Raw genomic sequence first — 57,671 nt, 5'->3', positions numbered from 1 at the left:
TTTTTCTGCGCCTAAATGAATAGGGCTTGAGAGCGGTGCTAGCTGATGGACTGAACCATCGCCATAATAGGCTTGGTTGAGTTTAATGGATGGAAATACCATAGGGATTGCCGAACTGGCGAGTAGGTGCTCGGTATTGAGCATGATACGTTCGCCACTGCGACGGGCACGGGTCCAGTTTTCGATTTCTTTCGCGGCTTGGAAAAAGGTCACTGAGCGAGAGTTATTATAACAAGAGGCATCCACACTCAGCGCTGTCAGTGAGCCATTACGGATATTACGGTCTATACGTTTAAAGTCGATGAGCTCATTGAGTAAGCCTCTTAGCGGATCATTATCGAGCAGACTGCCTGCATCGGTATTGACCTTATCATCTTGCATGCCTTTGAGGGCCATTTTCGTTAGATGGCTGAGAACACCTGTGATCGAAGCTCGGTAGACTTTTCGAGTTTCAAAGTGACGCCAAACCCATTCGAGTTTTCTGACGCCAAGGTGAAAGCAAGAGGCATGGGTCGCGATAGCGGTGCCATTGATGGCACCCGCAGAGGTTCCGCAAATAATTTTAAAGGGAATACCATGATTGCGTGGATAAAGCTGGACCAGTGCTTTTAACACGCCGACTTGGTAGGCCGCCCTAGCGCCGCCACCGCCTAAGACTAATGCAGTTGATGTAGGCAATCTTCAGGCTCAATTTATTGTTTTAATAGTTTTATTAAAGCAACGCCCCCCTATAAAAAGCAAGTCGGTAGACTCAATTAGTTGTAAATTTCGATTTATCGTTTATTCGATTGCTGGAACATTTCGCTTTAGACAATTAATCCGCAGTAACCTTGGTCGTTTTACTGAGGCCAAAGCAATGCTCCGATGTTGGAAATTCACCCGTTCTCACTTCTTGGGCATATTGGGCGCAGGCCTTAGTGATCAATGGTCCTAAGTCGATATAGCGTTTAGCAAATTTAGGCGTGTAGTCAGAAAATAAGCCTAAGATATCCTCAGTCACGAGCACTTGACCATCGCAGGCGGGTGAGGCACCAATGCCTATAACTGGGATTGAGACTCCTGCCGTCACTGTGCGCGCCGCGAGCTCGGATGTGCCTTCAATCAGTATGCTAAAAGCGCCTGCTTGCTCAAAGTCTTTCGCTAAACTAACGAGGGCTTCGATGGCGGCAGCATCCCTTGCTTGGGTTTTAAATCCACCCAATTGATTCACGTGTTGCGGCATTAATCCTATGTGTGGCATTACAGGGATCCCTCGCTGGGTTAAAAAACGAGTGGTGTCGAGCATCTCTGCGCCACCCTCGAGTTTTACCGCCTGCGCGCCTGTGCGTATTAATACTTGGCTGGCATGTCTGAAGGCTTGCTGAGGCGATTCTTGATAACTCCCAAAGGGCATATCGATAATAACGCAGGCATGTGCTGCGCCGCGACTGACAGCAAGACCATGATTAATCATCATTTCTAAGGTAACCCCGAGTGTAGAGTCTTGCCCATAAACCACCATGCCGACGGAGTCGCCGACGATAATCATATCTACATGGGGATCGATAATTTCTGCCATCGGTTTTTCATAGGCGGTGAGAGCAACTATGGGGGTTTTACCTTTCATTTTTTGTAATGTAACGGGCGTTACGCGGTTTTTATCCATGTGGATACTCATGTCATCTCCAATTAATTCAGCCTGATATGACATGTTAGCGTTTGCTGCTTTGGCTTGGGCTCGATAGATTGACTTAATATCTAGATATAAAGACACTTCTACAAATATAAAGTACTTTTATATGAAGAGGCGCTTCTATTCGGAAGAGGCTCGATAATATGAAAAGAAGCTTCGATATAAAAATCACTTTGGGCGATAACACCTTGAATCAAGTCACTGACACGCATTTATCCCAGCAGCATATTACTCAGCACACGCAGGTCGCACCTTCACGTTTAGCCGCCGCAGGGCTAAGTGCCTCCATCATGTTGCTTAAGCGAACACTCAAGCCGTTTGAACATGTGCAGCGCCATCGTCATTCTTGGGGACAGGTCATTTATGCCAATCAAGGTGTGCTGAGTGTGATCACGCCTGCTGGGCGTTACATTGTGCCGCCTGAGCAAGCGGTGTGGGTGCCTCCCTTTGTCGATCATGAGGTTATCGCGCTAGGTCAGGTGCAATTGAGTAGTCTGTATTTGGATGAAACCCGGATAGGCGGGTTTCCACCCGACTGTACTTGTTTGAGTGTGAAGCCTGTTTTGCAGTTATTACTGCAAGAGGCTAATGCCTTAGTGAAGAGTGAGGCTGGGCTGATTGATCCCGATTTTAAGGATAGCGTCATGCGGCTCTTGATGGTGATCCGTGACTTTATGGTGCTCGCCCCTAAGGTCGCCTTGGATTTACCTTATCCTAAGGATAAAAAATTACTGCGCATTACCGAGGCTTTGCTTGCCGATCCAAGCGAACAGCGCACTTTGGTTGATTGGCAGCGGGAGGTCGGTGCCTCGGCCCGCACGTTAGCGAGATTATTTAAACAGCAAACAGGGCTGAGTTATAGCCAATGGTTGCAAAGGCTTAGATTGCAGGTGGCGATTCAAATGCTCAGCCGAGGTGAATCTGTACTCACTACTGCGTTATCCTTAGGTTATGCCTCGGGTTCAGCCTTTGGTTATATGTTTAGGCAGTTGATGGGCGTCGCTCCGAGTCAGTACCAGTTAGCGCAAAATACCTTGCCAAAAATACAGTGCCCAAAATACAGCAGTAAACAGCCGCATATAAAAGTCATGTCACGAGTGAGCGACGACAGTCAATAAAAGTCCAATAAAAAACGCACTTAAGCTGGGCTCAAGTGCGTTTCGTTTTTGATCTTCAGCTTGTCTACATTTCGCGTTGAGGTTTAGCCTTTAACTGCGTTTTTCAGGAAGTCGAGCAGTTGATCGAATGGAATATCTTGTTTTTCACCGGTGCGGCGGTTTTTGTATTCAAATACGCCGGCATCGATATTGCGATCGCCGATCACCACTGTATGTGGGATACCAATCAGTTCCATATCGGCGAACATCACGCCTGGACGCTCTTTACGATCATCCAATAACACTTCGATACCCGCTTCGTTTAAGTCTTTGTATAACTGCTCGGCGATATCGGTGACGCGGTGCGACTTGTGCATGTTCATTGGCAGAATGCCCACGCTAAATGGTGCAATTGCTTCTGGCCAAATGATGCCACGGTCATCGAAGTTTTGTTCGATGGCTGCTGCCACGATACGGCTCACGCCGACACCGTAACAACCCATTAGTAGCACCTGTGACTTGCCATTTTCGTCAAGTACAGTCGCGTTCATCGATTTAGAATAGTTAGTGCCCAGTTGGAAAATATGGCCCACTTCGATACCGCGTGCCATAGCATAAGTGCCTGAACCATCAGGTGTTGGCTCGCCTTCGACTACGTTACGGATGTCGGCAACTTGCGCTGTCGGCAGATCGCGTTCCCAGTTGATACCAAAATAATGTTTATCATCAACGTTAGCACCGGCGGCAAAATCGCTCATTACGCTAACGCTGTGATCGATAACGATAGGGATTTTAAGACCGATAGGGCCAAGTGAACCTGGACCTGCGCCAATGGCGTCACGGATCAGCGCTTCTGGCGCCATTTCCAATGGTGATGCGACTAAGTCTAACTTGTCAGCCTTGACTTCGTTGAGTTCATGGTCGCCACGAACAATCAGCGCCACTAAAGGCGTCGCTTCTGTCGCACCCATTACGATTAAGGTTTTGACCGTTTTAGTGATATCCAAACCAAACTGCTCAACTAATTCCGCAATGGTCTTTGCATTTGGGGTATCGACTAAACGCAATGCTTCAGTGGCTGCGCCGCGTGGTTCAGTTGGCATAGGTGATTCGGCTTTCTCAATGTTAGCGGCATAATCGCTGCCCGTTGAGTAAGCAATTAAATCTTCACCGCTTTGTGCTAGAACATGGAACTCGTGTGACATGCTGCCACCGATTGAACCCGTATCAGCTAAAACTGGGCGGAAAGCTAAACCCATGCGCGATAGAATGTTGCTATAGGCTGTGTACATAGCCTCATAGGTTTCATTCATGGTATCGACGTCAAGGTGGAAAGAGTAGGCGTCTTTCATCAAGAATTCACGTGAGCGCATCATGCCAAAACGTGGGCGAACTTCGTCACGGAATTTGGTTTGAATTTGGTAAAGATTCAGCGGTAATTGCTTATATGAGCTGACTTCTTTACGAATGAGATCTGTGATCACTTCTTCGTGGGTTGGCCCCAGTACGAAGTCGCGATTGTGACGATCTTTAAAGCGTAACAGCTCGGGACCAAACTTTTCCCAACGACCCGTTTCTACCCACAAGTCTGCCGGTTGCACCATAGGCATTAGAATTTCAATTGCACCGGCTTTGTTCATTTCTTCACGAACAATGGCTTCGACTTTACGCAATACGCGTAAGCCCGTGGGGAGGTAGCTGTAAAGGCCCGACGCATTACGACGGATCATGCCCGCACGTAACATTAATTGATGACTAATGACTTCTGCGTTGGCAGGAGTTTCTTTCTGTGTTGATAGCAGGTACTTGCTGACGCGCATTACCGATGTCCAAATTTGAGTTGAATGGTCGCCATTTTATCACCTGCTTTGGTGATGTCACCTAGGGATTTAGGTTAAATTCAACTAGCTGGGAGATAAATAGCATTTTTTGATGCTGGATAACGGATAACGGATAACGGATAACGGATAACGGATAACGGATAACGAAAGGAAGAGCGCTGTGCTGTTAGAGCGTGACTTCGTCACTGCTAGTATCAAGATTATCCTTACTGCTTACTTATCCCGTCTATCACCAATCACTTTGGCGGGGTTGCCAGCCACTATCGCCCAGTCGGGTACATCTTTCGTCACTATGCTGCCCATACCCACCACAGCGTGATCGCCAATGGTCACACCATCGACTATGCCTGCCTGAGCGCCAATCCACACATCTTGGCCAATAACAATGCCTTTGGAGTTGGCAGCTTGTTGATATATGGGGGTATCTGGCGCCATGCCATGGTTGAAGGCGTAAATAGTGACATTATTGGCGATGCGGGTTTGATTGCCTATCTGAATCCCGACCCTGCCGCCATCGAAGGAGCAGCCATGATTAATCGCCACTTCGTCCCCTAGCGTGATAGGCCCATGCAAAAAACACTCGGCGGCGATCATGCAGCGATTACCCATGCGGATATCACGATTGGGTTCGGCAAATAACTGCGCCTCGGGGGCGATAAAGCATTGCTCGCCGATGTTGATGGTTTCGAGGGCACAAAGTTTTGCTTGAATATCGTCTTGCCAAGGTTTAGCCCAGATTAAATGTTTCTCTTTTAAAGAAAAATACAGCCACGGCATCCAAGAGAGCCGCTTTTTATGCTGGCTTTGATAATCAGGTTTTGATGCAGGCGTTGGCGCAGACATTTAGCCACATTTCCCCGGTTTGAGTTCCAGTACCAAGATGTATTCTTGGTCATTATCATCGACTGCCATTTGCCAAAACACATCTAAATCATAGAGGGCGACTTGGTATAACTTAGGATCGTCCTTGGCTTTTTTGTAGGCGGGGCGCGGATCTTGGCCCAGCACACCGCGGATAAGCAGAGCTAAATCTGTGTAGGTTTCCTGCAGGGTGTAACGCTCAATCTGCGTCTTGGCATGGTCAGAATACACCACTGAAATCAGTTTAGGCGCGTCTTGGGCAATGCCGCCTACAGCATCGGTAATCGAATCTGAGAAAGGAATGTATGGCTTAATATCAATTATCGGTGTGCCATCGAGCAGATCCATACCGGAAATTTCGAGGCACACTTTGCCCTTGCGCTGCACTACGCCGTGCAATTTCACTACAGACTGACCTATACCATTGGGGCGAAAAGTGGAGCGAGTGGCGAACACGCCGAGTTTTTCATTGCCGCCTAAACGCGGCGGGCGCACTGTGGTTTTCCAACCTTGGGCAAGATTCTCATGGAAGCAAAACAGTAACCAGAGATGTGAATATTGCTCTATGCCACGTACCGCATCGATATGATTCACATGGGGCTCGAGCTCGACATAACCACGCGCTTCAACAAGTCCGGGTTGTCTTGGAATGCCAAATTTTTGTTTATAGGGTGTGCGGCATGTTGCCACTGCGATAATTTGGTTGGTAAATGTCATGCAAAAAATTACCTAAAAAGATAAATATAACAACCGCCTAAGCTCATCATTCTAAGCTAATCATTAAGGCCCATCTTTGTGTGCTAATAATGCAGCGTTGGTCATGAAGCGTTAGCCATTAAGCGGTTGATAGGGGCAATCTTAGAACACTATAGGATCACGCCGCGAGCAGTATGCTTAATATGCGTGAGGCTTACTCTGTTGTAGCCGTTTTTACTGCTTGACCAACGCATAATGCGCGGCTGATACAACCTTGGGCAGCTTCTTCAAATATGACACATTGCTTGATGATAATGCCGTTAGCCCCTTTATCTGCCGCATTGCGACGGGCTTCGGTTCTGGCATCGGCAAGCGACGCGGGCGCACCGTTGGTATCGGCCTGACAGGACTCACCTTCGACCAATCCTTTTAATTCATAATGACCTTTCGGCAAGGTATCACCTTCATAAAGGATGACATCGGATGCCTTGAAATAGTCATTAATCGCCTCACTGTCCAAATTACTGTTAAAACTGTAGTCGCTTGCACAGGCACTGAGCAGGAGCACTAATGCACTTGAGAGGATAATTTTCATGGTTTGACCTGAGGTTGAGGAGAAAACTGCGCAGCCTTGGTAGGCTGCGCCGATGCGATATTATTATCTGAGCAAATTCTACCGCTTAAGGTACTTTTGATAAAGCTGCTGATGGCGATTATTCAGATCTATCTGCCGTCCTTCAATCCAGATTGCCTCAATTTTATTGGTCATAGGGTCGAGAATGTCCCCTTCGGACAGCACGACACTGCCTTGGTATCCCACCGCTATCGCACCTAAATCCTCCACACCTAACAGTTTTGCGGCATCTAAGGTGATGGACTTAAGTGCTTGTTCAGGCGTTAAACCATAGGCGGCGCTGTAGCCTGCGGCGTAGGGGAGGTTACGGCTATTCCAGTCCGATGAGAACCCAAGGGCGAAGGGAATACCTGCATTAGCGAGTAAAGATGGGATCTTAAAGGGTAAATCGACTGGCTCATCTTTACGTTTAGGGAGACTCAAGGTATGAGGGTAAATGACCCCAGCTTTAACTTCCCTTAGGCTTGAGTCCAAACGCCATGCATCGTATCCGCCGACAATCACCAGTTTGAATTGGTATTTTTTCGTCAAGGCGATCACTTGCTCAATTTGGCCAACACTGTCGGCATGGGCAAACAGTGTCGCTTTGCCTTGGTATAGCGGTAACATGGCCTGCCAGCGTAGGTTGTTGGTCGCGGACTGTGGATCTTCATCCTGGTTTTTGTCTTTGCCGTTGGCCTTATCACTTAAGAAATAGCGATAGCCATCTTCAAAGGCGATATTGAGCTTGTCGATTGCCTGCTGATTTTTCTCGATGGCCTTGGCTTTCTCTTTTTCATCTTCTGGCATGCGTTTGATTTGCGGCCAATAGACATGGAATTGCCCAGCACTTGGGGTCAGCGCATCCTCAATCGTCCACGCATCAAGATTCACCAGTACCGATTGCCCAGCAATACCATCGCCGCTCGGGACGATTTGCGCGTGGGTAATACCGTTGAAACGTATGGTCGGGATGAGCTCAGAATCTGGATTGTAAGCCGTCGCTGTGCTGATTTGCGGGTTGATATAACCCACCTCGGCGTTATCAACCGTGGGGCGGCTCATTTCAATTTCGACTAAGCCTAAACTGGTATCGAGGGCGATTAAGCCCGGATACAAGTGTTTACCGCTGGCATCGACGACTTGAGTGTCACTGGTTTCTGCGGTTGCACTGTTGATTTGGCTGGTGAGTTGAGCTCCAACGGCCGTGATCTTGCCATTTTCAATCAAGACATCAGTGTTGCTGAGCACGCCTTGACTGACTGTGTGCACTGTGGCGTTTTTAATCAGTACGCTGCGGATTTGTTTAGGTGTAGGCACGATATCGCTGGCCATCGCTGGGGCCAGCGTGGTGCAAATCGCGCCCAGTATCGCCACAAACAAAACGGGTTTAGATGAATGTTTCATTATTTGGCTCCCTCATGAGTGTGGCCCCATGCCTGATAGTGGGTGTCGCAGTGCCACTGTGGCTCGTTAAGTGGCGTGACTTTTTCACCCGCTTTAGCTTGGTCATCACTGCTGAGAATTTTTTGGATCAGTGCGGCGCGCTCGTTGACTACAGCGAGCTGGGCAACTTGGTCTTGGTCGCGGTCAAAATAGCGTTTTCCTTCAACCCATGCCTGTGTCACTTTGGCGTAAATCGACAGTGGCTCTGCGTTCCACAACACGACATCGGCCATTTTTCCTGGAGTAAGTGAACCCACAAATTCATCGACTCTTAATTGCTTGGCCGGATTAATAGTGACCATGTTCCAAGCATCTTCCTTCGACATATTGCAATACATCATAGACTTAGCCGCTTCTTGGTTGAGTCTGCGCTGCATTTCATAGTCGTCTGAGTTTATGCTGGTGGTCACACCTTTGTTTTGCATCAAACATGCATTTTGTGGAATCGCGTCGTACACCTCAAACTTATAGGCCCACCAATCGGCAAACGTCGAAGCGCCAGCGCCATGGGCGGCCAGTTCACTCGCCACTTTGTAACCTTCGAGCACATGGGTAAAGGTTTGTACTTTAAAGTGATAGGCCTCGGCCAAGCGGATAAACATCAGGATTTCTGACTGTACATAGGAATGAATATGTACGTCGCGTTGCTGGTTTAATACTTCGGCGACCGCCTGCAGACGATAACTTGGACGCGGGGCGACGGTTTTCTTTTTATCGCTGGAGCGCAGATTATCATAGGTTTTTAACGCCTTTTCATAGGCGATAGCAGCGTCGAAGGTTTCTTCAAATAATGCTTTTACTCCCATGCGAGTCTGGGGGAAGCGCTGAACAAATTTCTCACCCCAGTTACTCTGTTTGACGTTTTCACCTAAAGCAAATTTGATACTGGCGGGCGCGTTAACAAATTTGAGTTGTTCGGCTGGCTCGCCCCATTTCATTTTGATCAGTTGTGATTGGCCACCGATAGGGTTGGCGCTACCGTGGAGTAATTGCGCGCTGGTGACGCCGCCCGCTAAGGCGCGATAGATTGAAATATCGTCGGGATTAATAATATCGCCAATGCGTACTTCAGAGGTAACTGCGTCTGTTCCTTCGTTAGTACCGCCATTAATGGCGATATGCGAGTGTTCATCGACTATGCCGGCGGTGAGGTGTTTACCTGTTGCATCGAGGACTTGATAACCTGATGGTGTACTTAATTGTTGGCCAATTTTTTCGATGCGGCCATTGGCCATCAAGAGATCAGCATGTTCGAGAATGCCTTGCTTATCCGATGTCCACAGGGTGGCATTTTTGATGTGCAGCTTCTCCACCTTAGGTGCTTCGCTCAGTCCGTAAGCAACGTTAGGGAAGGTGAGGTGACTCACTAGGCTCGTGTTGGCTTCATTCTTGGGAGCATGATTGCTTGCTTGGTCTGCTTTTTTGAGCTTTGCAGTTTGAGTCATAGCGACACCGGCAACATTTGTAGTGCGACTTTTTGCATCGACCATACGACCTTGAATGCCGTCATCGGCCATCCACAGCGTAAAGCGGCTAAGGCCATTAATGCCTGCGGCGCTCAAATCGGCAGTAAAGCTCAATCTCCCGTTATCATCTAACTTAAGTTGAGTGAGTAAGATACTTTGTTCGCCACTGCTTAAATTGCCTTGGATGTTGGGTTTATCACTTTTACTTTCATCATGTAGCGATAAATCTAGCGTGAGGTTATTGAGGCTTAATTGGTAATCTCCCAGTAATCGTGCTTGGGGAAGTGAGCGCAGACTTTGCTCCTGACCTTGCAACCAAACACTGTAGATCTGGCCATCTTTAAAGATATTGCCTTTAGTGATAACAAAGTCAGCCATATAACCGGGCGCGAGTTTACCGGTAAAGTCGGCGGTGCCTGTCATCTCTGCGGCTTGGGTGGTGAGTGCCGCGAGAGCGTTTTCTTCACTTAAACCTTGGGCAATGGCTTGGCGTAGGCGCGGCCAGAAGGCATCGGTCTTAATCCCAAACTGCGTTAACGCAAAGGGGATTCCTGCGTTAGCTACCGCCGCAGGGTTGGTTGGTGCACGTTCCCACTGTCTTAAATCCGCCAGTGATACTTCACGATCAGCGTCATCTGTGCCGACATCGGGCGCCTGCGGATAGTTTAAAGGCAAGATCAACGGATAGTTCAGCGCCTTTAACTCATTGATGCGTGAGTATTCTTGACCATTACCAAGTAGGTTGGCTGGCAGTTTATGTTCTTTGAGTAAATGGGCTGCACGTAATTGGTCGTTGAGATTTTTGGTTTCAAAGATAATTTGCTTATCGGCTAAATTATCTAAACGCTCAAAGGCGATATTAAATTCGACTTGATTGTTTATTGCGCCATTGGCAGGTTTGTTTTTATTTTGGTTATACCAATTTGCATCGGCAAAGGTTTGCCTAATAAGTGCAATGCTGCCCATTAATGATGAGGGATAATCTTGTTCAGACGAACCTTTATCGAATGCCATAAAAGGTTGACTGCGGGCGCGATAAATCACTTCATTAGCCGTTTTGTCCGCTAATGAAAGGCTGACACCCGTCCCACGGAAGATACCGTCGAGTTTGCTACTTTGCACACTGGTGAAACCATTATTAATCCACTCTTTTGCGCGTTCTTTATTGGGGTAAACGTAATTAAACCATTCTTTTTCAGAATGAATTGCACCATTTTCCGCATTACCACCGATACGCTTTATATCATAGACGGGGCGAGTGAGCTTAAGTTTGGGATATTCGAATTCAATCCCATAATCGGTAAAAGGATCGATAAATCCGGGATAAATTGTATAACCACTCAAATCGATTCTAAATGCGCCAGCGGGAATGTCGTTGTGCTCAATAATGGCTTTAATTCGATTATTTTCAATTAATAAAGTGGCATCGCTTAAACGTTTTCCCGGTGCAATAATTAATTCAGCATGGGTAAATGCAGTGAGTTTACTGGATGTTGTTCCAGTATTGAGCTGGGCAAATGTTGTTTGTGATACTAAGCTAGCGATTATGCTGCAGCTTATCATTATCTTATTGTTTATCTGCATTATTTTATTCAATCGAGTGAGGGTGAACAAAGAGTAACTGAAAGCAGATGTAAATACTAAGGCTGAATTGTAACGTAATTTGAGTGGGAGTGAGGTGCGGAATTAACGGCTGTCGTTTAAGTTTGAAATGATTGATGGATATAAAAAAGCTCGCAACTAATGCGAGCTTTTATGCAAACTTGTGTTGGCAAATTAGCGCCATCACACTTGGCTGGATTAGATTAAGAAATCTTCCATAGAACGACCTTTGTTGATCTCGTTCTTAAATACGGTAGGCATACGGCCTTGGCCAGTCCATTGAACCATTTCACCGTCAACTTCAATTTGGTATTTGGCTGGACGAGGAGCGCGTTTCTTCGCAGCAGCTTTAACAGCTACGCCACCTAAGTCATCAATTGATAAACCAACGGCTTCCATTTGTTGACGGATTTCTTCAATCTTAGCATTACGAGCTGCCATGGCTTGTTCTTCTTCCTCAGCCATAGACTCGCGTTCTACTAAAATTTTATCTAATTTGTCGGCTAAATCACGTAACTCTTCAACGCTAAGTTCTTTTACTGCAGCTTTAAAACGACGGCCGTGAGTTAATATCTCTAAAAATTCGCTCATATCTATTTTCGTCCCACTCTATTTTTAATACAGGATAATGGTGAACAACACCTAAATGATAGAAACTAATATAGCTCGAATCAAATAAAATTATGCGTTTTAAGGAAATTAAATATTATTTATTTTTTGAACTTTTCTTATTCCCTCAAATAAGTGTCCAAAAAAGTGGCCGTTGCAGCGGATTAAAAAATACAAACAGGCGTTTGACTTTGGTTGACGTTAACGTTAACAGGACGTAAAGTTGCTCTATCCTGCATTGGTATTAACCAATGTTTTGTCCATGTACATGAAAGTGTAGGAAGGAAACCCTATGAAAGTATTGGTGCCCGTTAAGCGCGTTGTTGATGCCAATGTGAAGGTCAGGGTCAAAGCTGACAATACAAGTGTTGACACTGCAAACCTAAAAATGGCGTTGAACCCTTTTTGTGAAATCGCAGTAGAAGAAGCGGTTCGTTTAAAAGAAGCGGGTAGCGCTACTGAAGTGGTTGTTGTCAGTATTGGTAATAAAACCGTGCAAGAACAACTGCGTACCGCGCTTGCATTAGGCGCAGATCGTGCGATTCATATCGATACTGAAGAAGAGCTCGTGCCATTGTCTATCGCCAAATTGCTCAAAGCGGTACAAGACAAAGAACAAGCAGAGCTGGTGATTTTTGGTAAGCAATCCATCGATGGTGATAATAACCAAACTGGCCAAATGTTTGCCGCGTTAATGGATATGCCACAGGCGACCTTTGCTTCAGAAATCAAATTAGAAGCGAATACATTACAAGTCACCCGTGAAATTGACGGCGGCATGCAAACTCTCAAACTGCCTTTACCTGCTGTCGTGACTGCCGATCTACGTTTGAACGAACCCCGTTACGCTTCATTGCCTAACATAATGAAAGCCAAGCGTAAGCCATTAGAAGTATTTACTGTGGCAGACTTAGGCGTGACGTTAAAGAGTCACCAAACGATTGTGAAGGTCACTCCGCCAGCTGAACGTAAAGCGGGCATCATGGTAGCGTCGGTAGCTGAGCTAGTTGAAAAGTTAAAAAATGAAGCGAAGGTGATCTAAATGGCCATTTTAGTATTAGCTGAACATGATAATGCTGCACTGAAACTCGATACGGCAAAAATTGTTACCGCCGCCCGCGCCATAGGCGATGAAGTACATGTCTTGGTTGCGGGTCACCAATGTGGCGCGGTTGTCCAAGCGGCGCAGGCACTACAAGGCGTTAGCCAAGTACTCGTTGCCGATGCCAGCGTGTATGAAGCGCATTTAGCGGAAAATTTTGCCAAATTGCTGGTGGACTTAGCGCCAAACTATGGTCACATTCTGGCCTCGGCTTCAAGTTTAGGTAAGGACACGCTTCCGCGCGTTGCGGCATTATTAGATGTCGCGCAAATCTCAGAAGTTATTACCGTCGTCAATGCCGATACCTTTGTGCGCCCTGTGTATGCGGGTAACGCCTTAGCGACAGTGCAAAGCCATGATGCCATTAAAGTGATGACAGTGCGCGCCAGTGCGTTTGACGCTGCGCCAGAAGGTAACAGTGCGGCTGTGACGACACTTGATAAAGTGTTTGAAGCGAGAACTCAGTTTGTTTCTCAATCGCTGACAGTTTCTGCCCGTCCAGAGTTAGGCAATGCTGGCATTATCGTATCTGGCGGCCGAGGCATGGGCAGTGGTGAAAACTTCGGCATGTTAGAGCAACTTGCTGACAAGCTCGGTGCAGCAGTTGGCGCATCACGCGCCGCAGTTGACGCAGGTTTTGTGCCTAACGATTTACAAGTGGGTCAAACCGGTAAAATCGTTGCGCCAAACTTGTATATTGCCGTCGGTATTTCTGGCGCGATTCAGCATTTAGCCGGCATGAAAGACGCTAAAGTCATCGTTGCAATCAACAAAGATCCTGAAGCGCCGATTTTTCAAGTTGCCGATTATGGACTCGTTGCAGATCTGTTTGAGGCGGTTCCTGAGCTGATTACAAGTCTCAGTTGATTTTATCTGTGATCTAGGTCACATTAAGTGGCTTTGCGGTAGCATCTGCTAAGCCGCTTATGTTTTTATGTGCCTCACGCCCGTGCAAGGGCGTTCTTAGAAGTAGAGGCGCGCCAAATATTAGTAGTGATCAGTAGGGTGATTCCGTTGATCGATTGCGAAAGGATTTGGTGCCGAAGTGGTTCGATTTATCACGATCAACTGCTGGGGTTGTACCTAATAGGTGCAGCACTGCCATAGTATTTTCCGATATGGATATTGGGAATAGTTACTATGGAGCGCTACTGATAGGACAGGTGACCTTGGGTATCTATTGCCTTTTCCCACCAGTTCAGTCGCCCTCCATTCGTATTTAACGAAGATAATAATCAATGACTGTTATGAATTATGCCGATTCGGCACTTTCCTTGTTGCCGCCTGCGGTGGCTATCGTGTTGGCGATCTTGACTCGCCGTGTACTGCTTTCTTTGGGGTTAGGTATTTTAATTGGTGCTTTATTGCTCAATCAATTTTCACCTTTAGCAACGGGTGAGTTTGTATTTAATGGCGTTAAAGGGCTTTTTTGGACTGATAAAGGTCTAAATTCGTGGAACTTATATATTCTCGGTTTCTTAATTGTACTGGGAATGATTACAGCGTTAATTACCGTAAGTGGCAGCGCGCGGGCTTTTGCCGATTGGGCTCGTTTACATATACGTAATAAACGTGATGCTAAACTATTGACCATGTTTTTAGGTTGCGTAGTTTTTATTGATGATTATTTCAATAGTTTAGTTGTTGGTTCGGTCGCTCGACCTGTTACCGATCGTTATTATGTTTCCCGTGCTAAGTTAGCTTATTTATTAGATTCTACTGCCGCGCCTGTGTGCGTTATTTCTCCAGTTTCGAGCTGGGGCGCTTATATTATCGCACTCATTGGCGGGATATTAACTGCCCATGGTTTTGCTGATACGGGTCATTTGAGTATTTTTATTCAAATGATCCCGATGAACTTTTACGCAATCTTCTCCTTGTTATTATTACTTTTTGTTGTCTTTATGGGATTAGATGTTGGGCCAATGCGTGAGCATGAGCTCAATGCCCAACGTGGTAATTTATACGATGAGTCTAAAGGATTACCGCCTGGGGCGAACGCGGATTTACCTGAAGCCGAAACCGGTAAGATTTTAGGTCTATTTCTGCCGATTACCGTGTTGGTATTTGCAACCCTCTATTTTATGATTAACAGTGGCGCTCAAGTACTCGCGGCGGAAGGGATTGAATTTAATATTATTTCTGCTTTTGAGAAAACCGATGTCAGTTCATCGCTTTTCTTTGGTGCATTAATTGGTCTAGCGGTTTCGCTGATATTGAATTTAGTGCAAGGCGTTGAGAAATTGATGATAGTCAAAGGTATAGTGCAGGGCGCTCGCTCTATGCTGCCAGCGATTTATATCCTGTTATTTGCTTGGACAATCGCAGGTGTGATTGGTCAACTCGAAACCGGTAAGTTTATGGCGAGTTTAGCAACAGGAAATATTCCGTTCGCGTTTTTACCCGCCTTAATGTTTGTGCTAGCAGGTATTACCGCGTTCTCAACTGGTACTAGCTGGGGTACGTTCGGGATCATGTTGCCGATTGCTGCTGATATGGCGATGGGAAGCCACACTGGCATGATGTTGCCTATGCTTGCCTCTGTGCTGGCGGGGGCTGTATTTGGCGATCACTGCTCGCCAATTTCCGACACGACTATCTTGTCGTCTACGGGCGCCAGTTGCCACCACATCGACCATGTGGTAACTCAGCTACCTTATGCACTTATTGCGGCGTTTATTAGCTTAGTGGGTTATGTGGCACTTGGATTTACCGAGTCTGTTGTCGCGGGTTTAGTGGCTTGTAGTGTGGCATTTGTGATCAGTATTATCGTACTTAAAATCAAATCTAAAGGCACAATTAGCTAGACGTTAATTGAAACCTTTCACTGCAAACGTTCACGACAAATAAGTCAAAATAAATCAGCCAGCATTATGCTGGCTGATTTTTTTGGTTAAGGCTGAGTTTGTTTTTATCTCTAGTCTATAGCATCAAGGCTATCAACTCTTAGCTTAGCGTGCTTGATCTAGACCGCGGCGTTTAAGTAAGCCTTCCGTGGTTGGCTCTTGTCCGCGGAAGTTTTTGTAGGCGTCCATTGGCGCTATGCTATTACCCACTTCACGGATCGTTTTGCGGTACTTCATGCCGATTTCACGATTGAGCCCGCCTTGGGTTTGTACATAGGCAAACGCATCCGCCGCTAAAATCTCACTCCACATATAAGCGTAATAACTTGCCGAGTAACCGCCGGGGAAGGCGTGGGCAAAATAGGTCGACTTATAACGCGGAGGTACGGCACTGATGTTTAAGCCGTGCTTTTTCAGGGCATTGGCTTCAAAGGTTGGTACATCTTGCAGCGGCGTCTCTGGGCTTAATGAATGCCATTCCATGTCTACTAATGCAGCGGCCATGTATTCCAGTGTGTCAAAGCCTTGGTTGAAACTGCCAGATTTCAGTAGTTTTTGCAGCAGTTCATCGGGAATGGGTTTGCCCGTTTCGTAGTGTTTCGCGTAGTTCGCTAACACTTTTGGATGGGCTGCCCAATCTTCTTCAAACGTCGATGGAAATTCGACAAAGTCGCGTGAAACCGAGGTACCCGCCAGACTTGGATAAGTCACTTTAGAGAACATGCCGTGGGTGCCGTGACCCATTTCATGGAACATAGTGGTGACTTCGTTATAGCTGACGAAGGTGGGTTGACCTTCGGGCGCTTTCTTTATGTTCATCACGTTGACGACCACAGGTTTAGTGCCTTCGAGGAAGGATTGACCGACGAACGAACTCATCCAAGCGCCACCACGTTTACCTTCACGGGCAAAATAGTCGGCGTAGAAAATGGCCATGCTTGAGCCATCGGCATCAAACATTTCGTAGGCTTTCACATCGGGATGGTAAACCGGTAAATCTGGGCGTGGTTTTAAGGTGACGCCATAGAGTTCTTTGAGTGTGTAGAATACGCCGTCTTCGAGCACACGGTTAAACTCGAAGTATGGGCGAATGCTATTTGCATCGAGGGCGTATTTTTCTTGGCGGACTTTTTCTGCGTAAAACTCCCAGTCCCACGGTGCCAGTTCAAATTTCCCACCGGTTTTAGTGATCATCGCTTGAATGTCGGCCGCTTCTTTCTCTGTGTTAGCAACTACCGCAGGCACCATTGAGCCAAACATGCTGTAAACCGCTTCGGGTGTTTTGGCCATTTGCGGTGCTAATCGATAACTTGCCCAGTTTTCATAGCCTAATAGTGTTGCGCGCTCGGCTCTGAGTTTCGCTAAACGAGATACGAGTGACGCAGTTTCGTTTTCACCAGTTAAGCCACGGTTCGCTGAGGCTTCCCAAATACGCTGGCGTAGCTCACGGTTTTCCAGTGATGCCAACACAGGTTGGCGAGTGGTGTTGGTGATGTTAATCAGATACTTGCCATCGTGACCAGCCGCTTTGGCATCGTTCGCGGCTGAAGTGATTTCACCGTCGGTTAATCCAGCAAGTTCACTTTTTGAATCCACCACAACGGCGATTTCTTTGGTTAAGCGTAATAAACGCTGAGAGAACTCATTCGTTAGTGTTGATTGTTCTTCATTTAACGCGCGGATTTTAACTTTTTGTTCATCGGTAAGTTTAGCGCCAGCCATGATAAAGCGTTGGTGATATACCTCAACCAAACGTACGGCTTCTGGAGTTAACCCTAAGTTAGTGCGGTCGTTATAGATGGCTTCGATACGGGCAAATAGCGCTGGGTTTAAGTTGATATTATCTGAGTGGGCCGCCATTTTTGGCGCCATTTCGCCTTGGATTTTACGCAGTTCTGGATTGCTATTCGACCCTGCTAAATTATAAAACACGCTTGATGCACGGTTGAGTAGGGCGCCGCTTTTCTCCATAGCGACAATCGTATTATCGAAGGTTGCTGCTGCCGGATTATTGGCTATTGCGAGAATTTCTTGATACTGCTCAGCCATGCCTTGCTCTAGGGCTGGCGCGAAGTGCTCATTCTTGATGAGGCTAAAATCAGGGGCTTGATATTGCAGGTTACTGGCTTGGAACAGCGGGTTTTGGGTTTGTACCGAGATAACGTTAGGTGCTTTAGTTTCTGTGCTGCTGCAACCTGCCATGAATCCGGCGGTGAGAGTGGCGCCGATGGCGATGGCAATAAAACTTTTACGCATAATTGAGTGACTTCCTTTGAATTGTTGTTTTTTTAGGACTGTAACGTTAGTAACTTAAATAGGACTGAAAATGGCTTGTTATCGGGTAATGTCTAAGTAAAAAAGGAGCCTCGCATTAGCGAGACTCCTTTGGCTATTTCCTTGCAGGGAAAATAGGTACCGCTTTTTACTTACTTCTTAATCACGCGATGATGAGATGATTAATTAGCGAGTAAACTTGTGGTATTTATCAATACCAGAACTTCTACCTGTGTCATGGCATACTGCACAAGATTCAGAGGTCGGTTGTTTAAACCAGTCAGCAACCTTTGGTATGCTGATTTCACCACCGTTGCTTGCCATATGCGCCTTAGCTGAATCGCTAGTGTGGCAGGCATAACAGTTAGCGGTGACTGGGCTTGTCATTTTGCTACCTGGCTCAGCGATGTATTGATTTGGCACTTTGCTTAAATCAATCGCTTTTTCATGACAGGCAACGCAGCTAGTAGAGGCTTCAATCGCGCCTGCACCGTTAGCGGTTTGCGCTTGAGTTCCATCAGCTTTAACTTCACCGACTTTAGCGCCATTACCCCAGTGCCAGCTGTGCACCATAGGACCAAAACCTGCGCCTAAGGCTGCTGAAGTACGTTCCATGCCGTTGTCATGGCAGGCGATACAAGCTTTACCACCTTCATCGAAGGCACCATTTTTGTGGAACGCAGTGGCATCGTTGTGACAAGTAGTACAGCTGTTAGTACTCGCTATCTCACGACGTTCGAAGCCAGAGACCTTTTGAGTGGTGACAGGGTTAACGACATCTGAGTAAGCCGTAAAGGATATGCCCATAGAACCATCATAACCTGTCGCTCTTAGGCTGCCATTACTTTGGTAGCGTTGCTTGCCATCATATTCCATCCAACCAGCGGTACTAAATGTCACGCGGGCAGAATAAACATAGTTAGCATTCACTGCGCTGATATCTGTCAGTAAATGACAGATATTTTTAGTGCCGTCAGTGTTGTAACCATAGTAGTAGTTAGTACGGTTACCTGGGCGACCCACTAAGCTGCCATTTTCATAGGAATGTAAATAAGCGCCCGCATAAACTACGGGTTTCTTAGCGTCATATACTAGCGGGCTAGAATAGTTAAAGTTGTCTTTAATGCTAAAGACGTTACCATCGGTGTCTTTCACTGTCAGTGTTGTACACCAGCCTGGGGCGGTTACTGCTGCCGCAGCACCTGTCGGCGCATAGTGGTCTGTCTTGGTAGAAATATCATCTACTTTAACAGGTGTTGATAGACTTAATTTATACTTAGCGCGAATCGCTTGGCGTTCGGTTATACCCGCTTTGCTTTCGTGCATAATGCGCAGATCCGCACCATTACTTGGGATAATAGCCCCTGGTACGCCACCACTGTCATGGCAATCAATACAACCTGGTCCAGCTACGTTGATGTTTTTAGGTGCTTCAACGTGACAAGATGTACAGTTTTGTACTGAAAAGTCTTTAGTAAAATCTTGGTGATTGATATGACCAATTTTAGATAGGGTGTTTGTCGCATAGCCACCCGTAGAGAAACCTTCAGCATTGACAACTGCGCGGCTAACTGAACCGTGACACACTAAACAGCCTTCCACGAAGGTGACTTCGCTGTCCATGCCAGTAGCGACATAGCTTGCATGACGACGAGGGCTTGTTGAGTAGTCGATATGGCAAGAGTAACAACTATCAGTTGTGGTTGAATGGGTGCCTTCAGGTTTGTTAACGACCAGAGGTTTAGAGGTCGCAATACCATTATTACCACCGACACGTAACCAAACAATACCTTCAGTGCTTGGATTAACCCCTTTCATTGGTACTTTAAATTGGTAATGACCATCAGCTAAAGCGGTCAATTCAGCGCCGACGGTTGCTTGAGTTGCTTCACCGCCAATATGGACGTTATCTGCAACACCATTTTTATCAGCTTCGGTGCGGTTAGTGATGAAGCCTTTATCTGTTAGTGCAGCCACTTTGGCTTGAGCATTTAACAGTCCGTTGATTAGGTTATTGTTTTCATCTGTAATTTCAAATTCGTAAGTGATACTGCCTTCGCCAAAGCTATAGTTGATCACTTTGACGTTAGTCATAGTAGAACTGGTGACTGGGGGCGGTGTTCCAGGCTCTCCGGGTGTTCCAGGTTCACCGGGTGTTCCAGGGATACCGGGCGTTCCTGGTGCTCCATCTACACCATCTTTACCATCATCGCCACAGCCAACAAGGGCGCCAGTTAGTGCTAAGGCAACTAAATATGCCAGTTTTCTAGAGGTGAAAATTCTCATCATAATCTCCATTTGATCCAATATGCGAATAAAGGACGGAGTGGAGCACTAAAGTTTGCAGGGTAGATTAGTGCTTTGACCGTTGGTCTCAATTTGCAAGCTATCGAATACTTTTCTTTTTTTAATTGAGCACGTTTTGTCTCGAATGAAAGATTACTGTTAAATTTGTGTTTGTTTTTTGAGCGCAAGCCCATTTATACCTATTACTTTGGAGGTAGATCGCACTTTTTAAATTTAACTTTTACTAATTTTTCCTTATGAAACAACATTTAAGTTTCAGTTAAGCTTTCATTAACAATTGAACGGCATCGGGGCGTTTTTTATGTTTTTTGCAGGGAAGAGTATTAAATGAAGTGGACTAGAAATATTTCAGGAGGCGATTGGGGATTAAAATGATTGATAAGTTGGTGTCATTGCAGAATTTCATGATAAAAGCTTAGCGGCTGCTAGTGTTCTGATGTGAAGCGCAATGTTAGACTAGCGCTCAATTTGGCTCTGGTAGCAGACGCGTAAGCGATAACGTTTTTAAAGGGTATAAGTCTTGGCTCAATTGTATTTTTATTATTCGGCAATGAACGCGGGTAAATCCACTTCCCTATTACAGTCATCCTATAACTACCGTGAACGCGGTATGAATACTTTGGTCATGACAGCCTCCATAGATGACAGATATGGCAAAGGTAAAGTGGCCTCACGTATTGGCATTGAAACCGAAGCACAGGTATTTAGTAGCCAAGATGATTTGACTCAAATGATTAGCGATGTGCATCAAGCTACGCCATTAAGTTGTGTGCTGGTGGATGAGTGTCAGTTTTTGAGTAAAGAACAGGTTAAGCAGCTGACGCATGTGGTCGATAATATTGATATTCCTGTACTCTGCTATGGCCTAAGAACGGACTTTCAAGGCGAACTTTTTAGCGGCAGTCATTATTTATTAGCTTGGGCCGATAAATTAGTTGAGTTGAAGACTATTTGCCATTGTGGACGTAAGGCTAACATGGTGGTGCGTCTTGATGGTGAAGGCAAGGTGATGCGCGAGGGTGAGCAAGTGGCGATTGGTGGTAATGAAAGTTACGAGTCTGTCTGTCGCAAACATTTTCGTGAATTTATCTGGGATGCGCATGAATATGTGGGATGAGGCTTCGTTAATAGTGTGATTATTGAGCGACTCATTCTTTTTGTGCGACTTAAATTAGCTCGTTTTGTTTTTAAGTCATACTGTCTGTTGCCTTAATCGCTGAAAATACCTTGATATCAACAAATTAATATTTGGCAAAATGTACTATCAGCTTAACATTAGTATTGATTAGTGGCGGTTGTGGGTCACAGGCACCCTTATTTACAGTGAAGTTAGGTTTGATAAAGTGTGGAACATAATGGGTACTAAGACTAATTAATAGAGCCGGATAATGGCTAGATGAGTTTGATATCTTGCTTTACTGAGTGGCAACGGATTTGCTGAGTTGCATGAAAGATGAATATTTTAGTGTTTTTTTGGAGCTGTTTTGCCTAATTCCACATCAGAGATGAAGTTCGAAAATTATCGTCCTCGTCCACCACAACCTGAGCCTAAAGCTAAGGTTAAGCCGCCGCGTAAAGCCAGATCAAAGGGCAGGGTCTGGTTCTTATTTTTTATTCTGATTTGCTGCGCTGCATTGCTGATTGGACTTGAGGTTAAAACTTCGTTTTACCAAGCAAAATTCATCAATCAATATGCTAAGACGCTCACCTATGAATTAGAAAGCTCACCGAGCCAAGCGGTTATTTATCCTAGTTATGGTCCTTTTGATGAGCGCCATGGCTACAGTAAGTTACCTCAATATATTGATAGGTTATTGCAACGGAATTTTCAGGTTACTCAACAAGTGGCGTTTTCGCCAGCGTTGCAGGAATACGCTCAACTTGGATTTTTTCCGCCTTACCATGAAAAGGCTCAATCTGGGTTGACGCTGCTCGATTGCCGCAATACTGATTTATACGAATTTGCCTATCCTAAACGGGTTTATCAGGACGACGATAAGATCCCCAATGAAATCGTTAATACTTTACTGTTTATTGAAAACCGCGAGTTATGGACGACGGAAGAGAAACTCAATCCTGTGATCGACTGGCCACGCTTTGTGGTGGCAGGTATGAGTCAAATTGCTGAAATGGTTGGTATGAATGTCTCTACCGCAGGTGGCAGTACACTCGCGACTCAGATTGAGAAATTCCGCCATTCTTCCCAAGGTTTAACCTTGAGTATTAAAGATAAGTTACTGCAAATTGGCTCGGCCAGTGTGCGCGTGTACCAACAAGGTGAAAACACTGAACCTGCTCGTAAGCGCATCGTTCAAGATTATCTGAATACCGTGCCATTATCTTCGGCGCCAAATCATGGTGAAGTTCATGGTATTGGTGATGGATTGTGGGCGTGGTTTGGTACCGATTTCGATACTGCAAACAAGCTGTTAGCATCGCCGCAGATCAAAGGTAATGCCACCAAGCGCGGACAAGTATTCCGACAAGTGGTTGCCTTGATGATCGCCCAACGTCGTCCGTCCTACTATCTATTACAAGGTCATGAAGATCTTGAAAACTTAGTCGATAGCCATATCCGTTTACTCGGCCAGTATTATTTGATTGATCGTGGTCTACGTGATGCTGCACTCGCGCAGAAATTGCAGTTTAAGGTCGCCAAGCCGCAGCGTAATACCCAATCTGGCGCAGATAAGGGCGTGAACACAGTTCGCATTCGCACCGCAGGCATGTTAAATGTGGGGCTGTATGATTTAGACAGGCTCGATTTGACGGTCAATAGTAGCTTACACAGTGACTTACAGCAGAAAGTCAGTCACTACTTACGAAGTCTGGCGCAAGTGCCTACCGCGGAGAAAGTGGGTCTGCTTGGCGAACGGTTACTCGACCCAAGTCAACTGCAAAACGTACTGTATAGCTTTACGCTTTATGAGCGCACTGAGACCGCCAACCGAGTTAGAGTGCAGACGGATAGCACCGATCAGCCTTTTGATATTAACGAGGGCAGTAAGTTGGAATTGGGCTCAACCGCTAAATTGCGGGTGATGGCGACCTACTTAGAAATCATTGCCGAGATCCACGACAAGTATTCCAAGAAACATGGGATTGAATTGGAATCCATCATTATCGAACCAAGGGATCATTTAACCCGTTGGGCGATTGATTACTTGATTTTGAATCCCGACAGACGTTTAGATCGCATGTTAGATGCGGCGTTACAGCGAGAATATTCGGCCTCAACCAGTGAACAATTTTTTACCGGTGGCGGGTTGCATGTATTTAATAACTTTAAAAAAACAGAAGATTTAAAAACGCCAACACTTTACCAAGCCCTGCAGGATTCGGTTAACTTGCCGTTTGTGCGCCTCATGCGCGATATCGTGAATTACAGCAGTAGTATGCAAAACGAGGGCAATATGGCCCAGTTGCTGCGTAATGATAAAGATCCGCGCCGTGACGAATATCTGCGAGTATTTGCTGATAGAGAAGGTAATACCTTCGTTACTAAGTTTTATCGTAAGTACAAAAAAGTGGCTGCGAATGAGCGTTTCGACATGTTTTTTGACGGTTTGTCCCAGTCGGAGCAGCAGTTGACGGCAGCGTATCGCTATTTACTGCCCGATGAATCTATGGCGTCATTTAAGGCTTTCTTGAAGCAAAGATTGCCGCAGGTGAGCTATACCGATGGTCGTATTAAGAGCTTATATAACAAGTACGGTCCGGATAAATATAATTTGCCAGATCAAGGCTATATCGCACGGGTGCATCCCTTAGAATTGTGGGTGCTGGATTACCTTAATCATAATCCTGATGCCAACTTGAACGATGTTAAGCAGGCGAGTGAAGCACAACGTCAAGAGGTTTACCGTTGGTTGTTTAGGACGCGGCATAAAAACGCCCGTGATGTACGAGTGCAAGTGATGCTTGAAGTTGAAGCCTTCCTCGACATACATCAACGTTGGGCGCGTTTAGGTTATCCCTTTGATTCTATGGTGCCATCCTTAGGCTCAGCACTGGGTAGCTCGGGTGACCGACCCGCAGCCTTAGCCGAGCTGATGGGCATTATTCAAAACGACGGCTATCGTTTGCCCACAGTGCGTATCAATCAGCTGCATTTCGCCGCAGATACGCCCTATGAAGTGAGATTGCAGAATCAGAACACCCAAGGTGAGCGGGTAATGCGCCATGAAGTAGCACAAGCCTTAAAAGCAGCGCTGGCGAACGTAGTGCAAAACGGCACCGCACGTCGTTTAAAGGGCATTTTTACCGATGAAAAAGGTGGCATGTTAGCCATAGGCGGGAAAACCGGCACCGGTGATAACCGTATTGTGACTCAGATGCAGCAAGGTAAAAAAGTGGCGACTACGGCGATGAACCGCACCGCGACCTTCGTGTTTTATCTAGGTGACAAATACTTCGGTACTTTGACCGCCTTCGTGCCCGGCAGTAAATCCGATGATTTTAGTTTTACTTCAGCGCTGCCATTGCAGGTGATGAAGGGCATGATGCCTATTTTAGCTCCCTATGTACAAACCGAGCAGGGCATGTGTGTGGTGAACGAATAAAGGCATGAATTAATAAGTGCCACGCCAACGACAAAGAGTGTTCCAGATGAACACTTTTTGTCGTTTTAAGGCTTAAATTATCTATCGATTGAGTTTATTGCTGTGGTTAACATGGTTTAGTTAAAGCACTGTGATAAAAGTGCAGCGATTAAGATTACTGCGGCGATAACTGGTAAATTTTTGATTTAGCTTCATCGGTTACGAGATAAATCAGTCCATCTGGCCCTTGCACGACTGAGCGTAATCTTTGCCCTAATTCAGTTTTCAGTAGCCGTTCTTCTTTAATTATCTTGTCGCCATCAAGCACTAAACGCACCAGTGTTTTTTCCTTTAGGCTGGCGAGTAACAGATTATTTTGCCACTGTGGAAATTTATCACCTGTGTAAAACATAAAGCCCGCCGTGGCAATCGACGGAACCCATTTGTAGACGGGTTGCTCCATTCCCGTTTTATGGGTACCTTCGCCGATGTTGCCGCCGCCATAATTCTCACCATAGGTAATCACTGGCCAGCCATAGTTTTTAGCCGCTTGGTCGATATTGAGTTCATCGCCGCCCTGGGGACCATGCTCGCCCGTCCACAATACTTTGCTGGTGGGATTAATGGCCGCGCCTTGCATATTGCGATGACCGATAGACCAGATCTCGGGTAAGGCGCCAACCGTATTGGCGAAGGGGTTATCCTTAGGCACTGAGCCATCGGCATGAATACGCACCACTTTGCCTAAATGATTGTCCAATGTTTGTGCGCTATCTTTTTCACTATAGCGATCGCCGAGTGTGATAAACAGTGTGCCGTCAGGCGCCCACACTAAACGAGATCCAAAATGGTGACCGCTGTTGATTTTGGGGTGCTGACTAAAAACGCGGGTGAGATTTTCAAGCTTGTTACCATTGAGAGTGGCAAAACTGACCGCTGTGCTATTGAGCTCGCTTGCATCACCTTCAGCGGGTTCTGAATAACTGAAATAGATTTTTTTGCTGCTAGCAAAATCTGGCGCAAGCACGACATCAAGTAAACCACCTTGACCTTTGGCATACATAGGCGGTAAACCCGTTAAGGGTTCACCCACTTTGCCTGCGGTGCTGACAATGCGCATTCTGCCAGCGCGTTCAGTCACGAGCATGCTGCCGTCGGGTAAAAATGCCATGCCCCAGACATTTTCTAACCCTTGGGCTATGGTTTTTACCTGAATATTACCCGTTTCCGTTTTGACGCTAATGGTCGCTGCGCTAGCGGTTTCGGTGTAAATAGCCGGTGAGCATGCAATAAGACACAGGGCAAGATTTAAGGTGCTGAGCTTCAAGGTCTTTGGCATTAATTTACTCAGTCTCAAGGTACTCAGCTTCAAGGTCATCAGTTTCATCGCTATCCTTAATCACACTGTTCTCCTATAGGATGGATCAGAGTAACAAGTCAGTCACATAAGGGCAATTTATCGGTGAGACCTTGTATCGAAAACTCGCCTGTCCAGCTGTTATGAGCTTAAGCTTCACAAATCAAAAGTCTAACGTATGAAAACTAACGCATGAAAAACTAGCGCATGAAAAAGCCTAAGGCCATCGCTAAACCGACGATCACAATAAAGCCGCGTAGCAAGGGCTGTGAAATATGGTAGGCCAGCGCCGCCCCCACATAACCACCGACAATCGCCATAACGGCAAGCAGCAACAGATATTGCCCATCGATCACATTGCCCGCGGCATAAACCACAACGGCGATGGCGGTGAGCAGGGCTGAAATCAGATTTTTAAGTCCGTTCATCCCATGTAGATTGGTTTGCCCCATCAGGCCAAAACTTGCGAGTAGTATGATGCCTAAGCCACCATTAAAATAACCGCCATAGATACACACAGCCGACAGCATTATCAGTGCCGTTATCGGACTTAACATTGGCGTAGAGGTGTTTTCGCCTTGCTCAGCGATTCTTCGTTTGAGCAACCAAGGGCCAACAATAAAGGCCGCGGTGGCCAGTAGAATCAGCCAAGGGATCAGCTTTGCGAAGACTTGCTCGCTGGTGGTCAGCAAAATACCCGCGCCAATACTGCCGCCAATTAAAGCAATTAAGATCAGATTCTTAAGGCTAAGACTCGCCGGATATTCGATATCCTTTCTAAAACGCCATGCGCTGGCGATATAACCGGGCAGCAGCGCGGCTGTCCCCGTGGCATTCGCCGCAATCGGTGGAACCCCGACAAACACTAACGCTAAAAGGGTAATAAAACTGCCACCACCGGCAACTGCATTGAGCATGCCGCCTAAAAAGCCTGCGAGTGCAATAATAAGCCAGTCCATAGATACCGCTCCTTTGGACAATGAGAGAGATAAACAGAGCGCTAAAAATGTGTCTGTTATTATGAGTCAATCTAAGCACTCACCCTAACAGGATGATTTCGATATTGAAAGTCGCGTAATGATTCGTTACATATCGCCATTCGTGAAGGTGAAGATATAGGATGAGTGAGCAGGCTTTTACTTGCTTAGTGCTAGGGTACTTGATCCCAAATACCAGACATAAAAATAACCGCTGCTATGGCTTCACTTTGCTCGGTAAAAACATCTTCTCCCCAACAGTTTTGTCCACGTTCTTGGTAATAAACATGAAAGGTACTGAGCATAGGTGTTCGAATGCAATACCAACCATCGAAGGTATTCTTAGCAAAATGCACCCAATGCTGCGCATCAGCAGTTTGGATTTGCTGAATGAGTAATTCATTTTGCGATAGCAAAGCCACAAGCTCATTCGGGGTGGTTATTTGATGCTCGGCTTTTATAGCCTCGAGAAGATTTTTAAGTTTTATCATGGGATCCTTTTCATTCATCGAGAGTATCTACATCACTTTTAACGAATGGCCGCGGAGATGGAGGATTGGATTAATGCTTCAAAAATATCTGTTTGCCCGGCAGGAATAAGCTGCCTGTGAATTTCGCGGCGTTTCGCACTGTCGAATAAACGCTCCGCAACCCAACCGGTTAAATAGAGTGAGGACAAGCATCCACCTGCAGTGGCAATATTGCCATTGATAACAAGAGCAGAGTCTTCCACATTGACGCCCATGGCCATTAGTGCGGGTTTTGCATCGGGATGAGTCGTTGCCGAGAGATTGTCGAGTAGCCCTAATTTGGCAAAGAAGAATGAGCCCGCACAGATACTCCCAAGCAATTGTCGTGTGGGATCTAATTTAAGGGCGGACATAAACTCAGTATCAGCAAGTGCTGCAGGTACGCCTTTGTAACCACTGCTGAATAATACCACGTCGGCATCAGCGACTTCGGCCACATGACCATCGGTTGCAACCGTCATCCCCAAGCTTGATATGTGGCTAGGTTTGGTCCCGAGTACTTTTACTGTCCAATCGGTTTTTGTACGGCCGAGAATATCGCGCATTAAGAAGAAATCGATATCGGTAAATTCATCAAATATCACAATCGCAATCTGGTACATAAGCTTTCCTCTGGCTTGTATTGTGGATGACTTAAGGCTTGAATACGCTCAACCTTAAGCCTTGGGTCCTCAATATTAATAGAATCATAATTTTATTGGTTATCCATTTTTTATGAAAATTTGGTTAATCAAAATCTTAACCAGCACTAAACGATGGCAGTCGCTTGGCGAAAATAGCATGGGCATCAAAATCTTGGCTTTGCATTCTGGTTAATGTGTTGGTTAACACCTCATCAGCAGCATCTTCAATCCGCTGTATCCCTAACGTTGCAACATAATCACTAAATGATGTGGATACTTGTTCAAACAAAGCTGTGATCTCGCCAAAGGCTGGATGACTGAATTGTGGGTTAGGCAAACCCCTAAGGGATCGCAGTTTCAGCAGCATTAACGCTGTCAATGGTAAATATGTGTGCGGTCCACCATTGAACTCAAAAAAGCACTTTTTATCCCCAATAACTGCTTGTTCTACCTGATGATCACACAGGGTTTGCAGCATAGTGCTGATGAATTCGATATCCTGTGTGTCCCAGTTATCTAAAAATGGCGCATAGGGGAAAGGAGCCGTTTTTCGCAGTGTCACTTGCACTTCCGTGGCAAAAGGCGGCTCAATAACGCCCAAATAGCGCCCATACAGCAGCACCAAAAAATCGCCTATAAAACTGTGGGAGCGAATTATCCAGCCTGAGCGCCAAGCCATTGCGTTGGCATAATACAGCTCGTCGGCCTCAGTCTTAAGCCCTGAAAAAAGCATCAGCACCAGCCTGAATACATGGGTTGTATCCCAACTAGCATTAGTAAAACCACCGGTGTTTTCAACCGCAGTGCAGTATTTGTAATAGTCTATGGCGGTATCAAAATAGCCGTAAGCGAGCGAATGCAGCAGCGGTGCCGCCTCGAGCTTGCCTGATTCAATATACGTAAGTTGTGCCGCAAGATTCCAATGGCATTCAGGTACTGCGAACTCAGATCCAAATAACTCCCACTGGCGAAAATCATCAGGGTAATCAATATATGCTTTTAATCTCTCGAATTTTTCCGCTATCCCAGTATCAATATAACCAGTCAACAAATACTGGTTGTATTCAAACACGTTTTTTGGATAATCGCGCATCAGCTTGCGGCTTCGGCTGCGTTTATTGAGAAACTTATCTAACATTCTGTGTATCCTTTTTACTTAGCTGGCGTCAAGTTTACCGTAACGGCGCTAAATATGACTATCTGTAGCATTTTTGAAGCAAGCATTAAGCGACTCCGTTGTAGCGATGGTGAACACACATTCGCCAGCAAAGAACCTTACTAACATATGGTGTTATCAGTTTAATGCGCGACATTGTTCATTATTGAATATGCTGGGATGGGGAGTAAACCGCACTCTTGCGTTGGCGACCATCGGAAAAAGGGACTTTTTCGTTGAGCCCCCAAGGATGGGTTTACGGCGTGTCGCCAGAGCATTAGTGCTGTTTATGGCGATAAGCTCTCAAAAAGTACCTAGACTGCAAAAGCTCACAAAAAACAAGGTTTGTAGTGAACAAGCTGGTGGTGAATTTTACTCATGGTTCCCCGTTTTCGCGGGGATGACAAAAGCAACAAGGCCCAGAATCATTTTCTGGGCCTTGTTGGTATCGTAAAACGTCGGTTAACGCTCAAAACTCTTTAGGCTAAAGCTTTCAAACTAACTTGAGTTTCAACCTTAGCCGCTATACGTTACTTGCGCATTTTAGAGAACGCTTAAAACACCATTTCTGGTACATGCTCTGGCACGATTAATTTGCCGGCGGTTTTGCTGACGATTTCTTCGACGCTGACGCCTGGCGCGCGCTCTAACAAATGAAATGCGCCATCTTTGATTTCGATAAAGGCTAAATCTGTGACGACGCGTTTAATGCAGCCGTAACCGGTTAGTGGCAATTCGCACACGGGTAGCAGCTTAGAATTGCCGTATTTATCGGCGTGCATCATAGTCACGATAATGTTTTCGGCGCCCGCGACTAAATCCATCGCGCCGCCCATGCCTTTGATGAGTTTGCCGGGGATCATCCATGAGGCGATAGAGCCGTTCACATCGACTTCAAAGGCGCCGAGCACGGTTAAGTCCACATGGCCGCCACGGATCATGGCAAAGCTTTCCGCCGATGAAAAAAATGAAGCGCCTTTGACTGCGGTAACTGTTTGTTTGCCCGCGTTGATTAAATCGGGATCTATGGCGTCTTCGGTAGGGAATTCGCCCATGCCGAGTAGACCATTTTCCGATTGCAACATGACTTCCATGCCTTCGGGAATGTAGTTGGCCACCAGTGTTGGAATGCCGATACCGAGGTTGACGTAGTAGCCATCTTTTAATTCTTTGGCGACGCGCTGAGCCAGTTGTTCTCTTGATAATGCCATGATATCTATCCTTTCTATTTGGCTTTGACGCTTTGGTCTTTATTCTTAGGTTTTTACCCTTAGTTTTTACTTTAGGGAGCTAAGTGCCAATTGCGTTAACTGTGTTTCAAGGTTTTGCCAGCGCCTTTTATTTCGCGGCTTTTACCGTGCGCTGCTCGATACGTTTTTCGAACTTGCCTTGAATAACGCGGTCAACATAGATGCCCGGCGTGTGGATATGATCTGGATCTAGCTCGCCCGGCTCAACAATAAACTCGGCTTCAACCACAGTGATTTTGCCCGCGGTCGCCATCATAGGGTTAAAGTTGGCGGCGGTTTTACGGAATACCAAATTACCCATGGTATCGGCTTTCCATGCACGCACTAAGGCAAAATCTGCGGTCAGCGACTCTTCTAACACGTAATGGCGACCTTTGATTTCGCGGGTTTCTTTGCCATCAGCGACTGGCGTGCCGTAGCCTGTAGCGGTGAAAAATGCCGGAATACCTGCGCCGCCTGCGCGGATCTTTTCCGCCAGCGTGCCTTGGGGCGTTAAAATCACGTTCAGTTCGCCAGAGAGCATTTGCTGTTCAAAGGTGGCATTTTCACCCACGTAAGAGGCGATCATAGTGGCGATTTGGCGATGTTTTAACAGTAAGCCAAGGCCGAAATCGTCAACGCCAGCGTTGTTTGAAATCGCCGTTAAGCCGTTAACGCCCATCTTAACCATTTGATTGATTAAGCCTTCTGGAATGCCGCATAGGCCAAAGCCGCCGACCATAATGGTCATGTCGTCCGATAAGCCTGCTAACGCTTCTTCATAGCTGCTGACGACTTTATTGAGTCCTGCCATTGTGATGTCCTTTTATGCTTTAGAAAACGCGCGGGAAATAACGCGCGTTTTTAATAACGGTTGTTGGTGTCGTTAATGGTTTTTGTTTTATTTTGCTAACAGGGCAGTGGCCACTTTCGAACCGTTGTTGCGATTCAACTGTGTGCTGATCGCTTGCCCAGCTAACGCGAGTTTTTGTAAATCGATACCCGTTTCGAATCCCATGCCGTGCAGCATATACACTAAGTCTTCGGTGGCAAGATTGCCCGATGCGCCTTTGGCATAGGGGCAACCACCAAGACCCGCAACCGAGGAGTCAAACACCCGCACACCTAAGTCTAAGCAGGCTAAAATGTTGGCTAATGCTTGGCCATAGGTGTCGTGAAAGTGTAGCGCCAGTTTTTCGACTGGGACGCGCTCAGCCACAGTTTGCAGCATTCTACGGGCTTTTTGCGGCGTGCCTACACCTATGGTGTCGCCGAGCGATATTTCGTAACAGCCCATTTTGTAAAGGATTTCAGACACACGGGCCACTTCACTGACCGCTATCTCACCTTCGTAGGGGCAGCCGAGCACGCAAGACACATAACCGCGCACCGGAATATTGTGTTTTTTTGCTAATTCCATCAAAGGGATAAAGCGTTCAATCGACTCTTCTATCGAGCAGTTGATATTGCGCTGACTAAAGCTTTGTGAGGCGGCGCCAAATATTGCCACCTCACTCGCTTTTGCATCCAGTGCCAGTTCAAAGCCTTTAACGTTGGGGGTGAGAGCGCTATACACCACGCCGCTTTGACGCTGTATTTGCTTGAGCACATCGGCAGAATCGGCCATTTGTGGCACCCATTTAGGTGATACAAAACTGCCCGCTTCGATGCGCTTAAGCCCCGCACCTGCCAGCGATTCAATCAAGGCGATTTTTGCTGCCGTCGGCACGGCGACTTCGTTTTGCAGGCCGTCGCGTGCGCCCATCTCGAAAATGCTGACCCTGTCTTTGGCGTTCGCTGCTTGGCTTAGATTGGCTAACGACATCTTAGGCTTCCTTGATCGCGGTTGGCTCGTCTGTCTCTAACGGCTCTACATTGAGCAAGGTTGCGCCATCGGTCACTAGCTCGCCCGCCTTAAAGTAGAACTCAGTGACGATACCGTCAAAGGGGGCTTCGATGGTGTATTCCATCTTCATGGCTTCCATCACCAGCAAACCTTGGCCCGCTTTAACTTGTGTGCCGATATCGACTAAATGGGTCACTACCGTGCCGTTCATGGGCGCTTTTAACTTGTCAGCATTGCTGGCTTGTTCTTCGACCACGAGTGTTTGCACCGCTTTAAAGTGGTAACTGCCAGAGGATAAAAACAGCGTAAAGTCATCACCTTGGGCACTAACGGGCACTTTACTCTTATGGCCGTTGATTTCTGCGAGCAGTAAATCTTGTTTCAGCTCGCCATTTAGCAACCAATCTTGTCCGTGCAGCGGTAGCTGATACATGCCGCCTAAATCGAGCATCACTAACTGCTGCAATTCATGGGCATCATCGAGCAGGGCAATATTGTGCTGGCTGCAGCTGTTGAGTCTAAAGCCGCTGACTTGACCCCAAGGCGAGTAAGGATCGGCGCTGTTGACAGCTTGCGCTTTGGCGGCTTCTTTACGGGCAAGCACTTGATACAGCGCGGCAAAGGCAAGGGCAGTGTCAGCTTCGCTTGAAGCTGTGCCAATTAAGGTATCGCCATAACGGCCAATAAAGTCAGTGCTAAAGTCGGCATTGGCAAACGCTGGGTGTTCGGCAATGTTCGCTAAAAACTCAATGTTGTGCTTAAGACCGCTGATTTGATACGACTCTAAGGCATGCACTAAACGTTGCAGGGCGCGCGGGCGCGATTCATCCCAGACGATAAGCTTGGCAATCATAGGATCGTAGAAGTTACTGATCACATCGTTTTCACGAATGCCCGAATCGATACGCACGTATTTGCTTTGTTCGGGTTCACGTAAAAAGTTGAGCTTACCGCTGGCGGGTAAAAACTCATTTTGCGGATCTTCGGCGTAGATACGTACTTCAAAAGAATGACCGTGAATACGCACTTCATCTTGCTTAAGGGGGAGTGGCTGACCACTGGCGACCATTAACTGCCATTTTACTAAGTCTTGGCCTGTGACCATTTCGGTGACGGGATGCTCAACCTGCAGACGAGTGTTCATCTCCATAAAATAGAAGCTATTGTCTGTGTCGAGCAGAAACTCTACTGTTCCCGCGCCAACATAATCGATGGCTTTGGCTGCCGCGACGGCCGCTTCACCCATTTGGGCACGCAGTGCATCGCTTAAACCGGGGGCTGGCGCTTCTTCGACCACTTTTTGGTGGCGACGTTGAATCGAACAATCGCGATCCGATAAATAAATCGCGTTGCCAAAGGTGTCGGCAAACACTTGCACTTCGACATGGCGCGGTTGGCGTAAATAACGCTCCATCAATAACTTATCGTTACCAAAAGAAGAGGCCGCTTCACGGCGTGCCGAGTTTACGGCTTCCATGATTTCCCTTTCATTCTCGACGATACGCATGCCTTTACCGCCGCCGCCATAAGCCGCTTTAATCAGCATAGGGAAGCCGATTTTCAGTGCCTCCGCTTTTAAGGTCGCATCGGTTTGGTCATCGCCGTGATAACCCGGCACTAAGGGCACGTTTGCCGCAGTCATAATAGATTTAGCGGCGCTTTTGCTGCCCATGGCATCGATAGCATCACTGCCTGGGCCAACAAAGGCGATGCCTGCTGCTTCACATTTACGGGCAAAGTCGGCATTTTCAGACAAGAAACCATAACCTGGGTGAATCGCTTGTGCGCCCGCTTTTTTGGCGATATCGATAATCAAATCGCCCTTTAAATAGGAGTCTGCCGGCGCGCTGCCGCCTAAATAGAAGGATTCGTCGGCCATGGCGACATGGCGCGCTTCTTTATCGGCATCGGAATATAGGGCAACGGTGCGAACACCCATGGCATGGGCCGTTTTGATGATCCGACAGGCGATTTCACCGCGGTTAGCAATCAATAGTTTGGTAAACATGTGCTTGGTCAACATCAAAGGGCTCCTTGGGTATCACTTGGCTTTTGCATGGGCTTGGAGGGCGTTGAGTGTGCTTGTTGCCAGTTAGGCTGACGTTTCTCAAAAAAGGCGTTTAAGCCCTCTTGGCCCTCGGTCGATACCCGAATGCGGGCAATACGCTCGCTAGTGTAATCAATGGTGTTTTGGTCTATCACGCCGTCTTCAAGATGCGACAGCAGCGTTTTTACCCATGCCATGCCTTGCGGGCTATTGGCAAGTAGCGCGTCAATCATAGGCTTTGCGGCGGCGTCTAAGTCATCGCTGATCTCATGAATGACGTTAAGTTTTAATGCGGTTTCTGCACTAAAACGCTCGGCGGTCAGCATGTAGCGGCGCGATGCACTATTACCCATAGCGCGGGCAACGTAAGGGCTAATTACTGCTGGAATTAATCCGAGTTTCACTTCGCTCAAGCAAAAGCTGGCGCGCGTCGTGGCGATAGCGATATCGCAGGCGCAAATCAGCCCCAGTGCGCCGCCAAAGGCTGCACCTTGCACTAGTGCAATGGTGGGCTTATGAAAGGTATCAAGATCCTGCATCAGTTTTGCTAAGGCTTTGGCATCATTTAGATTTTGCTCAAAGTCCATTTTGGCTTGCTTGCGCATCCAATTGAGATCGGCGCCGGCGCTGAAGTTTTTGCCGTTCGCTTTGAGTACCAGCACTTGGCATTGCTTGTGTTCAGCAAAATAGCTAAGGACGCTAATCATCTCGCTAATCATCACTTCATCGAAGGCATTGTGCACTTCTGCACGGTTAAGGATTAACTCGGCAACACCGTTATTGAGCGTGTAACTCACGTGCTGTAAGTTGCTTAAATCCTTTGTGCCGCTAGCGCTGTTTAATGTGTCTGTCATTATTCTTTTCCTATCTTCTTGTGTGACATATGTTTTTCACATGTGCCTTTTACATACGGAACACACCAAAGCGGGTGTCTTCGATAGGAGCATTTAATGCCGCCGATAGGGCAAGGCCGACCACATCGCGGGTTTGCGCTGGGTCAATAATGCCGTCATCCCATAAACGGGCGCTGGCATGATACGGATGACCTTCTTTGTCGTACTGGGCGACAATTGGCGCTTTAAAGGCTTTTTCATCCTCTAACGACCATTCTTCGCCTTTACGGGCTAAACCGTCGCGGCGCACTGTGGCGAGAACGCCTGCGGCTTGCTCGCCGCCCATCACAGATATACGGGCGTTAGGCCACATCCACATCATGGTCGGTTCGAACGCGCGGCCACACATGCCGTAGTTACCCGCGCCGTAGCTGCCGCCAATAATCACAGTGAATTTAGGTACATTGGCGCAAGAAACCGCGGTCACCATCTTAGCGCCGTGTTTGGCTATGCCTTCGTGTTCGTACTTTTTACCCACCATAAAGCCAGTGATGTTTTGCAGGAACAGCAGCGGAATTTTGCGTTGGCAGCATAGCTCAATAAAGTGCGCGCCTTTTTGCGCCGACTCAGAGAACAGAATGCCGTTGTTAGCGACAATGCCGACTGGGTAGCCGTGAATACGGGCAAAACCGCATACTAAGGTTGCGCCATAGTTGGCTTTAAACTCATCAAAATCAGAATCATCGACGATACGGGCGATCACTTCTTTAACATCAAAGGGCTTTTTCAAGTCGGTGCCGACAATGCCGTACAGTTCGCTAATGTCGAACTTCGGTGGTTTGACAGGACTTAAGAGTGATTTGATTTCTTTTTGATGATTCAGGCGTGATACCGCGCGGCGTGCAAGCTCTAACGCATGCTCATCGTTTTGGGCTAAATGATCCGCTACGCCGGAAATTTTAGTGTGCACTTCGGCGCCGCCGAGTTCTTCGGCGCTGACTTCTTCACCTGTGGCCGCTTTCACTAATGGCGGACCGGCTAAGAAGATAGTGCCTTGATCTTTTACGATAATCGATTCATCCGCCATGGCCGGCACATAGGCGCCGCCTGCGGTACATAAGCCCATCACCACTGCAATTTGGGGAATGCCCTTAGCGGACATTTGCGCTTGATTGTAAAAGATGCGGCCGAAATGGTCGCGGTCGGGGAAGACTTCATCTTGGCGGGGCAGGTTAGCGCCGCCTGAGTCGACTAAATAGATACAAGGCAAGTGACAACGGCTGGCAATATCTTGGGCGCGAAGGTGTTTTTTAACGGTAATCGGGTAGTAAGTGCCGCCTTTAACTGTAGCGTCGTTGGCGATGATCATGCACTCAACACCGCTCACACGGCCGATACCAGCGATAATGCCCGCTGCGGGCACTTCTTCGTCATAAACTTCAAACGCCGCAAATTGCGATAGCTCTAAAAAGGGTGAGCCTGCATCAAGTAGCTTTTCAACCCGTTGACGTGGCAGCAATTTACCGCGGGATAAATGACGCTCTAGCGCCACAGGGCCGCCGCCGAGTTCGATTTTATTGAGTTTAGTTTTAAGATCGGCCACTAGGGCGGCCATATCGTCGGATTTTGCTTTAAATTCATCGCTACGGGCGTTGATACGACTGCTTAATTGCGTCACTTTGATTGTCCTTATAAAGCGGAAACTCGGTATCACCTTGCTCGAATGGGTGGCGCAAACTGTAAGTTACAGTGAGGTGCTACCCATTCACTTGTGAGAGATTATTTGAACACGCGTTATTTCGACTCATTGAACAGTTCGCGGCCAATCAGCATGCGGCGAATTTCTGAGGTGCCGGCGCCGATTTCATACAGCTTGGCATCACGCAGTAAGCGGCCAGTGGCGTATTCGTTGACATAGCCATTGCCGCCTAGCAGTTGAATGGCATCCAGTGCCATTTTGGTGGCGAGTTCTGCGCTATAAAGAATGGCGCCTGCAGCATCTTTACGGGTGGTTTCACCGCGATCGCAGGATTTTGCCACGTTATAGACATAGGATTTGGCGGCATTCATGCCTGTGTACATGTCGGCTAACTTGCCTTGCACTAGTTGGAATTCACCAATCGATTTACCAAATTGCTCACGCTCGTGGATGTAAGGCACAACGATATCCATACAGGCGTTCATGATCCCTAGCGGGCCGCCAGAAAGTACGACGCGCTCGTAATCTAGGCCGCTCATCAGCACTTTTACGCCGTTATTGAGGCCGCCTAAAATGTTTTCTTCTGGTACTTCTACATCTTCAAACACCAGTTCGCAGGTGTTAGAGCCGCGCATGCCGAGTTTGTCGAGCTTTTGCGCTTGGCTAAAACCTTTCGAATCACGTTCAACGATAAAGGCGGTAATACCGTGTGCGCCTTTGGTTAAGTCGGTTTTCGCGTAAATGACATAGGTGTGTGCATCTGGACCGTTAGTGATCCACATTTTGTTGCCGTTTAAGATGAATCGGTCGCCTTCTTTACGGGCATGTAGCTTCATCGAAACCACGTCAGAACCAGCGTTTGGCTCACTCATGGCCAGCGCGCCAATATGCTCACCGCTCACCAGTTTTGGCAGGTACTTGGCTTTTTGCGCTGAATTACCGTTACGGTTGATTTGATTGACACACAGGTTTGAGTGGGCGCCGTAACTTAGGCCGATAGAAGCTGATGCGCGGGAGATTTCTTCCATTGCGACGACGTGGGCTAGGTAGCCCATGTTCGCGCCGCCGAACTCTTCGGGTACCGTTACTCCGAGCAGTCCCATTCCTCCAAGCACAGGCCAAAGTTCATTGGGAAAGGCATTGTCGTGATCCACTTTCGCGGCAATTGGGGCGATTTCATTCGCGGCAAAATCCTGCACTGCATCGCGCAGCATATCGACGTCTTCGCCTAGGCCAAAATTTAGACTTGTGTAGAGAGAGTTCATTGCTTGTGTCCTTTCAGATGTTCTAATTTCAGATTGTTATAGTTTTTATGATTTTTAGGTGCTTGAGTCTTTTAAATCTTGTACTTAAATCCGTAGTCGTTATCGCCATCAAATTGATTTGATTTTGTGTCAACGGGGATTTAGGCTTTTGCCGTTTTGTTATCTTCTAAGGCTAAACGGCACTGCTGCTCGGCGGAATTGAGTTCCATCAATACGACTTTGATGTCGTCCATTTGCTGTTGTAGTGCGGACTTCTTTTCTTCCACTAGCGCCAGCATGGTATTGAGTTGTGAAGTGCTGCTCTTGTCGGCATCGTATAATTCGAACAAACGACGGGTTTCTGCCAAAGAAAAGCCCAAGCGTTTACCGCGAAGAATGAGCTTGAGACGCACCCTGTCTTTGAGGCTATAAATACGGGTTTGGCCGCGGCGTTTAGGTTTAAGCAAACCTTGGTCTTCGTAAAAACGAATACTACGAGTAGTGATATCAAACTCTTTTGAGAGATCACTGATCGAGTAAGTCGTTTGTGGTGTGTTCGTTGCGCTCATTCATGCACCCTAAATAATCAGTTTTAAGCAAGATATATGAAGTTTACGTAAAGGTAAAGATTTTGGCTTTTATTCTGTTGGCAAAAAAGTGTCAATCCCAATTGCCATCAGCCTGTGCAGCGAGATTAAAACGTGTGCTTTAAATTAGTGTTTTCACATAAAACCACAAATATCTTCTGGTTATAGGCTAACGTCTAATAGTGGGCTTTAGACCTCCTTGCTAATAATAGAAGCAGGAAGGGGTAGTTATTGCGGCTGACGATGTGAGTCGCAGTCCTGATTGGAGGACATATGTTGACCGAACAGCAAAATGCATCTGTAGCGCAAGCCACAAATCAAAAACAGAACCAACAAAAACATCAAGCGTTGCACCAAGCATCCTTGCTTAATAAAGCCGAATTCTGGGGAGAAGCGGCGAAAACGCTCGATTGGATTAAACCTGCGCACACTGTGCTCGATGAATCGCAGGCACCGTTTTATCATTGGTTCGCCGATGGTGAGATGAACACTTGTTATAACGCCGTTGACCGCCATGTGTTGGCTGGACGCGGTGACCAAGTGGCTATCCAGTATGTGAGTCCTGTTACTGATACGGAATACGGCATTAGCTACGGGGAGTTACAGGCTCAAGTGAGCCGACTCGCGGGCTTTATGCAATCTATTGGTATAGGGAAGGGCGACCGTGTGGTGATTTATATGCCTATGGTGCCGGAAACCGCCTTCGCTATGCTGGCCTGTGCCCGCATAGGTGCGATTCATTCGGTGGTTTTTGGTGGTTTTGCCGCCAATGAACTCGCGACTCGGATTAACGATGCCAAGCCTAAATTGGTCTTGTCGGCATCTTGCGGCATTGAGCCTTCGGGCGTGATCCCTTACAAACCTCTGTTAGATAAAGCGTTAGCGCAGTCAGTGCATCAGGTTGATCACTGCCTAATTTTGAATCGTAGCCAGTATCAGGCCGATTTACTTGAGGGTCGTGACTTAGATTGGCAAGCCGCATTAGCAACTGCACCTAAGGCCGATTGTGTCGCCCTCAAGGCTACCGATCCCTTGTATGTGCTTTATACCTCAGGCACCACGGGTCAGCCTAAAGGTGTGGTACGCGATAATGGTGGTCATGCCGTGGCTCTGGCTTGGTCGATGCAGCATATTTACGATATTCAAGCGGGTGATGTGTTTTGGGCTGCGTCCGATGTGGGCTGGGTTGTGGGTCATTCTTACATTGTGTACGGACCGCTGCTGGTGGGCGCTACAACCTTAATGTATGAAGGCAAACCTGTGGGAACGCCAGATCCTGGCGCATTTTGGCGCACGATTGCCAAATATAAGGTTAAAAGCTTCTTCACCGCGCCGACGGCTATTCGCGCAATCAAGCGTGAAGATCCTGACGGTGAATATCTACAAGGTGTTGATTTAAATTGTCTTAAAAATGTGTTTTTGGCGGGGGAACGTTGCGATCCCGATACCTTAGTTTGGGCACACACTAAACTCGCTAAACCTGTTATTGATCACTGGTGGCAAACCGAAACGGGCTGGCCTGTCGCTGCAAATTTGATGGGCACAGCGCCGGTTACTATTAAACCAGGTTCGCCAGCTTTACCTGTGCCGGGTTATGCGGTTGAAGTATTGGACGAATTAGGTGAGCAAGTTGCGCCCAATACTTCGGGTAATGTAGTGATTAAATTGCCTCTACCGCCGGGGACATTGACGACACTGTGGCAAAATGATCAACGCTATCAAGATAGTTACTTGTCTATGTATCCGGGTTACTACTTAACTGGCGATGCGGGTTATACCGATGAAGACGGCTATCTCTACATTATGAGTCGTATCGATGACATCATAAACGTAGCGGGGCACAGGTTATCGACGGGACGCTTCGAAGAAGTGTTATGTCAACACCCTGATGTGGCCGAAGCCGCGGTAATTGGGGTAGATGATGCGCTTAAGGGCCAAGTTCCCCTCGGATTAGTGGTACTCAAGAAAGGCGTGACGATCAGTGATGAAGAGCTGCATAAACAGTTAATAACCCTGGTACGCCAAGAGATTGGTCCCGTCGCCTCCTTTAGGTTAGTGAGTGCGATTCAAAAATTACCTAAAACGCGCTCAGGTAAAATTTTACGCGGTACTATGCGAAAAATTGCCGATAATCAGCAATATACCGCACCAGCGACCATAGAAGATCCACAGACCTTAGAGCTAGTGCGCACCGCGCTCACTCGCATGGGTTATGCCGATGCCTTAATCTAAGCTTGCGTTTAGTGAATGGGGATTTCATGTAGGAAATTCCCATTCTAAAAATCGCTTGCTGTTGCGAATTGAAACAAATATCCCCGCTCAATTTGAGCAATAGTCCATTATGATTTGCTATTCTTGCCGCGTATTTATTGAATGTTTTTGCTACTCAATTGCATTATTTTGAGTTGTTTATATGCGGGAATTGAGCATTAGCAATTGTTTAATTCATTCAACTAAAATCACCACTAGAAGCAATGTGTATCTATGGATATTTTAGATACACATCACTGACAACTTTGTATTCTCACCGGCTTAGGGACGACCCTAAACATGCCTTAATTTGGTAGGGGACGACCCCTAATTAGGAGTTCACTATGAGTTGGTTCTTATTAGTCCTTGCGGGTTTATTCGAAATTGGTTGGGCCATAGGGCTTAAATATACCGAAGGTTTTACACGTTTGTGGCCAAGTATCTTTACAGTAGCGTCGATGGCAGTGAGTGTGTTGCTACTAGGACTCGCGGTTAAGCAGCTACCTATCGGTACGGCTTACGGCGTGTGGGTCGGTATTGGCGCTATGGGCACCGCAATTGCAGGGATTATCCTGTTAGGAGAAGGAGTTAGCTTACTTAAGATTGCCAGTTTGATACTGATATTACTGGGGGTTTTAGGGCTTAAACTCGCAAACTAAGTTGTCGATAAACGTGCCAATACAAGTATCACTTGGGCTAAGTTCTAACTAACCCGTTTCGCAATACGGGATTGGCAATCTCACTGTAATCGAGATTGCCAATCGTATGCATCGCCTTTTCTCTCTGGTAATTAAGTTACAAAGATCGGTATAATTACCCCTCAAAATTGGTTAGCTCTAACCTCTGTGACCCGTGGGAATTATATAATGCAAAACCACAGCAATCTTAATGATATCGGCGTAATTGGCCTTGGCGTTATGGGTAAAAACCTCGCGCTAAACATCGCGGATAACCAATATCACGTCAGTGCATTTGACCTCGATCCTGTTAAAGTTAATGGTGTTATACAGCAAGAAAAACAGGAACGCGCTGGACTCGAACCTCGCATTCTTGGCTGTGCTAATCTTACCGAAATGTTAGCCAGTCTCACAAAACCCCGCATTCTTGTGCTTTCTGTTCCCGCGGGTGCACCCGTCGATGGTGTCTGTAGTGCTTTGATTTCTGCCGGAATTGAGTCCGATGATATTGTGATCGATACTGGTAACAGCCTATGGACTGACACTGTTGAGCGTGAAGCGCGCTACAAAGGTCAGTTTGTATTTTTCAGCTCTGCAGTTTCGGGCGGTGAAGTCGGTGCGCGTTTCGGTCCATCACTTATGCCAAGCGGCGATATCGATGCATGGCATCACGTGGCACCTATTTGGAAAGCGATTGCCGCTAAGGTTGATGCCAAAACTGGGCTACCTATCGAACGCTTCGAGCCGGGTAATCCCGTGACAGAAGGCGAGCCATGCACGACTTATATTGGTCCTGCGGGTTCTGGCCATTATGTGAAGATGGTGCATAACGGTATTGAATACGCTGACATGCAGTTGATTTGCGAAGCCTATCAAATGCTGCATGACGGTTTAGGCATGAGCGCTGCAGAAGTGGGCGATGTGTTTGAACGCTGGAACAAAGGTAGTTTAAACAGCTATTTGATGGGGATCAGTGCCGAAGTCTTAAAACAAGCCGATCCATTAACGGGTAAACCGCTGGTGGAAATGATCTTAGATAAAGCGGGCCAAAAAGGCACAGGTTTGTGGACGGCCGTGAGCAGTTTACAAATTGGTTGCCCTGCACCGACGATTGCTGAAGCTGTGTATGCGCGCGCCGTGAGTACCCAAAAATCCTTACGTCTACAACTTAGCCAGAAATTGGCTGGGCCAAATGCACCTGTTATCGATGACGCACAAAAAGCACTGTTGATCGAAGCCCTTGAAAGCGCGTTATATTGCGCGAAAGTGTGTTGTTACGCCCAAGGCTTCCAGTTGATGGCGATGACGGCTCATGAACAAAAATGGCAGTTAGACTTTGCTGAAATTGCAAAAATTTGGCGTGCGGGTTGTATTATTCGCGCGACTTTCTTGCAATCAATCACTCAAGCCTATGAAGACAAATCTGATCTTAGCAATCTGTTGATGGCGGACAGTTTTGCGTCTGCCTTGTCTGAAAAGCAAGGCCTATGGCGTACCGCAGTCGCGACTGCGGTGATGCAAGGCATTCCAGCACCTTGTATTAGCTCGGCTCTGGCGTATTACGACAGTTACCGCTGCGAAACATTACCGGCAAACTTGCTCCAAGGTCAGCGTGACTTTTTCGGTTCCCATACATTTGAGCGTATCGATACCCCAGCAGGCGAGAAATATCACTTAGATTGGAGCGCCAAAGAGCGTACCTTAGCTAAGGTTTAGTCTAAGGTTCTGCCCGCTAACAAAATGAAAACGCCCTTATCAAGGGGCGTTTTTTTTATGGTCGATGATTTTATAACGGCTTATGACTTTTTGACTTCAATTCATTTTAAGTCACTAAGCTAAATCTTATGCTTGAAGTCCTAAGAATTCAGTTCAGATGAAAAGGCGATCAGCTTTTGCCAGAGTGCTTGGGCGACGGGGCCTAAAGGTGAGTGGGGTTTTCGCATCACATAGTAATCGAGTTGAATATTGTTTTGCCTTTCACGCAGATCCAGTGCAATCAATGCACCTTGTTTGAGTGAGTCTTCAATCATATAGTGCGGCAGCTTGCCCCAGCCCATACCACTTTGAATAAGCATTTTCTTGGTATAAAAATCATTAACATACCAACGTCGTTGCCCCGCCTGTACCCCAAACTCAATATTCGCAGTGCCTGAGCCCGTATCTTGGATCACGATTTGGTATTCATTAACGAGCTCTCGTGCGTAGGTCAGTGTTGGATGACGCTCAAGCATGCGCGGTGCGGCGACATCGAGCAGACTACCGGAAAATAAATAGGCTAATTCTAAATGACTCGAGCGTATGGGCTCAATTCCGCCTGCGGAGATGATGATTTCGGCTTTATCTTGATTTAGCGCTTCGAGTGCTCCAGTTAAAAACTCTTGTTTCAGAATAATTTGAGTATATGGGAACTCATTTTGAGTCAGTTCTAAAATCGGCAAAATCCGAGCAAGATTAAAGGAGGCTTCAAAAGCTAAGGTAATACTCGCTTCGTTGCCTTTGGCTAAATGCTTCGCTACTTGCTTCATTTCTTGCGCTTCATTCAGTACCCGCAGGGTATGTTGCAGCAGTTTTCGACCTTGCTCAGTGATGGCGAGTCGATAACCTTCGCGATTAAACAGGATAAGATCGAGTTGGTATTCTAACTGTTTGATACTTTGGCTAATGGCGGGTTGGGTTTTATGTAGCTTGTCACTGGCAGCTTTGAGTGAGCCCGCCTCAGCTACGGTTTTAAACATCAGCAGTTGGTCTAAGGTCACAAGGATTGCTCGCAAGTTATAAATTATTAGTTTAAGAGATCTTAGATTTTATTCCATATTTATTTATCTTTTATCGGCTCATAATTTACTCCATTCTCGCTCGTCGTCTGCGCATTTATGCCTAAGATTGACGGCAATATTAAGATCAATGGGGTGTGTGCGATGCGATTTTCAAACTTATGTGATACTAAGGGTTCAAGTATCAATGGCTTAGTTGCAGAGGTTGATACACAGAAGTTATTCCTTTGTGCCAATACACTCAATCGCGCCGCTGCAACCGTCACACTGGCGATGAGCATAGTGTTTTTCATCTCGGGATTTGCCAAGTTATTTGGCGTGTCTATGTTCCATGTTCCGTTCACATTAATGAATCTTCCCACTGGTTTTGGTTATTTTATTGGTTTGATGGAAGTGATTGGCGCCCTTGGGTTGTGTCTACGTGACTACCGAGTGCTATCGGCGAGCGGTTTACTGGCGATTATGATGGGGGCGATTTATTTCCACTTTAACTATGAAGCGCCGATTAATGCATTGCTGGCATTGAGCTTATCGGCAGGACTCTTTCTGATTATTAAACTGGATGAAATTGTTGAGCGTTTAGTGCGATTTCAGCGGCAGTTGGTGCTGAATCGCTCCGCTTTTTAAGCGTGCATTGAAGTGTTATGTAGAACAGTGAGTTAAGTGAGAAATACTGAGTTTAAAGCCAGTAGTACAGATATAAGTTAATCAACACGAGAGGATTATGATGCAAGTTAACGCGAGTCGTATGCCTGTGCTATTTGTGCCCCACGGTGGTGGCCCAATGCCTTTGCTCAATGATGTTAATCATAGGGAGTTGCGTGCATTTTTAACTTCAGTAACAGCGCCAATGCCAACTCCGAAGGCGATTGTGTTGATCACTGCCCATTGGGAAGAATCTGTGGTGACTTTGTCGAGTAGCCCAAAGCCAAGTATTTTGTATGATTACTATGGATTTCCACCTGAGGCTTATCAACTGACATATCCTGCACCCGGTGAGCCAGAATTAGCCGTACAGATTGCGAATATGCTAGCGGATAAGGGCATCGCCGCCCGCTTAGATAGCGAACGCGCATTTGATCACGGTACCTTTGTACCACTTAAGTTGATGTATCCTGAGGCGAATATTCCCGTGATGCAGATGTCGTTAGTCCACAGCCTCGATCCTAAAATCCATATAACGATTGGGGAGGCTTTAGCGCCGCTGCGGGACCAAGGGGTGTTGATCGTGGGGTCTGGCATGTCGTTTCACAATATGCGGGCATTTTTCTCAAGCGATCTCACAGTGCAAAGCCGCAGTGCAGAATTTGATTATTGGTTGACGCAAACTTTAACGGCAAGTGTTAGTTCTGCCGAGGTAAAAACAGCGTTAACTCATTGGCAATCAGCCCCTGAAGCGCGTTTTAGTCATCCGCGGGAAGAACATTTATTACCGCTACATGTGTGTTTTGGTGCAGGCCATAATGGTTCATCCCATGCCGAACGCAACTTTAATGGTATTTTGTTAAACACGCTGATCTCTGGTTATATCTGGCAATAAATGGGGGGAGGATTGCCCTCGTCGATAATAAGCCAAATTGAAGTCGTGCAGCTGCCAATAAAAAAGGTTCGTATCTATCGAAGATATGAACCTTTTTTATTCAGGATCGTTTGTCCTAGCTTAATGGTTTTACTCTCATGCGGTAAAAACTAAACCCACGCTAAACAAGGTACTGAAAATCATGGTTAACTTAGCTGTACGGCCGAGTAACGGATTTAAGGCTTCACCAGAAACCGCATAAAAATCGCTACTGAGTTTGCGGGCAATAAGCAGAGATAATCCCGCAAGTAGTACTGGTAAGCCGGGTAAAATACCGAATAAAAAGCCAGCGATGACTAAGCCAAAGGGCAAATAGATTAAGGCTTGATAAAGCACTTTTGCCTGAGCTTCGCCAATACGTACCGCTAGAGTATGTTTGCCCGCTTGGGTGTCGGTACGGATGTCGCGAGTGTTATTCACCAACATAATCGCAGCGTTAAATAAGCCAATCGCACAACCTAATAACCAAGCATTAATAGTCGTATCGCCTGCCTGCAGATAATAACTGCCCACCACTGCAACTAAGCCAAAAAAGACAAATGCTGCTACTTCACCGAGCCCATGGGAGGCGAGGGGATAGGGGCCACCACTGTAGCCAAGAGCACCTAAAATAGCGGCTGCGGCGAGAATGGCGATGGGCCAGCCTCCGTGCCAAATCAGATATGATCCCACGGCAAGCGCCATTAAGAGACAAAATATCATGGCATTGCGAACGCTTGTTGGTGAAATTAAACCACTTTGAGTCACGCGAACGGGCCCTAAGCGCTCGTCTGTATCTATGCCGTTTTTAAAATCAAAATAGTCGTTAGCGAGGTTGACGGCGATTTGTAATAAGACAGCACACAACATTGAAGTGGCAGCGATTAACCAGCTGTAACTCTCAAGATGCAGGGCGAGAATGTTGCCTATCAGTAGGGGACCTATGGCCGCGGGTAGCGTACGGGGTCTTATTGCTAAAATCCAAGGATTCATGGCGTCCAGTCGTTATTGGTAAATGGAAATGGTACCGAGCAAGGGCTCAATTAGCGCATAGCATAACAAGATTTAACACGAAAGTGAGCACTATCTAATAAACGCATTTAACAGAGTTTGAATTGGCGCACATATGTTCACTGATGCAGGATGAGATTTGTCGTTAAGTTCAAAGAAAATCAAAAAAGTCTGTGTTTCCATAGTTAATGTTGATGGAAGCTTTGTGCTGTCCATGACATAGGCATAACGCTAAATACTCTGTTTAGTAGATAGCATAGGCGGTTTCTACCCTATGCTCGTTATTTTTTGCCGCTACAACAATGCCGATAAGGACATATTTGGATGCGTTTTGACAATAAGGTGGCATTAGTCACTGGGGCTGCGGCTGGGTTAGGTCGAGCGTATGCCATCATGTTGGCTGAACGGGGGGCAAAAGTGATACTTGTCGACCAGCCGTTATCGTCTTATGAGTCAATTTCCACCGACGGCGCTCAGACGAGCCAAGCCAATTTAGAATTAATGCAGACCTATTGCAGCATTATTAAACTTGGTGGAGATTGCATTTATTTTGTGCTTGATGTGAGTCAGCGAAATGAAGTGAATAGCATGATTGAAAAGGTGATCCTACGCTGGCATCGCATTGATATCTTGATTAATAACGCGGGCGTTTATGGTGCTTGTCCCTTTGAGCACATTAAACTTGAGCAGTGGCAACGGCAATTGGATGTCGATCTCAATGGCAGCTTTTATCTCACTCAAGCTGTTTGGCCTTATATGCAACAACAGCATTTTGGCCGGATAATGATGACAACGGGAGCCTCGGCCTTGTTCGGTGACTTGCACCAAGTTGGTTTTAGTGCAAGCAAGATGGCGCTGGTTGGCATGGTGAATAGCTTATCATTAGAAGGTGAAATTCATAATATTCGAGTCAATAGTTTATGCCCTCAGGCCGTAACCGCGATGACGGCCAAACATTTAGCGAGTGCGATTCAACCGCTATTTTCCTTTGAATCATTAACGGCTACTACGGCTTTCTTGGTGAGTGAACAGGCGCCAAATGGTCAACATCTACTCGCCGGAGCGGGCAGTGTTAGCCACGGCATGTTTGTCGAGTTTCAGCCTATGTATTTTAATGAAGGTCTTTTTACGCCAGATAACCTCGCGCAGCAGTGGCCACAGTTACACCAATCCTTCCCCGTGACTTTGCACTCCTGTGGAGAGGATAAAGTGTTGTCTTGGTCTAAGTTAAGTGCGCTAGAACATCACATTAAAATCGATTGATTCATCATGCTTGTATTTGAACTAAGCCTGCATCTATAGCGATTTAAATGCAGTAAATGGCCGTAGATGCTAACCACAATAAACAACATAGATAATCCAGCGTGCCTCGTTTAATTCCTCACCGTTGGAGTGATGATTTGATTGTGAATAATCGATAGAAGACTGGTCAGCTTAAGGCTAACTGAGTTACCCTTTAAGATTAATTGCTAATTACGCAGTAGGATCCCATGAGTCAGGTATTAGACGATCTTTTATCATTACTTTCCCTTGAGCAAATTGAAATTGGCCTCTTTCGTGGTCAAAGTCAAGATCTGGGTTTTGGGCATGTGTTTGGTGGTCAAGTGATGGGCCAAGCACTGAGCGCCGCAAAACAGACAGTAGCTGCTGAGCGTAAGATCCATTCATTACACTCCTACTTTTTACGTGCAGGTGACGAGAAGTTGCCGATTGTTTATGAAGTAGAAAATATGCGTGATGGCGGTAGTTTTAGCGCTCGTCGGGTTAGTGCTATTCAAAAAGGTCGCCCTATTTTTCATATGACCTGCTCTTTCCAAGAACCTGAGGAAGGCTTTAGTCATCAAGCCGCTATGCCGCAAGTGCCCGGACCTGAAGGTTTGTTGAATCAGCAGGAATTGGCGCTGACGATGCGGGATAAAGTACCGCCGAGCATACTTGAAAAGTTTATGGCCGATGCGCCAATTGAGATGCGATTGGTCAATCCACTGCACCCTTTTGCGCCTAAAGAAACCGAGCCGTACCGTTATGTTTGGATGAGGGCTAATGGTCCTATGCCAAATGATGCCCATATCCATGAATATTTACTCGCCTATGCCTCAGACTTTAACTTTTTAGTCACGGCAGCTCAGCCCCACGGTGTATCCTTCTTAAGTCCTGGGGTACGAATGGCGACGATCGACCATGCGATGTGGTTCCACCGTCCGATTAATATGGGAGAGTGGTTGCTTTACAGTATCGATAGCCCTAATGCTAGCGGTGGCAGAGGTTACGTCAGAGGGCAGTTTTTCAATCAACAAGGCGAGTTAGTGGCTTCTTCTACCCAAGAAGGCCTGATACGCATGGTAAAAGGACGTTAGTATGTATCTGAAAATAAAATCGTTTATATTGTTCTCTCTCATGGCTGTCTTGCTCAATGGCTGCGTGACTGTAACACCTGATCAACCGATTATCATCAATGGCGCAGCTGGCTATCTAGAGAAGATCCCATTACCTCAAGGCTGCCAAATCATTATTGCCATTATTGATTTGAATACTCCAGGTGTCATCGTCGCACAAAAAACCTTCAATATCGCCAGAGCACCTGTGCCATTTAAATTTACATTGCCCGCTAAATCGATCGATAAAAGTATCCAATATGGCGTAGTGGCGATGATTAAGTTTCAAGACCAAGTGATCTTCCAAACCTATGACAGGTTCCCAGTTATCAATAATGATAAGTTCACGACAGAAGTGTTAATGAAGGCGGTGATGGCTAATTAACCACTGGCCACAACTGCAATAATATTGTTCTTATATTGATGAAGATTTAGCCCTTTCAATTCTATATTGAAAGGGCTTTTTTGTGGTCAATAATCCGCTTGCTATGCTGTAAATGTGAGATTAAGTATTAACTTGCTCTATACAGGATTAAGAATATTAATGCATAAGTTAGTTAATTTTTATAAGGGGTATCATTTTGTAAAATATCATACAAATACAATATGTATATATTTTGTTAAATTAATGATGTGATTTTTGTTGTTTATTGTTTAGTAAAAGATCTTTTGCGTTTATTTTGTAACTAATGATATTTATAAAAAAGAATATTTATTTACGGGTATTCATTCTGTTTAACCTAAGAGTATTTTTGAGCTGACACTTAAAGGTTAAATTTAAATATATGATTTAATGTTTATTATTTGTTTTTATCGATTTTTATACTACGACTTATCGTTGGGACATAAAACAGTCTGATAAAGGTTATATGGATTTATTTTAACAAGGTATGAGCTTGTTCATCATTTACTGAATTACGTTCTGTTAATTTGCTGTTTTAATTTGTATCATCGCGTGTTACAAATTGTCGCGATAAAACTCAGTGATCATCATCACAGTAAATTGAATGGTTATTCATAAAAAATGTCAGTTACGGGTGATGTTTTTGGTTGCCGCAGCGTTTTCATGCCACCCAAACCTGAGTTTTATAAATCATACAACTTATAAGAATTAGGGAAGTCACAATGAAAACTAAAATAGCATTAGCAGTGTCTATGGCACTGTTATCGTCGTCGGCAAATGCACAAACCGTATTATCACCTACGGGTGAAACCTTGCAGTTAGATATTCCAAGTGAATTACAAGTCACTTCATTACGCGGTAACGCTGCCGGAGCTGAGGTTAAGTTTGTACCAGAAGCAGATTTAGGTGAGGGTGAATATACTTATATCGTTCGTTTACGCGATAGTTCGGTTGCTAATTACCAAGGAACTATTCCAGGATTGAAAGCGACTAGTTCACAAAGAGTGCAGGTAAACGGTACTTCAAAGGTTGCTGTGAACGGTAAACTTGATGCTTCTAAAGCTGAAGTCAAAAGTTATGTTAGTTATTTGAAAGTAAAACAGAACCGATTTTTAGCTAACGCGAGTGCGGCTATTGGCACCAATCTGCAACCATTAACGACATATCAGTATGCGTTAAACGGTATGGCGGTTCGCATGACTCAAGCTCAAGCGAAGAAAATGGCTGAGTTACCTGAGGTTGCGTTTGTTGAGCGCGAGCGTATGGAGCAAATGGAAACCGATGTCAGTCAAGCGCTTATCGGTTCTCCTAATGTATGGGATGGCAGCGCGACGGGCACGAAAGCCATGGGGGAAGGCGTGATCGTCGGTATTATCGACTCAGGTATTAACTCAGATCATGCTTCTTTCGCTGATGTTGGCCAAGATGGCTATGACCACACAAACCCATTAGGTCAAGGTATCTATATTGGTGATTGTAAAACTGATTTCGCGAGCATGTGTAATGACAAGTTGATTGGAGTTCGCAGTTACTCTGAGATAACAAATAACTACGACGATGCAAAAGTGTTTGGTGACACCCCTCCAGCTAAAAATGGTGAGGATTACGGTGGGCATGGTACTCACGTTGCGAGTACCGCAGCAGGTAACATCCTAGTGAATGTGCCTTATGTGCAAGGTGAAACAGGTAAGTTAGAAAGCGATGGCATTGCGACAGGCCTTGAATTTAAACAAATCTCAGGTGTGGCCCCCCACGCGAACATCATAGCCTATCAAATTTGTAATCCAGGTAATGCGGGCGACACTTATTCAGGGTGTCCAAGTGCACCGATTTTAAAAGCCTTAGATGATGCGATTAAAGATGGCGTCGATGTGCTTAACTTTTCTATCAGTGGCGGTGGAAACCCGTGGAATAGTGCGACGGAACAAGGCTTTTTAGCCGCGCGTAATGCGGGGATTTTTGCTGCAGTGGCTGCGGGTAACACACGTGCCGCGACAAACACGAGCCCTGCGATTAATCAAACACCTTACTCTACGCCTAAAAATGCACCTTGGTATACTTCGGTAGCTAACTCGACTCATAACCGTGACATAGTACGCGCCGTGGAATTTAATGGTAAAAACTATCATTACACTGCTGGTTCTGGTCCGGTTCAAACTGAAGTGCTCAAAGGTGTTCCCCTTTATGCTGGCGCAATTGATGCGACCAATTTTGAAGCCTGTAAACCGTTCCCAGCAGATGCCTTTAAAGACAAGATCGCCGTTTTAAGACGCGGTGTTTGCTCATTCGATATCAAAGTGGCCGCAGCAATGGCCGCTGGCGCTAAGGGTGTGATTGTTTTCAATAGAGATGGTGAAAATAATGCGCGTCTGACTATGTCGGGGCTAGATAAATTGAATATTCCAGCGGTATTTATTGGTGATATTGATGGCTTAGAATTGATTGCTGCTATGGCGGCAAATCCTGCTCTTGAAATCACGCTGTCTCCAACCCCTAAAGTTGCCAGTAAAGAAGCGGATGTTTTATCTGCCAGTTCATTGATTGGACCTAATCTGACTAACGATGTACTCGTACCCTATGTCGCTGCACCGGGCAGTGACATCTACGCAGCTTATTCCGACCAACAGTTTGGCCATGATGAAACAGGTACAGATCCTGCTGATTTCACTTTGATGTCAGGTACTTCAATGGCGAGTCCTCACGTTGCCGGTGCTGGTGCGTTACTTAAATCGCTGCATAAGGATTGGACGCCAGACAACATTCGTTCTGCGCTAATGATGACGTCAACGACAGCCCAAGCCATGAAAAAAGCCGATGGTAAAACCGTTGCTGATCCGTTTGACGTAGGAGCCGGTCGTATTCGTGTTGATTTAGCGGCAAAAACGGGCTTAGTGATGGATGAAAGTGCCTTAAACTACGAGATTGCTAATCCTTCGACAGGTGGCGATCCACGTAAGCTAAACATTCCAAGCATGGCTGATTCACGTTGTATCGATACTTGTACTTGGACACGTACTGTCACTGCAACGGCTGATGGTAGCTGGACTGCAAAAGGCGTTTCCGCAACGGATAAATTCGCGTTAACTGTGACGCCAGAGAGCTTTAATCTCAAAAAAGGTGAAAGCCAAACGATTACAGTGACTGCGGATGTGACTGACGTCGGTGCAAGTTGGGGCTTTGGTAACTTAGTATTAACGTCCGATACTTTCCCAGCGGCTAATATGCCGATCGTAGCTAAGATAGCTAAACGCGATTTACCTGCTTTGGTTAATGTTTCAGCCTCACGTGATGCAGATGAACGTAATTTGGCGCACTTGAAAGCGATTGACCTACCGGGTGTTGCGGCGACAGTGACTGCACTTAAATTAAGCGCTACTTATGAATCAAGTGTGAAACAGGATTCAAATACCGATAGTGCATTTGATGATTTGGCCGATGGCGTAAAAGTATTTAGCTTTAATGTTGAAGATAAAGCTTTATATTTCAATGCATCAATCGGTAATACAACCTCTCCTGACTTAGACATGTTTGTGATACTCGATAAGAAAGACGGTAGCAAGCTTTCTATCGCGGCATCTTCTGCGTTTGGCGGTTCAAAGGAAAGTGTATCCATTAAGAACCCAGTGAAGGGTGAGTATATTGTCGTTGTACAAAACTATCAGGCATCTGCAGCCGATGCGGATGATGCCTTTAGTTTGAAACAAGTGACGTTATACGATGAAGCGGGTGATAACTTAACAGCAAATCTTACGGGTGATCATAAAGATTTCAATGTCAACTTAGCATGGAAACAAGCGATGCTAGTGGGAGATGCAGGCATAGCTATGCTGACGCTGACCACCACTGATGACAAAGTCGCACCAGTTGAAATTCCGGTCGTATTTGAGCGCGTCAGTGATGACGTATTACCTCCTCTAGGCAGTACTGTTTCTGGTGAATTAACACCTGGCACCGCTAAAGTGATGAAGACGCGTATCGAAGCGAACAAAACGCAAGAAACTCGTGTTTACACCCTAGAGGCGTTATTACCAGAAGGTCACGAAGTGGCTAATATTAGCCATCAAGGTGCGCAAGTGGGCAATAAGATCACTTGGACTATCGAAATGGCCTCTGCTGCTGCGGCATTAGATGTCACGTTTGACTTAGTGCCACGTAAGGCGAGTCAAGGCAACATAGTGGCATTGACCAACAAAGTGAATAACGACTCGGCTGAAATCTTGAAGCAGGAGTATCAATTTGATGTTCCAGAAGTGGCGCCAGTAGCTGTGATTGAAGCTCCTGCCACTGTCCAAGAAGGTAAACCTTTGTTCATCGATGCGAGTAAGTCGTCGGATGCCAACAATGATCCTTTGACCTACAAATGGACTCAGTTAGGGGGCACCAGCTTTAACTTTGACGCTAATGCGGCCAAGCTTAATCTCGTCGCACCAAACGTGAGTGGCTCTGCTCAGACGGTTTCATTCCAACTGACAGTGTCTGATAACCACGGTAATAAAGATTCAAGTGTTGTGTCTGTATCTGTGACTGAAACACCAGCCAAGAAAGATGATGGTGGTGCCTTAGGTTGGTTAAGCTTGTTGTTGCTACCTTTTGCTTTTGGTCGTCGTAAACAAGGCTAAACCCTCAGAGTAAAATCGGAAGGTTTAATGGTAAGAGAGAAGGGCTGATATTGATATCAGCCCTTTTTGCATTTGCTGGTTTGTGTTAGCGATTTGACATTAAAAAATCGACAAAGGCGCGGTCTGCTTGGCTGACGGGACGCTGCTTTTTCCATGCAATATGGAGGTTTAAAAATACCGGTGGATCGAAGGGTTTGGCTAAAATGTCATCTTTTGAGCTTATCGCCATCTCAAGTACACTGGTGATCCCAAATCCTTGGGAAACAATCTGTTTAATCAGATTAATCAAATTGGTCTCGAAGGCAATATTGGGCTTTTTGCCTAATTCTTTGGCTTGAGAGAGTATCCACTCACGGTGGAAATAACCTGTCTTGAACATCACTAATTCATGGCCGAAAAAGTCATGTAGACTCACAGCGCTATGTTCCGCTAAAGGGTGTTCAGCACCCATGGCGATCACCATTTGCTCACGGATCAACAGCTGACTATCAAATTCGGGTTGTAGGTCTTGGGCGGTAATGATCGCAATATCCACTTCTTCCTGTTGCAACATGCGCAGTGCATCCCGCGTCCCGCCTTCAAACAGTGATAGTTTCAACTCGGGGTACTTATGCCGAAAAGCCATTAAGCGCGAGGGGAGATAGAAAGAACCCAGCATGCCCGGCACGGCAATGCGGACCTCTCCCGAGGTGAGATTGGCCATGGCGCGGATTTGCGCTTCGGCCTGCTTAACTTGTTTTAGGATCAAAGTGGCGTGTTGATGCAGGACTATACCTTCGGCCGTGAGTGTGAGCAGTTTATCATTCTTGTTGCTCGTACGATTGACTAAGGTGACGCCGAGTGCGACCTCTAAGCGCTTGATACTTTGACTTAACGCGGGCTGAGCCATATTCAGTTTCTTGGCTGCGGCGGTAAAGCTGCCGGTATTGGCAAGGGCATCTAAATGTTTGAGTTGGCGAATATCCATTAATCGGGCTCGTACTATTTTATCAGTGGCAAGATGTGTACTTTTGGCGCGCTATTTCTATAACAAAAATCAATGATTACGATAGATATTATCTATTATTGTTATGTTATGCCCAGTGATAATCTTTGTCTATCCTATGAGTGATACTTGGTCGAGGCTCCCGTGCAAGCCGTATTAGATACTATGATTGACAATAAACAGCGTGACACCCGATTGATGTGGGCGCTCTGCGTCGCTTCAGTGGTGGTCTATATCAACTTGTATTTAATGCAAGGCATGTTGCCGCTGATTGCGGAACATTTTGCGGTATCAGGCTCTAAAGCGACGTTAATCCTGTCGGTAACCAGTTTTTCCTTAGCCTTTTCATTGCTCTTGTATGCGGTACTGTCAGATCGTATCGGTCGACACACTCCAATCATTGTCAGCTTGTGGTTATTGGCATTGTCTAACTTACTATTAATCTGGGCGCCGGATTTTAATGGATTAGTGCTAGTGCGATTGCTACAAGGTGCATTACTCGCTGCCGTACCTGCGATTGCTATGGCATACTTTAAGGAGCAATTATCACCAAGCACTATGCTGAAAGCCGCAGGTATTTATATTATGGCGAACAGTATTGGCGGGATTGTTGGACGTCTGCTCGGTGGTTTAATGTCGCAGTTTTTATCTTGGCAAGAATCTATGTGGTTGCTGTTTCTAGTAACGTTAGCGGGGGTGGCTTTAGTGAACTATTTACTGCCTTCACTTGCCGATGCGCAGTCGATGTCACCCAGTAACACTGAGCCTTCCTTATCAAAACGCGCCCGTTTAGCGCAAGATCTTCATGGCTTTAGTCATCATCTCACCGATGCGCAAATGCGTTTGGTCTACGCAATTGGCGGCTTGACCTTTATGATGATGGTGAATCAATTTAGTTTTATTCAACTGCATTTGATGGCTCCACCCTATGAATGGAGTCGTTTCCAAGCCACCTTGATTTTCCTGTGTTATTCCAGCGGGACTGTCGCTTCGTATTTTACTGCGAAATGGCTCGCCAAATTTGGTCAACATAAGTTGTATCAGTGGTCTTGGTGCGTGATGTTACTCGGCAGTTTACTGACCCTGTTTGATACGACCTTAACCATTAGCTTAGGTTTTTTAATGACCGCCTGTGGGTTCTTCCTTACCCACAGTTGCTGTAATTCCTTTGTTGCAATGCGGGCCAGTCGTGATCGAGCTAAGGCGACGTCACTCTATTTATGTTGTTATTACTTAGGTGCTGCGATTGGCGGCCCTTATTTGATGATGTTTTGGCATGAGGCGCAGTGGCGCGGTGTGGTGATGGGATCGTTAACCTTATTAGCCTTGATCGCCTTAGCAATCACCCGTTTGCATTACCATCAAACTCATGTCAAACGGGCGTTAGTCTAAAGCTTAAATATGTCCTTTAGTCATCGGAATTAATGTATTGTTTGCGGTCTAAATCGTATTTACGCATTTTGTCGTAGAGGGTTTTGCGGGGCAGTTCTAGCTGCTCCATGGTCTGCTTAATACTGCCCTTGTTGTGGCTAAGTGCTTCTTCAATCAGTACCCGTTCAAAAAACTCTACCCTTTGTAGCAGGGACATACTCGAGTGCAGGCTGGGAGTATTGCCTAATGTGCCAGCAAAGGCGGCTTCTCCGCCCAGCAGCACAAAGCGTTCGGCGAGATTACGTAACTCACGCACATTGCCTGGCCAGTCGTGGGAAGTAAGTATCGCGTTTTGCTCCGCATTTAAGGCGATAAGCGCTTTGTGATAGCGTGCCGATGCGACGCGGGCAAAGTGTAAAAAGAGTAACGGAATATCTTCACGACGATCTCTCAGGGGAGGGATGGGCACAGTCACCAGATTTAAGCGATACAACAAGTCTTGGCGAAATTCCCCGGTGTCACACAGACCTTTTAAATCGACTTTTGT

The 57,671-nt window shown here is 46.3% G+C and carries 44 protein-coding genes and 1 riboswitch (2 of these 45 running past the window's edge); of the genes, 16 read left to right on the top strand and 28 right to left on the bottom strand.

What is annotated here, in order from left to right; genetic code table 11:
• Both L5L97_RS07970 and panB read right to left on the bottom strand, forming a co-directional pair.
• A protein-coding gene (locus L5L97_RS07970; RefSeq protein WP_131523125.1) for a patatin-like phospholipase family protein crosses the window boundary here: on the bottom strand, positions 1–678 show its 5' portion. Its footprint begins 447 nt before the window's first position; 678 of the gene's 1,125 nt are visible here — the first part of the coding sequence; it begins with the start codon at positions 676–678; the stop codon falls past the left edge of the window.
• Between the two features lie 136 nt (positions 679–814).
• Positions 815–1,657 (bottom strand): 3-methyl-2-oxobutanoate hydroxymethyltransferase, encoded by an 843-nt coding sequence (panB, locus tag L5L97_RS07965; protein WP_263181609.1) that lies wholly within the window; start codon positions 1,655–1,657, stop codon positions 815–817.
• A 188-nt stretch (positions 1,658–1,845) separates the two neighbouring features.
• Here panB and L5L97_RS07960 point away from each other — a divergent pair, with 188 nt between their 5' ends.
• Positions 1,846–2,790, top strand: coding sequence for a helix-turn-helix transcriptional regulator (locus L5L97_RS07960; RefSeq protein ID WP_317629527.1), 945 nt, complete (start codon positions 1,846–1,848; stop codon positions 2,788–2,790).
• Between the two features lie 83 nt (positions 2,791–2,873).
• Here L5L97_RS07960 and L5L97_RS07955 read toward each other — a convergent pair whose 3' ends face one another.
• The 7 genes from L5L97_RS07955 to L5L97_RS07925 form a co-directional block, all read right to left on the bottom strand.
• The gene (locus L5L97_RS07955) at positions 2,874–4,589 is read right to left on the bottom strand and encodes a proline--tRNA ligase (RefSeq protein ID WP_219253356.1); all 1,716 of its coding nucleotides are present in this window, start codon (positions 4,587–4,589) and stop codon (positions 2,874–2,876) included.
• Between the two features lie 234 nt (positions 4,590–4,823).
• Positions 4,824–5,453 carry an acyltransferase gene (locus tag L5L97_RS07950; protein ID WP_131523129.1) on the bottom strand — a complete coding sequence of 210 codons (630 nt, stop codon included), beginning with the start codon at positions 5,451–5,453 and terminating at the stop codon, positions 4,824–4,826.
• Positions 5,454–6,188, bottom strand: a complete 735-nt coding sequence (gene tsaA / locus L5L97_RS07945) for a tRNA (N6-threonylcarbamoyladenosine(37)-N6)-methyltransferase TrmO (protein WP_168824367.1) — start codon at positions 6,186–6,188, stop codon at positions 5,454–5,456.
• A 193-nt stretch (positions 6,189–6,381) separates the two neighbouring features.
• Positions 6,382–6,762: an Rcs stress response system protein RcsF gene (gene rcsF, locus L5L97_RS07940; RefSeq protein WP_105252035.1), complete on the bottom strand. Its 381-nt coding sequence runs from the start codon at positions 6,760–6,762 to the stop codon at positions 6,382–6,384.
• Between the two features lie 78 nt (positions 6,763–6,840).
• The gene (locus L5L97_RS07935) at positions 6,841–8,187 is read right to left on the bottom strand and encodes an amidohydrolase family protein (RefSeq protein WP_263181608.1); all 1,347 of its coding nucleotides are present in this window, start codon (positions 8,185–8,187) and stop codon (positions 6,841–6,843) included.
• Positions 8,187–11,276, bottom strand: coding sequence for an amidohydrolase family protein (locus L5L97_RS07930; RefSeq protein WP_263181607.1), 3,090 nt, complete (start codon positions 11,274–11,276; stop codon positions 8,187–8,189). Before L5L97_RS07930 ends, L5L97_RS07935 begins: the two co-directional genes overlap by 1 nt.
• A 216-nt stretch (positions 11,277–11,492) precedes the next feature.
• Positions 11,493–11,885, bottom strand: a complete 393-nt coding sequence (locus tag L5L97_RS07925; RefSeq protein WP_028761125.1) for an H-NS family nucleoid-associated regulatory protein — start codon at positions 11,883–11,885, stop codon at positions 11,493–11,495.
• 310 nt (positions 11,886–12,195) lie between these two features.
• Between L5L97_RS07925 and L5L97_RS07920 the strand changes: the two genes are divergently transcribed.
• The 3 genes from L5L97_RS07920 to L5L97_RS07910 all read left to right on the top strand — a co-directional run bounded on the left by L5L97_RS07920 (position 12,196) and on the right by L5L97_RS07910 (position 15,812).
• Positions 12,196–12,945, top strand: coding sequence for an electron transfer flavoprotein subunit beta/FixA family protein (locus L5L97_RS07920; protein ID WP_263181606.1), 750 nt, complete (start codon positions 12,196–12,198; stop codon positions 12,943–12,945).
• Positions 12,946–13,872, top strand: coding sequence for an electron transfer flavoprotein subunit alpha/FixB family protein (locus L5L97_RS07915; RefSeq protein ID WP_028761123.1), 927 nt, complete (start codon positions 12,946–12,948; stop codon positions 13,870–13,872).
• Between the two features lie 95 nt (positions 13,873–13,967).
• Positions 13,968–14,164, top strand: a riboswitch (Lysine riboswitch).
• 79 nt (positions 14,165–14,243) lie between these two features.
• On the top strand, positions 14,244–15,812 hold the full coding sequence (locus L5L97_RS07910; protein ID WP_263163498.1) for a Na+/H+ antiporter NhaC family protein: 1,569 nt from the start codon (positions 14,244–14,246) through the stop codon (positions 15,810–15,812).
• Positions 15,813–15,956: 144 nt separating this feature from the next.
• On the opposite strand, the gene L5L97_RS07905 is transcribed toward L5L97_RS07910, so the two are convergent.
• The gene (locus L5L97_RS07905) at positions 15,957–18,107 is read right to left on the bottom strand and encodes a M3 family metallopeptidase (RefSeq protein ID WP_263181605.1); all 2,151 of its coding nucleotides are present in this window, start codon (positions 18,105–18,107) and stop codon (positions 15,957–15,959) included.
• Between the two features lie 204 nt (positions 18,108–18,311).
• Positions 18,312–20,411: a multiheme c-type cytochrome gene (locus L5L97_RS07900; protein ID WP_168824357.1), complete on the bottom strand. Its 2,100-nt coding sequence runs from the start codon at positions 20,409–20,411 to the stop codon at positions 18,312–18,314.
• Positions 20,412–20,952: 541 nt separating this feature from the next.
• On the opposite strand from L5L97_RS07900, the gene L5L97_RS07895 reads away from it, so the two are divergent.
• Both L5L97_RS07895 and L5L97_RS07890 read left to right on the top strand, forming a co-directional pair.
• Entirely contained in the window at positions 20,953–21,549 is a 597-nt protein-coding gene (locus tag L5L97_RS07895) for a thymidine kinase (protein ID WP_028761119.1), read from the top strand.
• Positions 21,550–21,916: 367 nt separating this feature from the next.
• Complete coding sequence (locus L5L97_RS07890; protein WP_198573831.1) at positions 21,917–24,994, top strand: transglycosylase domain-containing protein; 3,078 nt, start codon at positions 21,917–21,919, stop codon at positions 24,992–24,994.
• 154 nt (positions 24,995–25,148) lie between these two features.
• Here L5L97_RS07890 and L5L97_RS07885 read toward each other — a convergent pair whose 3' ends face one another.
• The 13 genes from L5L97_RS07885 to L5L97_RS07825 form a co-directional block, all read right to left on the bottom strand.
• Positions 25,149–26,360, bottom strand: coding sequence for a PQQ-dependent sugar dehydrogenase (locus tag L5L97_RS07885; protein ID WP_263181604.1), 1,212 nt, complete (start codon positions 26,358–26,360; stop codon positions 25,149–25,151).
• Between the two features lie 170 nt (positions 26,361–26,530).
• Positions 26,531–27,289, bottom strand: coding sequence for a sulfite exporter TauE/SafE family protein (locus L5L97_RS07880; protein ID WP_263181603.1), 759 nt, complete (start codon positions 27,287–27,289; stop codon positions 26,531–26,533).
• A 191-nt stretch (positions 27,290–27,480) separates the two neighbouring features.
• Positions 27,481–27,798: a cytoplasmic protein gene (locus L5L97_RS07875; RefSeq protein WP_263163490.1), complete on the bottom strand. Its 318-nt coding sequence runs from the start codon at positions 27,796–27,798 to the stop codon at positions 27,481–27,483.
• Positions 27,799–27,836: 38 nt separating this feature from the next.
• The gene (locus L5L97_RS07870; RefSeq protein ID WP_263181602.1) at positions 27,837–28,439 is read right to left on the bottom strand and encodes a DJ-1/PfpI family protein; all 603 of its coding nucleotides are present in this window, start codon (positions 28,437–28,439) and stop codon (positions 27,837–27,839) included.
• A gap of 136 nt (positions 28,440–28,575) precedes the next feature.
• Positions 28,576–29,598, bottom strand: coding sequence for a hypothetical protein (locus tag L5L97_RS07865; RefSeq protein ID WP_263163489.1), 1,023 nt, complete (start codon positions 29,596–29,598; stop codon positions 28,576–28,578).
• A 572-nt stretch (positions 29,599–30,170) separates the two neighbouring features.
• A complete protein-coding gene (locus L5L97_RS07860; protein ID WP_173243940.1) occupies positions 30,171–30,827 on the bottom strand; it encodes a 3-oxoacid CoA-transferase subunit B in 657 nt (218 codons plus the stop codon).
• Positions 30,828–30,954: 127 nt separating this feature from the next.
• A complete protein-coding gene (locus L5L97_RS07855) occupies positions 30,955–31,659 on the bottom strand; it encodes a CoA transferase subunit A (protein WP_028761111.1) in 705 nt (234 codons plus the stop codon).
• A gap of 87 nt (positions 31,660–31,746) precedes the next feature.
• Positions 31,747–32,670, bottom strand: a complete 924-nt coding sequence (locus tag L5L97_RS07850; protein WP_263181601.1) for a hydroxymethylglutaryl-CoA lyase — start codon at positions 32,668–32,670, stop codon at positions 31,747–31,749.
• Position 32,671: 1 nt separating this feature from the next.
• On the bottom strand, positions 32,672–34,714 hold the full coding sequence (locus L5L97_RS07845; protein WP_263181599.1) for an acetyl/propionyl/methylcrotonyl-CoA carboxylase subunit alpha: 2,043 nt from the start codon (positions 34,712–34,714) through the stop codon (positions 32,672–32,674).
• Positions 34,714–35,592 (bottom strand): enoyl-CoA hydratase-related protein, encoded by an 879-nt coding sequence (locus L5L97_RS07840; protein WP_263181597.1) that lies wholly within the window; start codon positions 35,590–35,592, stop codon positions 34,714–34,716. Before L5L97_RS07840 ends, L5L97_RS07845 begins: the two co-directional genes overlap by 1 nt.
• Before the next feature lie 49 nt (positions 35,593–35,641).
• The gene (locus L5L97_RS07835) at positions 35,642–37,249 is read right to left on the bottom strand and encodes a carboxyl transferase domain-containing protein (RefSeq protein WP_105252050.1); all 1,608 of its coding nucleotides are present in this window, start codon (positions 37,247–37,249) and stop codon (positions 35,642–35,644) included.
• A gap of 116 nt (positions 37,250–37,365) precedes the next feature.
• Positions 37,366–38,535 carry an isovaleryl-CoA dehydrogenase gene (locus L5L97_RS07830; protein ID WP_028761106.1) on the bottom strand — a complete coding sequence of 390 codons (1,170 nt, stop codon included), beginning with the start codon at positions 38,533–38,535 and terminating at the stop codon, positions 37,366–37,368.
• 140 nt (positions 38,536–38,675) lie between these two features.
• Positions 38,676–39,083, bottom strand: a complete 408-nt coding sequence (locus tag L5L97_RS07825) for a MerR family transcriptional regulator (RefSeq protein ID WP_006082318.1) — start codon at positions 39,081–39,083, stop codon at positions 38,676–38,678.
• A gap of 291 nt (positions 39,084–39,374) precedes the next feature.
• Between L5L97_RS07825 and L5L97_RS07820 the strand changes: the two genes are divergently transcribed.
• The 3 genes from L5L97_RS07820 to gndA all read left to right on the top strand — a co-directional run bounded on the left by L5L97_RS07820 (position 39,375) and on the right by gndA (position 43,744).
• Positions 39,375–41,333, top strand: a complete 1,959-nt coding sequence (locus L5L97_RS07820; protein WP_263181595.1) for a propionyl-CoA synthetase — start codon at positions 39,375–39,377, stop codon at positions 41,331–41,333.
• Positions 41,334–41,695: 362 nt separating this feature from the next.
• Positions 41,696–42,010, top strand: a complete 315-nt coding sequence (gene sugE / locus L5L97_RS07815) for a quaternary ammonium compound efflux SMR transporter SugE (protein ID WP_011847232.1) — start codon at positions 41,696–41,698, stop codon at positions 42,008–42,010.
• A 207-nt stretch (positions 42,011–42,217) separates the two neighbouring features.
• A complete protein-coding gene (gene gndA / locus L5L97_RS07810; RefSeq protein WP_263181594.1) occupies positions 42,218–43,744 on the top strand; it encodes an NADP-dependent phosphogluconate dehydrogenase in 1,527 nt (508 codons plus the stop codon).
• Positions 43,745–43,884: 140 nt separating this feature from the next.
• Here gndA and L5L97_RS07805 read toward each other — a convergent pair whose 3' ends face one another.
• The gene (locus L5L97_RS07805) at positions 43,885–44,784 is read right to left on the bottom strand and encodes a LysR family transcriptional regulator (RefSeq protein ID WP_263181593.1); all 900 of its coding nucleotides are present in this window, start codon (positions 44,782–44,784) and stop codon (positions 43,885–43,887) included.
• Between the two features lie 162 nt (positions 44,785–44,946).
• Between L5L97_RS07805 and L5L97_RS07800 the strand changes: the two genes are divergently transcribed.
• Together L5L97_RS07800 and L5L97_RS07795 are read left to right on the top strand one after the other, a co-directional pair.
• Complete coding sequence (locus L5L97_RS07800) at positions 44,947–45,429, top strand: DoxX family protein (RefSeq protein ID WP_263181591.1); 483 nt, start codon at positions 44,947–44,949, stop codon at positions 45,427–45,429.
• 97 nt (positions 45,430–45,526) lie between these two features.
• Entirely contained in the window at positions 45,527–46,342 is an 816-nt protein-coding gene (locus tag L5L97_RS07795; RefSeq protein ID WP_263181589.1) for a DODA-type extradiol aromatic ring-opening family dioxygenase, read from the top strand.
• A gap of 135 nt (positions 46,343–46,477) precedes the next feature.
• Here the strand turns inward: L5L97_RS07795 and L5L97_RS07790 are convergent, their stop codons facing one another.
• Complete coding sequence (locus L5L97_RS07790) at positions 46,478–47,353, bottom strand: 1,4-dihydroxy-2-naphthoate polyprenyltransferase (protein ID WP_028761099.1); 876 nt, start codon at positions 47,351–47,353, stop codon at positions 46,478–46,480.
• A gap of 342 nt (positions 47,354–47,695) precedes the next feature.
• On the opposite strand from L5L97_RS07790, the gene L5L97_RS07785 reads away from it, so the two are divergent.
• The 4 genes from L5L97_RS07785 to L5L97_RS07770 all read left to right on the top strand — a co-directional run bounded on the left by L5L97_RS07785 (position 47,696) and on the right by L5L97_RS07770 (position 54,768).
• On the top strand, positions 47,696–48,634 hold the full coding sequence (locus L5L97_RS07785) for an SDR family NAD(P)-dependent oxidoreductase (RefSeq protein WP_263181587.1): 939 nt from the start codon (positions 47,696–47,698) through the stop codon (positions 48,632–48,634).
• 227 nt (positions 48,635–48,861) lie between these two features.
• Positions 48,862–49,728 (top strand): acyl-CoA thioesterase II, encoded by an 867-nt coding sequence (gene tesB, locus L5L97_RS07780; RefSeq protein WP_028761097.1) that lies wholly within the window; start codon positions 48,862–48,864, stop codon positions 49,726–49,728.
• A 1-nt stretch (position 49,729) separates the two neighbouring features.
• Positions 49,730–50,131, top strand: coding sequence for a YbaY family lipoprotein (locus L5L97_RS07775; protein ID WP_028761096.1), 402 nt, complete (start codon positions 49,730–49,732; stop codon positions 50,129–50,131).
• 740 nt (positions 50,132–50,871) lie between these two features.
• Positions 50,872–54,768, top strand: a complete 3,897-nt coding sequence (locus L5L97_RS07770) for a S8 family serine peptidase (protein ID WP_263181586.1) — start codon at positions 50,872–50,874, stop codon at positions 54,766–54,768.
• A gap of 85 nt (positions 54,769–54,853) precedes the next feature.
• Here L5L97_RS07770 and L5L97_RS07765 read toward each other — a convergent pair whose 3' ends face one another.
• Entirely contained in the window at positions 54,854–55,735 is an 882-nt protein-coding gene (locus L5L97_RS07765; RefSeq protein WP_263181585.1) for a LysR family transcriptional regulator, read from the bottom strand.
• Positions 55,736–55,897: 162 nt separating this feature from the next.
• Between L5L97_RS07765 and L5L97_RS07760 the strand changes: the two genes are divergently transcribed.
• Positions 55,898–57,145 (top strand): MFS transporter, encoded by a 1,248-nt coding sequence (locus tag L5L97_RS07760; RefSeq protein WP_113941015.1) that lies wholly within the window; start codon positions 55,898–55,900, stop codon positions 57,143–57,145.
• Between the two features lie 16 nt (positions 57,146–57,161).
• On the opposite strand, the gene L5L97_RS07755 is transcribed toward L5L97_RS07760, so the two are convergent.
• Positions 57,162–57,671, bottom strand: the final stretch of a protein-coding gene (locus L5L97_RS07755) for a sigma-54-dependent transcriptional regulator (protein WP_028761092.1). Its footprint extends 870 nt past the window's final position; the window shows 510 of its 1,380 coding nt (coding positions 871–1,380); its start codon lies beyond the right edge, outside the window; the stop codon is at positions 57,162–57,164.

The sequence above is a fragment of the Shewanella sp. SM71 genome (assembly GCF_025653905.1).
GTDB lineage: Bacteria > Pseudomonadota > Gammaproteobacteria > Enterobacterales > Shewanellaceae > Shewanella > Shewanella oncorhynchi.
Note: the sequence above shows the minus strand (reverse complement) of the source record. Positions and strands in the feature narration are given on the sequence as shown.

Coding starts and splice junctions, on each gene's coding strand:
- panB (WP_263181609.1), bottom strand. CDS start 1,657: ATGAGTATCCACATGGATAAAAACCGCGTAACGCCCGTTACATTACAA.
- L5L97_RS07955 (WP_219253356.1), bottom strand. CDS start 4,589: ATGCGCGTCAGCAAGTACCTGCTATCAACACAGAAAGAAACTCCTGCC.
- L5L97_RS07950 (WP_131523129.1), bottom strand. CDS start 5,453: ATGTCTGCGCCAACGCCTGCATCAAAACCTGATTATCAAAGCCAGCAT.
- tsaA (WP_168824367.1), bottom strand. CDS start 6,188: ATGACATTTACCAACCAAATTATCGCAGTGGCAACATGCCGCACACCC.
- rcsF (WP_105252035.1), bottom strand. CDS start 6,762: ATGAAAATTATCCTCTCAAGTGCATTAGTGCTCCTGCTCAGTGCCTGT.
- L5L97_RS07935 (WP_263181608.1), bottom strand. CDS start 8,187: ATGAAACATTCATCTAAACCCGTTTTGTTTGTGGCGATACTGGGCGCG.
- L5L97_RS07930 (WP_263181607.1), bottom strand. CDS start 11,276: ATGCAGATAAACAATAAGATAATGATAAGCTGCAGCATAATCGCTAGC.
- L5L97_RS07925 (WP_028761125.1), bottom strand. CDS start 11,885: ATGAGCGAATTTTTAGAGATATTAACTCACGGCCGTCGTTTTAAAGCT.
- L5L97_RS07920 (WP_263181606.1), top strand. CDS start 12,196: ATGAAAGTATTGGTGCCCGTTAAGCGCGTTGTTGATGCCAATGTGAAG.
- L5L97_RS07915 (WP_028761123.1), top strand. CDS start 12,946: ATGGCCATTTTAGTATTAGCTGAACATGATAATGCTGCACTGAAACTC.
- L5L97_RS07910 (WP_263163498.1), top strand. CDS start 14,244: ATGACTGTTATGAATTATGCCGATTCGGCACTTTCCTTGTTGCCGCCT.
- L5L97_RS07905 (WP_263181605.1), bottom strand. CDS start 18,107: ATGCGTAAAAGTTTTATTGCCATCGCCATCGGCGCCACTCTCACCGCC.
- L5L97_RS07900 (WP_168824357.1), bottom strand. CDS start 20,411: ATGAGAATTTTCACCTCTAGAAAACTGGCATATTTAGTTGCCTTAGCA.
- L5L97_RS07885 (WP_263181604.1), bottom strand. CDS start 26,360: ATGAAACTGATGACCTTGAAGCTGAGTACCTTGAGACTGAGTAAATTA.
- L5L97_RS07880 (WP_263181603.1), bottom strand. CDS start 27,289: ATGGACTGGCTTATTATTGCACTCGCAGGCTTTTTAGGCGGCATGCTC.
- L5L97_RS07875 (WP_263163490.1), bottom strand. CDS start 27,798: ATGATAAAACTTAAAAATCTTCTCGAGGCTATAAAAGCCGAGCATCAA.
- L5L97_RS07870 (WP_263181602.1), bottom strand. CDS start 28,439: ATGTACCAGATTGCGATTGTGATATTTGATGAATTTACCGATATCGAT.
- L5L97_RS07865 (WP_263163489.1), bottom strand. CDS start 29,598: ATGTTAGATAAGTTTCTCAATAAACGCAGCCGAAGCCGCAAGCTGATG.
- L5L97_RS07860 (WP_173243940.1), bottom strand. CDS start 30,827: ATGGCATTATCAAGAGAACAACTGGCTCAGCGCGTCGCCAAAGAATTA.
- L5L97_RS07855 (WP_028761111.1), bottom strand. CDS start 31,659: ATGGCAGGACTCAATAAAGTCGTCAGCAGCTATGAAGAAGCGTTAGCA.
- L5L97_RS07850 (WP_263181601.1), bottom strand. CDS start 32,670: ATGTCGTTAGCCAATCTAAGCCAAGCAGCGAACGCCAAAGACAGGGTC.
- L5L97_RS07845 (WP_263181599.1), bottom strand. CDS start 34,714: ATGTTGACCAAGCACATGTTTACCAAACTATTGATTGCTAACCGCGGT.
- L5L97_RS07840 (WP_263181597.1), bottom strand. CDS start 35,592: ATGACAGACACATTAAACAGCGCTAGCGGCACAAAGGATTTAAGCAAC.
- L5L97_RS07830 (WP_028761106.1), bottom strand. CDS start 38,535: ATGAACTCTCTCTACACAAGTCTAAATTTTGGCCTAGGCGAAGACGTC.
- L5L97_RS07825 (WP_006082318.1), bottom strand. CDS start 39,083: ATGAGCGCAACGAACACACCACAAACGACTTACTCGATCAGTGATCTC.
- L5L97_RS07820 (WP_263181595.1), top strand. CDS start 39,375: ATGTTGACCGAACAGCAAAATGCATCTGTAGCGCAAGCCACAAATCAA.
- sugE (WP_011847232.1), top strand. CDS start 41,696: ATGAGTTGGTTCTTATTAGTCCTTGCGGGTTTATTCGAAATTGGTTGG.
- gndA (WP_263181594.1), top strand. CDS start 42,218: ATGCAAAACCACAGCAATCTTAATGATATCGGCGTAATTGGCCTTGGC.
- L5L97_RS07800 (WP_263181591.1), top strand. CDS start 44,947: ATGCGATTTTCAAACTTATGTGATACTAAGGGTTCAAGTATCAATGGC.
- L5L97_RS07795 (WP_263181589.1), top strand. CDS start 45,527: ATGATGCAAGTTAACGCGAGTCGTATGCCTGTGCTATTTGTGCCCCAC.
- L5L97_RS07790 (WP_028761099.1), bottom strand. CDS start 47,353: ATGAATCCTTGGATTTTAGCAATAAGACCCCGTACGCTACCCGCGGCC.
- L5L97_RS07785 (WP_263181587.1), top strand. CDS start 47,696: ATGCGTTTTGACAATAAGGTGGCATTAGTCACTGGGGCTGCGGCTGGG.
- tesB (WP_028761097.1), top strand. CDS start 48,862: ATGAGTCAGGTATTAGACGATCTTTTATCATTACTTTCCCTTGAGCAA.
- L5L97_RS07775 (WP_028761096.1), top strand. CDS start 49,730: ATGTATCTGAAAATAAAATCGTTTATATTGTTCTCTCTCATGGCTGTC.
- L5L97_RS07770 (WP_263181586.1), top strand. CDS start 50,872: ATGAAAACTAAAATAGCATTAGCAGTGTCTATGGCACTGTTATCGTCG.
- L5L97_RS07765 (WP_263181585.1), bottom strand. CDS start 55,735: ATGGATATTCGCCAACTCAAACATTTAGATGCCCTTGCCAATACCGGC.